Raw genomic sequence first — 57,671 nt, forward strand, 5'->3', positions numbered from 1 at the left:
GGGGGGGGGGGGGTGTTCGGCGGGTCGCGCGGCCGGGGGGTCGGCGGCTGGGCGGCCCCCCGGGCCCCGCCCCCCACGGGTCGGCTCTACCCGGGTTGACGCTACGTTAGAAGGCGGTTTGTACCGCGACCTCGACGCGCGATCCCGCGTTGCCCGGGAACACCTGTTTCGCGGCACCGTCGGTGTCATGCCCGGTCACCCGCAGCTCCCACGGCCCGTGCACCCGCCACACCAGGCTGAGCTGGCCGTGCAGGTAATCCTCGGCCTGCGCGCTGTCCAGCCAGTAATGGCCCACCGCGCCCTCGATGCGCCACTGCCCGCCCAGCGGCAGACGCGCGCCGAGCTGCGCATAGGTGCCGCCGTGGCCACCGGCCAACGCGTTGTCGGAGACGCCGACCTGCAGCCACGCGCGTTGCCGCCAGGTCACCGTGCCGTTGAGCTCGGTCCAGTCCAGATCGACGGTGGTCGAGGGATACAGGTAGCGGGTCAGATTGACGTCCACGCTCCAGTCCGGCGTCACCGCGCCGCTCCAGCCGGCGATGAGATCGAATTCGCTGCGCGCGCCGTTGTCCGGGCGGAACGAGACGCCCGAGCCCCACGCCGAGGCATACCAGCCGGTGGCCGTACCGAGCTTCACGCCGGCCTGCGCGGCCGGATCGCCGTCGCTCTGGGAGCTGCCGCGCCAGACGTAGTCCGAGGTCAGCGTCGCATTGCCCTCCACCGCGGCCGCGGCCGCACCACTCATGACCAGCCCCACCAGCACCGCGCCGCAGCGCAGGCGCTGTTTCAAAGGTTTACCCACCACGTGCCCTGCTCCAGATGACGGCCGCGCCGTCGAGAGCGACAGTGTCGTCAGGCGGGGCGTAACGCCGCCATGGCGTACCCGGGCGATCGGCGCAACGTTTCTGTAAATCCTGCGTCAGGGTGGTGCCCGGTATCATGGCCGCTCTGACCTGTTGCGAGTAATGGCGTGGACGCGATCCTGACCCCGGTATCGATTGGCGAGCTGATCGACAAGATCACCATCCTGGAAATCAAGGCCGAACGCATCGCCGATGCGGGCAAGAACGCCAACGTCCGCAAGGAACTCGAGGGCCTCTGGCCGCTGTGGCAGCAGCAGGTAAGCGCCCAGCCGGGGCTGGAGGCGTTGAAGACGCAGCTCAAGGCAATCAACGAGCGCATGTGGGAGATCCAGGATCAGCTGCGCAACAAGGAAGCAGCGCAGGTGTTCGACGATGCCTTCATCCAGCTGGCGCGCGGTGTCTATGGCACCAATGGCGAGCGGGTCAAAGTCAAGAACGAGATCAACCGCATCGCCGGCTCGCAGCTGGTCGAAGAAAAGCAGTACCAGGGCGAGTAAGCCCGCGGGTACGCCCCGGGCTCAGTGCCCGGTCGCGGCCATGAAGCGTTCGCGGTCCTGCTGGGTACGCCGGCGGATTTCGGCCAGCGCTTCATTCTCGGTGGCTTCCAGCATCGATTCGAACAGCCGCTGGAAGTGGTTGCGCATGGCCGACCGCGCCGCTGCCGGGTCGCGTTGGCGCAGTGCATCCAGAATCCGGGTGTGTTCCTCGTCGCGGGTGTCATCGTCGTTGTGGCAGACGTTGGCGTAGACCTGCTTGACCCGCGGCAGCTCGTTGCGCATCCGCCAGATCAGCTGCACGCAGTGCTCCACCACCGGGTTGCCGGCGATCCGCGCGATCGACAGGTGGAACTGACGATCCGCCTCGCTGGCCGCCGCCTCGCCCGAATTCGGGTCGACCATGGCCGCGATCAGGCCGGCCAGGTCCTCCAGTTCGGCATCGGTGATGCGGCTGGCCGCCATCGCGGCGGCCTCGGCCTCGATCACCGCACGTGCCGCGGTCAGGTCGAACGCCGAGACGTCGGGCAGTGCGCCCGGCGCCTGCGACGGCTTGGCCTTCACGTAAACGCCGGAGCCGGTCTTGATGGTGATCAGGCCCTGCGCTTCCAGCGCGATTTCCGCCTCGCGCACCGTCACCCGGCTCACGCCCAGGCGTTCGGCCAGGTCGCGCTCGCCCGGCAGGCGCGAGCCCGGCGGGAATTCGCCCTTCTCGATCAGCGCGACGATTTCGGCAGCAATGGACTGGTACAGACGGGGTTCGGACATCATCAAAGGCCTGCTGACAGGTGGCTGGGGACCGACACGCGACCGCGCCTTCAGAGAGCGGCGCGGTCGGAAAAACCGCGCCACTGACCTCAGAAGCGGTAGCGCACCCCCAGATAATACCGCCGCCCGTACGTGGTGTACTCGCGGAAGCTGCCGAGGATGGGCATATCCGACACCCGCGGCTCATCGGTGAGGTTGCTGGCCGACAGCGACAACGACAAGTGCTTGTTCACTTTGTAGGTGGCGCGGAAGTCCAGCGAGCCATTGTCCCGCACATAGCGGTTCTGCGACGGGTCGCCGACAAACTGCTGGTAATAGTCGGAGCGGTACTTGTAGATCGCCTGCAGATCGAGCTTGCCCAGGCCCCAGTACACCTGTGCCGACGCCACATGCTTGGACAACCCGAAGATATTGGCCGGCTCGACGATACCCGGGGTCACCACGCCGGTCGAGGGGTCGGTGGACTCGCCCAGGCGCAGGTCTTCGGTCTTGAAGTTGGAATCGGCGTAGTTGTAGCTGGCCTTCACGCCCAGCCCGGAGAAGATCCCCGGCAGGTAGGAGAAACTGTGCGAGGCGGTGAATTCCACGCCGAACAGATCGCTCTTCTGGTCGCTGGTGGCCAACTGCTCCACCGGCACGGTCACGCTTTGGCCGTCGATATCGAACGATTCGTTGACGATCACCGGCATCGAGCCGCCGTTGAACTGCTTGTAGTACAGCGCACCGGACAACATGGTGTCTTCGTTGGCATACCACTCCAGCGAGAGGTCGCCGTTCCACGACATCAACGGCTTGGCGCGCGGGTTGCCGGTGGCGGTGATGCTGCGCAGCGCATCGCCCACGCTGTTGAACTCGGTATCCACCTCGCCCAGGTTGAAGGTGCGGCCAAAGCCTTCAGCGGCCAGGTCCGGACGCGACATCGCCCGATACGCGCCCACGCGCAGCAGCAGGTCCGGGCGCAGTTCGAAGGCCGCGTTGAAGCTGGGCAGCCATTCGGTATTGCTGGACTTGAGCACCTGCGAGGTGTAATCGCCGGTGGGCTCCAGGGTCACGGTGCCGTCGGGATTGTCGATCACATCCAGGCCGCTGCGCAGCCCGACCGAGCGCACCTCGGTGCGCACACCCCGCACGCCGATGTTGCCGGTCACCGGCAGGCCGAACCATTCGGCGCTGTAATCGCCCATCAGGTACAGCGCGCTGGTTTTCTCGGTGACATCGTTGTTGGCCGGGTTGCGCAGGTCCGCGCTCAGCCCGGTGTCGTCCACGCCGGTGAAGGCCTTGAACAGGCAGCGGCTGTCGAAGCTGGCCCACTGGTCGATGGTGTTGCCACTGGCGTTGGCCAGGAAATCGTCCTGCGGGAACGCCTGGCGGCAGGCCAGGTTGGCAGCGCGGATCGCGGCGACATTGGTGGTGGTGACATCCACGGTGTCGGTGTAATCGGTGTAGGTCGCCTCGGAGCGGCGCAGGCCCCCCTTGATCGCGGTGAAGAAGCCGCTTTCCGGGGTGAACGTGGCATCGAAGCGGCCGGCACGGATGGTGTGCTCGCGGTGCTGCTGACGTCGACGCACCAGCGCCGAATCGGTGAAGTTGTCCGGGTTGTTCACATCGAACGCCGGATCCAGGTAAATGCTCGGCACATCACCGCTGTAGTCATAGGTGTAATCGACGTAGCGGGTGTTCTTGATGCCGCCGACCGGCCTGCCGTTGACGTCGGTGCGGCCGGCACGCAGGCGGGTGCTGCGTTCGATCTGATCGCGCTCGGTGTTGGAGTAGGACAGATCGGTGGACAGCGTCCACGCCGGGCTCGGCCGGAAGATCACGTTGAGCCCGCCGCCGGTGTATTCCTCCTGGCGCTCCAGGAAATTGCCGGTGGAATCGACCGTGGTGCTGCCGGTGTGGTGCAGCAGCGCGCCATCGTCGGTGACGACGCGGTTGTTGAGGTTGCGCATCATCGAGGACAGCGACAGATCCGAGCGGTCTTCGGTGTAATCGCGCTTGGAGTGCTGGTAATCCAGGTTCACTTCCACCGTATCGCTGGGCCGCCACTGGAGTGCGGCGAACTGCGAATCGCGCTTGTCGTGCTCGATGAACTGGCGGTAGATGCGGCTGCTGGGCACCAGGTAATACGGCACGCCGTTGGCGACCTGGTTGCCGTTGACCTGGGTGCAGTTGCGCGTTGCGCCAACCACTTCACGGCCATCGCAGGCCACCCAGGTGGAGCTGCTGGAGAACATCTCTTCCGGGTTGCTGCCTTCCAGCGCCTGCACGCCGATGGAGACACCGAGCTTGCCGGCGTTGCCCATGTCGAACTGGTCGATGTAGCTGGCGGTACCGCGCCAGCCGACGCCGTCCTTGTCCTTCAGACGGTCATCGTAGTCCTGCCAGGTGCCCCGGCCATCGAGCTGGAACGTGCGCTTGCCGTACTCCAGTGGTTTGACCGTCTCCATGTTGATCGTGCCCGCCACGCCACCTTCGACGAAGTCGGCGCGCTGGGTCTTGTAGATCGCCACAGAGTTGATCAGCTCGGACGGGAACTGGTTGAAGTTCACCGAGCGGTCGCCACTGCCGTTGGTGGCCTCGCGGCCATTGAAGGTGGACGAACCGAGGAACGGGCCCAGGCCACGGATCGAGATTTCCGACGCACCGCCCTTTTCGCGGTGGGTGGAGGCACCAGTGATCGTTTCGATCGCTTCACCGATCGACAGCGCCGGCAGATCACCGATGTCGTCGGCGGCCAGCACATCGGAGACCACGGTCTCCTCGCGCTTCTTGTCGATCGAGGTCTGGATGGTGCCGCGGATGCCGGTCACCTGGACCTGATCCAGCGTGGTGGCTTGCCCCGGCGGCGAGGCCGGTGCATCGGCGTCCTGTGCGTGGGCCAGCGGCAGGGCCGCGGTGGCACACAGGGCATAGAACAGCGCGCTGTGCAGCGCGGTGCGGCGGAGGCCTCGTGGTGAGGCCGTACGGCGGTCATGCAACATCGTGATCTCCCTCCCAGGATGGATCGTCCGATTACACGGATTCGATCCGGAAGATTCACGACTGATGAACCAATGTCAATGAATTGGTACTAAAGTCTACCCCGCACCACCGTCCAGACCACTTTGCATGGAATTAATGTGCGGACGCAGCAGAAAAATGCGCAAACCACATACCACATGCGCCTAAAGTGGTATGCGATTGTGGTTGACGTTCGCGCACGGCAACCTGTTAGGATCGTGGCTCGCGTCAGTCGCCACGGTTCATCTGGGAGGGTAAGCCCGTGACTTTGCAACACTCGCATGCGCCGTTGGCGCGGCGTCCCATGGCCAAGGCCTTGCTGTTGAGCCTGTCCCTGGCGGCATTCCCTGCCGTGGCGGCCGATCATCTGGTGCGCGACGCTGCTGCCTATGCCACCGCCGTACGCGCCCTCGCCCCCGGCGATATGGTGATCCTGGCGGACGGCGTCTGGCGCGACGTGGACCTGCTTTTCCGGGGATCCGGCAAAATTGGTCAACCAATTAAGTTGACGGCGCAGACCCCCGGCAAGGTGATTCTCAGCGGCCAGTCCCAGCTGCGTCTGGCCGGTGAGCACCTGGAGGTCTCCAACCTCGTCTTCCGCGATGGTTGGGCGCCGGGTGGCGAAGTGGTGTCGTTCCGGCGGTCAGCCAGTGAGTGGGCCAACCACAGCCGGGTGACCGGGATCGTGATCGACCGCTACAACAAGCCGGATCGCCAGCAGTCCGATCACTGGGTGGCGCTGTACGGCCAGCACAACCGCTTCGACCACAACCAGCTGGTCGGCAAGACCAATGCGGGCACCACCCTGGTGGTGGTGCGCAACGCCACCAGCGGCCTGGACAACCAGCACCGCATCGACCACAACTGGTTCGGCCCGCGCCCCAACCTCGGTTCCAACGGCGGCGAGACGATGCGCATCGGCACCAGCCACGATTCGCAGTCCGATTCGCGCACCGTGGTGGAGAACAACTGGTTCGAGCAGTGCGATGGCGAGGTGGAGATCGTCTCCAACAAGTCCGGCGGCAACACTTACCGCGGCAACGTCTTCCAGGACTCGCGCGGCTCACTGGTGCTGCGTCACGGCCATGGCAACCGGGTCGAACGCAATGTGTTCCTCGGCCATGGCAAGGCGCATACCGGCGGCGTGCGCGTGATCAATCGCAACCAGACGGTGCGCGACAACTACTTCGAAGGCATCGCCGGCGACAATTTCGCCGCGGCCTTGAGCGTGATGGCCGGTACCCACAACGCGCCGTTGAACCGCTACGAGCAGATCGATCACGCGGTGATCGAACGCAACAGCTTCATCCAGGTCGGCACGCTGTTGCTGGGCGCGGGGCTGGATGAGGAGCGCAACGCGATGCCAGTGAACAGCCGCATCGCCGGCAACCTGTTCATCGGCGATGGACACCGCGAGCTGCTGCGCACGCAGGGCGATCTCTCCGGCATCAGCTTCGCGGGCAATGTGCAGAGCCCTGCCGCGTCTGCCGGCTTTCCTGGTGGTGTCAGCGGCCAGACCCTGACCCTGCAGCGCGCGGCCAACGGCCTGCTCTACCCCACCGCCGCCATCGATGCCGGTGCCCCGCGCGATCTGACCCCGATTGCCCGCGACCAGGTCGGCGTGGACTGGTACCCCAAGACGCTGCCGACCACCGCCTTGGACAGCGGCGCGGTGCGCAGGGTCGCACCGGGCGAGGACACCCTCACCGCCGCCGTGGCCGCCAGTGCCCCGGGCGACCGGCTGCAGCTGCAGCGCGGCCGCTACACCGTGAGCCAGGTGCTGGCGGTGGACCATCCGCTCAGCGTGGTCGGCCCCGCACGTGGCCAGGCCAGCGTGCAGTTCTCGCGGCCGAGCCTGTTCGAGATCGGCGCGCGCGGTTCGTTGCGCCTGGCGCGGCTGGATATCGACGGCGCGCTCGCCCCGGATGCCGCCGGCAATGCGGTGATCCGCGTGCCGCCGGGCAGCCAGGCCTTCAACTACACGCTGCGCATCGAGGACAGCCGCGTACACGGGCTGACCGCCAACAAGGCCTTCGATGTGATCGCCACCGGCAAGGGCAGCCTGGCCGCGCGGATCGCACTGACCCACGTCACGGTGGAGGACATCACCGGCAGCGTGATCGCCGCGGCCGCCGAGACCGATGACCTGGGCACCTACAACGCCGAGCAGGTGGATCTGCTGGACTCCACGTTCCGCCGCATCGGCGGGCCGGTGGTGAACCTGTATCGCGGCGGCACCGACGAAAGCACCTTCGGTCCGGCGCTGCAGGTGCACGGCAACCAGTTCGAGCAGGCAGGGCTGGCCGATGACACCAGCCTGCGCCTGCATGGCGTGCAGTTCGCCAGCATCCGCGACAACCGCTTCGACCGCAGCGGCCGCATCCGTTTCAGCCATCGCGTCGGGGAACCGACCCTGCGCATGGGCGACAACCCGCTGACGGCCACCGCGCCGTTGCTGTCCGATACCCCTGTTGAGGCCCTGCCATGAATCACGCCCCGCCCCTGATGCTGCTGCTCGCCGCCACGCTTGGCGGGGCCGCGTTGCCCGCTGCGCAGGCCGCACCCGCCGCCCGGCAGGCGCCCGCGGCGTCCGCCACCGCACCGGTGCTGGTCACCGCCGCGCAGTGGACGCAGATGCGTGCCGAGGGTGCGCGCTCGCCACTGTTCGACAAGGAACAGCAGCGTGCCGAACAGCGCGTGCGCGCGATGATGAAGGCCGGCATCGACGTGCCGGTGCCCAAGGACAAGGGCGGCGGTTACACGCACGAACAGCACAAGCGCAATTACCAGGCCATCCAGGCCGCCGGCGCGCTGTATCGGCTGACCGGCGACAAGGCCTATGCCACCTTCGCCCGCGACCTGCTGCTGGGCTACGCCAAGCTCTACCCGGGCCTGGGCGCGCACCCGCAGGGCCGCGGCCAGATTCCCGGCCGGCTGTTCTGGCAGACCCTCAACGATTCGGTGTGGCTGGTCAGCGCGGCGCAGGGCTACGACGCGATCCGCGACACGCTCAGTGACGCCGACCGCAAGACGATCGACGACAACGTGTTCCGCGCGATGGCCGACTTCCTGTCCGGCACGCCGGAGAACTTCGACAAGATCCACAACCACGCCACCTGGGCGGTCGCTGCGGTGGGCATGACCGGCTACGTGCTGCGCGACACCAACTACGTCGACAAGGCGTTGCAGGGCAGCAAGCGCGATGGCAGTGCCGGCTTCCTGAAACAGGTCGATCAGCTGTTCTCGCCGGACGGGTATTACGAAGAAGGCCCGTACTACCAGCGCTATGCACTGGCCCCGTTCATCCTGTTCGCCAACGCCATCGAGCGCAACGAACCGCAACGCGGCATCTTCAAGCGCCGCGACGGCGTGCTGCTCAAGGCGGTCGATGCGCTGGTGCAGAGCAGCTACGGCGGCTACTTCTTCCCGATCAACGACGCCATTCTCGACAAGGGCCTGGACACCGAGGAACTGGTGGCTGGCATCGATATCGCCTACGCGCAGACCGGTGATGCACGCCTGCTGTCGGTCGCCAAAACACAGAAGCGCGTGCTGCTCTCGCCCGAAGGCCTGCAGGTGGCCCAGGCGCTGGCGGAGAACAAGGCCAAGCCGTTTGCCTTCGTACCGACCCTGCTGCGCGATGGCCCGGACGGCACCGAAGGCGCACTGGCGATCCTGCGCATGGGGGGCGAGAACGGCCAGGCGCTGGTGATGAAGAACACCAAGCAGGGCATGGGCCACGGCCACTTCGACAAGCTCAACTGGTTGTTCTACGACAACGGCCAGCGCGTGGTCACCGATTACGGCGCGGCGCGCTTCCTCAACATCGAGGCGAAGGCCGGTGGCATCTACCTGCCGGAGAACAGCAGCTGGGCCCGGCAGACCATCGCGCACAACACGCTGGTGGTGAACGAACAGAGCCACTTCGGCGGCGACTGGAAGAAGGGCCAGCCACTGGCACCGACGCCGCTGCTGTTCGCGGTCAGTGACGATACCCAGATCGCTTCGGCACGGATGGAGGGTGCCTACGACGGGGTCAGCTTCACCCGTACCCAGGCGCTGCTCTCGCACCCCTCGCTGGGCGAGCCGGTGGTACTGGATCTGCTGCGCGTCACCGGCAGCAAGGCCGCGCGCTATGACCTGCCGCTGCACTTCAACGGTCACATCATGGACGTGGGCTTCAAGAGCCAGTCCGCGCTCGCCGCACGTCCGGTGCTGGGCAAGGCCAACGGTTACCAGCACGTCTGGATCGATGCGGCGAGCGAGCCGACCCGCGACGCACGCAGCCTGACCTGGCTGCTGGACGGCCGCTTCTATACCTACCGTTTCGCCAGCACCGCGCCCTCACGCGCGTTGATCGGCGAGAGCGGCGCGAATGATCCCTCGTTCAACCTGCGCCGTGAGCCAATGCTGCTGCAGCGGGTGGATGGCCAGGCCGCCACCACGTTCTACGGCGTGCTCGAACCCCATGGCCAGTACGACGGCACCGCCGAAACCGTGCGGGGCGCCAACAGCCGCATCGACCGCCTCACCCACTACCGCGGCAAGGATGCAGACGTGCTGGTGCTCGACCTGGCCGGCGGCAAGCAGCTCGCCGTGGGCATCGCCGATGACCCGGCCAAGGGCGGATCGCATGAAGTGAGCGGCGGCGGCCACAGCTGGCGCTGGGACGGTGGCTGGAAGCGCTTCGATACCGGCACCCGCACCGGCAAGGACGGCAAATGAAGGTCACCACCCAGGCCCGCACCTATGTCCGTTGGCTGATCGTGGCACTGATCGCCATTGCCACGGTGATCAACTACATCGACCGCAACGCCCTGGCCGTGATGTGGCCGCAGATTTCCAAGGACGTCGGCGCGACCAAGGAAGACTACGCGCTGCTGGTCACGGTCTTCATGCTGTTCTATGCCGCCGGCCAGTTCGTGTTCGGCCGCCTGTTCGACATCATCGGCACGCGGCTGGGCTTTGCGCTGTCGATCGCGGTGTGGTCGATCTCGATCGCGCTGCACTCGGTCACCCACTCCATCCTGTCCTTCAGCATCGTGCGCGCCATGCTCGGCATCAGCGAAGCCGGCGCGTGGCCGGGCGCGGTCAAGGCCAATGCCGAGTGGTTCCCGGCGCGTGAGCGGGCGCTGGCGCAGGGCGTGTTCAATGCGGGCGCGTCGATCGGGGCGATCGTGTCGGCACCGCTGATCGCCGTGCTGTTCCTCTGGCTGGGCTGGCGCGGCACCTTCATCCTGATCGGTGCGATCGGCTTCATCTGGCTGCTGCCGTGGCTGATCATCTACCGCGCCGGCCCGGACAAGCACCCGTGGGTGAGCGCCGCCGAGCGCGCGTTGATCCTGGATGCGCCCACCGAACAACCCGCCGTGCCGGTCCCCGAGTACGTGCCCAGCATGCGCCAGCTGCTGGGCCATCGGCAGACCTGGGGCATCCTGATCTCGCGGTTCTTCCTGGACCCGATCTGGTGGCTGTTCGTGTCCTGGCTGCCGCTCTACCTGGCCGACACCTTCGGCTTCGACATCAAGCAGATCGGCATCTTCGCCTGGGTGCCGTATGTCGGCGCGATGATCGGCAGCCTCGGCGGCGGCTGGTTGTCCGGGCGCCTGATCGGCGCGGGCTGGAGCGTGGACAAGGCCCGCAAGGTGGTGATCACCCTGGGCGGCGCGATCATGGCCCCGGCGCTGCTGGGCGCGGTGCTGGCCACCGATCCGGTCTGGGCCGTGGTGACCATCGCCTTCGTGCTGTTCGGCTTCCAGATCGCCATCGGCAACATCCAGACCCTGCCCGGCGATATCTTCAGTGGCAAATCGGTCGGCTCGGTCGCCGGCCTGGGCGGCATGGCCGCGGTGGCCGGCACGCTGATCACCACGTGGCTGGTGCCGGCGATGACCCACGAATCCTATGCACCCATTTTCATCCTGGTGGCGGCCCTGGTGCCGGCCTCCCTGCTGGCGCTGTGGCTGGTCACCGGTCGCGTGGAAAAAATCCACGGCCCGGTCGAGCGCCGCTGAGCCCTCTTCTTCCCTTTCCCCCCAACGCATCACAGGAGTGTTTCATGACCCAATTCAAGGACAAGGTGGCCATCGTCACCGGTGGCGGCCGTGACATCGGCCGCGAGATCTCGCTCAAGCTTGCCTCGGCCGGTGCCAAGGTCTGCATCAACTACGCCAACGACGAGGCCAGCGCGCAGGAGACCCTCAAACAGGTTGAAGCCGCCGGCGGCACCGCGATCGTGCATCGCGCCGATGTCACCGATGCCAAGGCCGTGGCCGCGATGGTCGCTGCGACCCAGGCTGCGTTCGGCCCGCAGATCGATGTGCTGGTGAACGTCGCCGGTGGCATGGTCCAGCGCCGTCCGCTGGCCGAGATCGACGAGGCGTTCTTCCACAAGGTGATGGACCTCAACATGAGCTCGGTCTACCTGACCACGCATGCGGTGGTGCCGCACATGCCCGAAGGCGGCGCGATCGTGAACTTCGCTTCGCAGGCCGGCCGCGATGGCGGTGGCCCGGGCGCGGCGATCTACGCCACCGCCAAGGCTGCAGTGATGACCTTCACCCGCGCCATGGCCAAGGAGCTGGGCCCGCGCGGCATCCGCGTCAACGCGCTGTGCTGCGGCATGATCGCCACCCGCTTCCATGATGAATTCACCAAGCCGGAAGTGCGCACCGCGGTGGCCGGCAATACGCCGCTGCGCCGCCAGGGCCGACCGCAGGAAGCCGCCGATACCGCGGTGTACCTGGCCTCGGATGCAGCTGGTTTCATCACCGGTGCCAACGTCGACGTCAATGGCGGCACCTACTTCTCCTGATTGACCCGCTGACCGCCTGGGAGGGCCGCCATGCTGCGCTGGATCACTGCATTCTCTCTTGCACTTGCCACCAGCGCCGCGGCGCTGCCCGCCCAGGCCCAGGTCTGGGTGCCGGCCTGGACCGCCTCGCCGGCGCCGGACCGTCTTGATGGCACCCCCGAGGCCCCGGTGCAGTTCGCGAACCAGACCGTGCGCCAGGACATGCGCCTGGGCAGCTCGGCCCGCGCCCTGCGCTTCCGCATCAGCAATGAACTCGGCCAGGCCCCGCTGCATATCGGCGGGGCCTCGGCCCACCTCACCGGCACCGCCACGGCGGCCAGGCCGGTCACCTTCAATGGGCGTGGCGAGATCGTGGTGCCGGTTGGCGCTGCGCTGCTCAGCGACCCGGTCGCGATCACCGCGCCGGCGCTGGCCGACGTCTCGCTCACCCTGTATTTCCCCGTGGCCACCCGCCCGGCCGTGCGCCGCACCGCGCTGCGCATCGCCGAGGGTCGCGCTGCTGCGGTCGGCGACGCGGTCAAACTCGCCTACCGGCAGAACGTGGTCTCCGCCGTGCTCGCCGAACGCGCCAGCAAGCCGGTGGTGGTGGTCGCCCTGGGCGACTCGATCACCGAAGGCGCCACCGCCACCCGCGGCAGCAACGGCGACTGGCCGGCACTGCTGTCGGCCCGTCTGCAGCAGGCGTGCCCTGACCAGGTCGTGGTGGTCAACGCCGGCATCAGCGGCAACAAGGTGATGGATCACGGCCGCAGCCACAGCGCGCTGGCGCGGCTGGATCGCGACGTGATCGCACTGCCGAACGTGGACCGCGTGATCCTGTTCGAAGGCATCAACGACATCCGCCACGACGGCGGCACCCCACCCGTGGCCGGCCGCAACGCCGAGGACATGGTGCTGGGCTACCGGCAGATCGCCGAACGCCTGCACAGCAACGGCATCCGCCCGATTGCCGCCACGATCACGCCGTTCGGTGGCTCCGACCGCTACGAGCCGATCGCGGCCGCCACCCGCACCACGCTCAACGCCTGGATGCGCGGCGGCCGCAGCGGCTTCGATGGCCTGATCGACTTCGACCAGATCCTGCGCGATCCGTCCCACCCGGAAAACCTGCCCGAGGACATCACCCGCGACCACCTGCATCCCAACGACGAGGGCTACCGGCGCATGGCCGAGGGCATCGATCTGGCGCTGCTCGGCTGCCCGGCGCGATGAGTGCCCAGACCTTCCAGGTTGCGGCCGACAACGGCCAGCGCTGGGACGCGCTGGCGCTGGGGGAGGTGATGCTGCGCTTCGATCCCGGCGAAGGCCGGATCCGCAGCGCGCGCCAGTTCACCGTGTGGGAGGGCGGTGGCGAGTACAACGTCGCCCGCGGCCTGTGCAGCACCTTCGCCCATCGCACCGGGGTGCTCACCGCCCTGCCGCGCAACGAGCTCGGCCTGCTCGCCCAGCAGCTGATCCAGGCCGGCGGGGTGGATGCCAGCCAGATCGTGTGGCGCGACTACGATGGCATCGGCCGCAACACCCGGATGGGCCTGAACTTCACCGAGCGCGGCTTCGGGGTGCGTGCGCCGCTGGGTATGTCCGATCGCGCGTACTCGGCGGCCTCGCAGCTGCAGCCGGCGGCGTTCGACTGGGATGCGCTGTTCGGGCAGCACGGCGTGCGCTGGCTGCACACCGGGGGGATCTTCGCCGCGCTGTCCGAGCACAGCGCGCAGACTGCGATCACCGCGGTGCGGGCCGCGCGCCGGCACGGCGTGGCGGTCTCCTACGATCTCAACTACCGCGCCAGCCTCTGGAACAGCCATCCCGACCCGGATGCCGCGCGTCACGCCAACTGCGCCATCGCGGCCGAGTGCGACCTGTTGATCGGCGATGAGTATTCGTTCGCCGCGTGCCTGGGCATGGACCTGAGCGATCTCGGGCGCCGCCACACACCGATGGATGTCGGTCCGGCCGAGGCAGCCGCCGTGCGTGCGATGACGCAGTTCCCGGCGCTGCAGGCGGTGGCGTTCACGCTGCGCGACGCCGCCAACGCCGCCCGCCACGGCTGGGCCGGTGCGCTGCGCACCCGGTCGCAACTGTATGTCTCCGCCGCACGCGAAGTAGACCTGCTCGACCGTGTCGGCGGTGGCGACGCCTTCGTGGCCGGCGTGGTGCATGCCCTGCTCAGCGGCAAGGGCGAGCAGGCAGCGGTGGAGCTGGGCGCCGCGCATGGCGCGCTGGCGATGTCCACGGCGGGCGACTGCGCTGTCACCAGCCTGGCTGAAGTGGAGGCCGTGGCGCGCGGCGATGGGGCGGCGGCGCGGCGCTGAGCGCCCTGCGCGCGAGGACTCAGTGCGCGATCGAGAGGTGTTCCAGGGCCTTGCGCGTAGAGAGCGTCAGCGGCGCGGGCAGTGCATCCGCGGTGAACCACCCCAGCCCGAGCAGTGCCTCGGGCTCCTGCACGGACGCGATCGTGGTGTCCTGCGCCCGCACCAGATACACCGGGGCGACCCAGTGCTGGCCAAGCGCCGGCTCGAAATGATCGACCACGCACAACAGACGCTCCACCGTCACCTGAAGTGCGGTTTCCTCCTCCACCTCACGGATCACCGCGTGTTCGACGGTTTCCATCCAATCGACCTTGCCCCCCGGCAACCCCCAATGCCCCTGCTCAGGCGGACGCCCGCGCTGGACCAGCAGGATCGCGCCGTCGGCGCGCTGGATGACGGCACCACAGCCGAGGCGAGGCTGCTGCAGATCGGTGGATGGGGACATCGGGCATCTCCATGGAAGTGACTCATTATCTCTCGGGCCCCGTGCCTGGATAGCGCCCACGAAAAAGGCCCGGCGATGCCGGGCCTTTCCTGCCACGCCGATCAGGCACGTGGCGATGCGGTCACGCTGGAATTACCAGCTGAAGCGCGGGCCGACCGACCATTCCTTGTCACCGTGGCGATCCATCTTGATGTCGCCGTTGATGCCCCAGTTCTGGTTCAACTTCACCTGGCCACCCAGGCGGCCGTAGAACTGGCCATCCGGATTGACGCCGTGCTTCTTGCTGTAATCCTCGTAGCCGGCCATGGCATAGACTTCGGCGTGCTGGCCGAACGCGGTACGGATACCGGCTTCAGCGCTGTAGCCGTTGAAGTCCAGGCCTTCCTTCGGGTCGAACTTGTTGTAGGCAACGCGGCCCACGAAGTCGGTGCTGTTGCCGATTTCCTGGTTGTAGCCGACGCCGACGCGCCACTGGTCAACCTTGAAGTTTCCGATGTCGGTCTTCTGCTGGTTGTACTCACCGAAGGCGTGGAAGTTCGGCAGGAAGGCATAGGAACCCTTCACGCCCCAACCATCGGCCTTGCCGCCATCTGCGTCGGTCTTGACGTAGTCGGCTTCAGCGTAGTTGTAGGACAGGCCTTCAGCCGCCGAAGCGGTGAACGGGAGGGCGGCGGCCAGGGCCAGAGCAATCAACGAAGTCTTCATGGGGGTACACCTTTATGTCTTGGACTACTTGCACCCGGCATGGAGGCCGGACTGCATCGGGAATGTAAATTCTCCGTTATTCGACACAACCCGCCCTGAAGTTGACCGCGTCCACAAAAGTGAATTTTGGGGCGGCGTTCAGACGCGCTCTGGCATACGCGCGTGGCTTTTTTCAGGCGATGACGGCGTGAGTGCGGCCTGGCGGGATGATCACGCGGAGCCATCAGGCAGGGAGTCGCGGCGGGCAAGCCGGAAAGGATTCTGGTCACGACGGTGCCCTTTCGGGGCGTCACGCGCTGGGGAAGCCGCTCTTGGGGAGTTATCGGCTAACGCGCCCATCCTCCTGGATGCACCGAGGTCCGTGCCGTGGGGCGTTGGACCGCAGGGCGCCGTGGGGCGTCCTGCCCGGCAACCCCATCATGTGCTGAATACGTCAGCGCGCCTATCAGGATGTTCCGCACAATGACTCAGAGTTTTCTGACTTTTGTCCCGAAGGCGGCCGAAAATGTCCGATTGAATGCTGAATCTGTTCACCTCGTGTCCTGTCTGGACACATTCACCGGCCGCAAAGGCCACCGCGCGCAGTGTCGAGGTTCCGTCCCCCGGTTCGTCGTATGTCATGAAGGCGCCCATCCCGGCGCGTCATCTGGAGCACTGCCATGGCCTATATCGATGGTTTTGTACTTGCCGTGCCGAACGCGAACAAAGCGAAATTCCTGGAACACGCCCACATGGGCGATGCGATCTGCATCGAGCATGGCGCGCTGCGCGTGGTGGAGTGCTGGGGCGACGATGTCCCGCATGGCAAGCAGACCGACTTCCATCGTGCGGTGGCGGCCAAGGACGATGAGGCCGTGTTGTTCTCCTGGATCGAATGGCCGGACAAGGCCACGCGCGATGCCGGCATGCAGAAGATGATGGAGGATCCACGGATGAACCCGGAGAACAATCCGATGCCGTTCGACGGCAAGCGGATGATCTACGGCGGCTTCGTGCCGGTGGTGGAACTGAAGCAGTGAGCGGGGGCCAGGAGGGGCACGGCCGTTGCGGCAGCGCCGCTTGAGTGCGCGCTGGGGCACCGGCATGCTCGGTGCTCCAGGCTGACAGGGAGCACGCGCCATGATGACGATGCTGCCTGCCAGGCGACCGTCATCAGGGAGCGAGACGCATGGCCGCAGCACGTTCGGGAATGTTTCACTGCCTGCTCTTCCTGGGGCTGGCGGTCACCGCGACCGCCAGCCCGTCGGCCCACGCCGAGGCGCCGGGCCTGATGCAGTACCAGCGCGCCGAACGTGTGCTCGACCAGCGGCTGCGCGGCAAGGTCCGCAATGCCACCGTCGCGCCGCGCTGGCTGGAGGACGGCCGCTTCTGGTATGCGCGCCAGGAGCACGATGGCCGCACCCGCTACCTGCTGGTCGATCCGGCGGCCTCCACGCGCACGGCGCTGTTTGACCAGGACGTCATGCAGGCGGCACTGCAGGTTGCCGGGGTCGCCGATCCAGGCGCGGTGATGCAGCAGGTGGACCGCGTCGCCCTTAGCGGCGATGGAGTGCGGATCACGCTGCGCGTGGACCCACAGCGGGTGGTGATGTGCACGCTGCCGATGCCGTGCGAGATGCACGCGTTACCGGTCGCCGACCTGCGCGACCTGCCTGCGCCGGACGGTCGGCACAGCGTGCGGGTCGAGCAGGACAACCTCTGGCTGCGGCGTGGTACCGACGGTGAACGACGGGCGCTCACCGTGGATGGCGAGCCCTCGTACGGCTATGGGGTACTGCCCGATTTTGCATTGCGCGGTATTCCGCGGCGGGAAGGCCGGATGCAGATGCCGCCGTTCGCGGTCACCTGGTCGCCGGACAGCCAGCGCCTGTTCGGCGTGCGCTACGACGAACGTCAGGTCCTGCCCTATTCCTACCTGGCGACCGCGCCGACCACCGGGTTCCGCCCGGTCGTGCATGAAGTGCGCCTGGGCCTGCTGGGCGACGCCGAGCAGGTCCGCGATACCTGGTTCGTCACCGAGGTGGAGGGCGGCACCCGCAGCATCGCCGTTCCCGAGGGCTGGCACACGTTGACCGAAGCCGGCGTGCTGGGCTGGTCGGCCGATGCCGGCAAGGTCTATACGGCGATCGTGCGCTATGACCCCCCCGCACGGCTGCGCCTGGTCGAGGTGGATGTCCGCACCGGCAGCGTGCGTACCGTGCGGGAAGAGCGCAGCGATACCCGCGTGCAGCTCAACAGCTATCCCTACAACCGGCCGGCGGTGCACGTCCTGCAGCACGACGATGGCATCGTCTGGTTCTCGCAGCGCGATGGCTGGGGCCATCTGTACCTGGTCGATCGCCGCGATGGACGTGTCGTGCGTCAGCTGACGAAGGGCGCATGGCTGGTGCGCGATGTGGTCGGCGTCGATGAGGTGCGTCGCCAGGTGCTGTTCACCGCCGGCGGGCGCGAACCGGGCGATCCCTATCAGCGGCGCCTGTACCGCGTGTCGCTGGACGGTGGCGCCCCGGTCCTGCTCACACCGGAGGCAGCCGATCATGCGATCGATGGCGGAACCGGCGTGCTCATGGGCGGGCGGTCCTCCCACCTGCTGTCGCCTTCCGCGGCTTACGTGGTCGACAGTTACTCGCGGGTGGACCAGGTGCCAGTCAGCGTGCTGCGCGCCACCAGCGATGGCCGTGCCGTACTGGAACTGGAACGCGCCGACGCCCACGCGGTGCAGGCCGCCGGCTGGACGCCCCCGCAACGGGTGAGCGTCCTCGCCGCCGATGGCCACACCGAACTGCAGGCCACGGTCTATCTGCCGCCCGGCTACCGCGAGGACGGACGTCATCCGGTCATCGATGCGATGTACGGCGGACCGCACATCACCAATGCGCCGGTCGGTTTCGTCGAGGCCACCGCGACGATGAATCCGGTCGCGCGCGCCAGCCTGGCCCAGCTCGGCTTCGTGGTGGTGAGCATCGATGCGCGCGGCACGCCCGGACGCTCCAAGGCCTTCCACGATGCCAGCTTCCTGACCGCAGCCGATCTGCAGCTGGATGATCACGTCGCAGCGATCGGGGACCTGGCCAAACGCTATCGGGGCATGGACCTGACACGGGTCGGCATCTACGGGCATTCCTTCGGCGGCTACAGCGCGGCGCGTGCCCTGCTGCGCCATCCGGCGTTCTACAAGGTCGGGGTGGCTTCGGCCGGCAGCCACAGCTTCCAGGGCATGTACGGTGGCGCGATCCACGGCATGGACCGCCTGGTCGTCGGCCAGCCGGTCTATGCCGACGGTACCGCGGTGCGCCCACAACCGGATGCGGTGCCCGCGCTGTTCCAGCCGCTGGCCAACGATGCCCTGGTCGACCGCCTGCAGGGCCGGCTGATGCTGGTCTACGGCGACCTGGACGAGAACGCGATGCCGGCCCTGACCCTGCAGCTGGCGCGCGCCCTCACGCTGGCCAACAAGGACTACGATCTGCTGTACCTGCCCAACCAGGATCACGAACTGTTCCGCAACGATGATTACTACATGCGCCGGATGTGGGATTACTTCGTCACCCATCTGATGGGTGCGACGCCGCCACCGTACCGGATCGGGGCGGCGGCTTTGCCATGAGGTGATGCGGGCCGCTCAGCGGTGGGTATCGGTATCGTCCGGCCCGCCCCCCATGGCACCACCGCCCATTCCTCCCATTCCTCCCATACCACCGCCACCGCCGCCTTTACCGCCACCCTTGTCACCCGCATCGCCCTTGCCCTTCGCACCGGCCGAAGGTCGTGCCGGACCCTGGCGCGGGATGGCAACCGTGGTTGGAATCGGATCCAGGTCCAGTGCCTGACGGATGAAGTCGCGCAGCGACACCACCAGGTCGGCCGTAGGAACGACGCGGCCCTGGGCCATCTCGTTGGCGGCGTGCGCAGCCAGGCGCACCTGCTCATCCGTGCCCAGCAGCACGATGTCCGACAGGGCCGCTTCCACTGCATCACGGATACGACGCGCACGCTCGCCACCGCTCTCGGCCTCCGCCGGCAGATGCAGCGCATCGCCTTCTTCGCTCCCCTCGGGCAGCGCGCGGAAATCGCGGCGATGGCGTGGATCGACATCGAGCGTGCCGGTGAACGATCCGCCGAGGACTTTGTAAGCCGCGATCAGCGTGCGCAGACGCTCGTTGATCTGGCGATTCTCACGCTCGCGGCGCTGCTGCATGGTCTGCATGACCAGCAGCCGGATGCCGACACCGATCAGGGTGATGACCGCCAGGCCGACCAGGGTCGAGAGCATGGCCTGCCAGGAGCTGAAATCGAGTCCGCGCATTGGAATGCTTCCAGAAGCCAACGGCCAGATTAGCAAGAGCGTGTGCGCAGCATCGTCAAGGCGGCGCCATGCTCAACCTGTGCAGTACTGCTCCAGCTGTACGATCCGGGCCTGATAGGCGTCTTCCAGGCAGGCCGCATCGCTGCACTGGTTGCGTCGATGCTGCAGCCACTGCCGCTGATCGGTGCGCAATGCGACCCGGTCACCCCCACATGCAGGTGCATCGGCATAGGCGCGCGCCATGCGAACGTCCAGCGCTGCCAGGATGGGGTGCGTGCATAGCAGGTGTTCGGCAGGATGGCTCGCCCGCGCGCAGTCGAAGCTGGGCCGCGCCGCGGCTTCGTCAGCCTCCCGGGCCATGCGTGCCATCATGCCGGCGTAGCCGCCTTCATCTGCAGGCTCGGCCTGTACTGCGATCCGCTCGACGGCAGCGGGCCCACGCTGCGGATCACTGGACACTGTGGATCCCGAGCCCAGGTCGAAGCCATCGATCGTCGCCGCCATCGGAGTCGCTTCGGAGTCGGGATCGACGTCGCTCAGCTCTGGCACGCTGACCTCCCTGGGGAGGCCAGCGGCCGCAGCCACGTTACGTCGCCGCTTCTCGTTTTCGGCAGCCACAGCAGAAAGTTCCGAAAGTTCGTTGGGCGTCACCAGGAACTGGCCCGCCGCCAGGCCGTAGGTGACTTCGATATTGTTCATCACAATACGCCGCCACCACCCGGGGCGATCCTGTTCATTGCGGTCTTTCACACGCTGCAGTGCCTGCCGGGCAGCCGCATAGGCCTGCGGATCCTGCTCGGGAATCTGTGCGTAGGCATCTTCCAGGCGATCAAGCATCAACTGCGTGGCAGCGACGTTGTACTTGACGCGCATGGCAACGCACTTTGTCGTCGCCCCCGCACCGAAACACTCGGATCGGAACTCCATCGCCAGCATGTCCAGGCGAATCGCCCGACCCTGCTGGCAACCAGCAAGCACGACTACCAGCACAACCAACAGAATTTTCTTCAATGCGTTTCCCCTGATGCGTCCAATGCTTGATGACCTGCGACAGCCGCCATTCCGCAGACATACTCCTCCATGCGCGGGCGATAATGCGAGATCAGGCCGAATACGTCACGTCAGGAGTTTCCCTACAAACTCCATGCGCAGGCGTTTGTTCCCTGCCGTTGACTTTAGGATATCCTTGCCCGCGAAAGGATACAGGGGGACGGCGTGGCCGCCGGAGCAGAACGAGGTGCCCATTGGCACCTGGATAATGAGTCGTGGGTGCAGGATGGAACCGGATTTTCTCTGGTCGCCATCGGCACTGCCGTGCCTCCACCTACACTGAGCGATCTGGACTATCTGTCTGGCGCGTATCGCATGCCCGATGGTGGTTATCTGCCGGGCAGCTTCCGGTTTTCTCCCTTTACCGGCCAACGGCTTGCGCGGCGCCCGGTGCAGCAGTGGCGGACCCCGTTTGGCGGGGATGACGGCGGACGCAGTTGCACCGCCGCCGTGACGGCCCCGCTACCCTCAACGCTTCAAGCGTTGTTCGATCAGCTGCAGCGAAGCGGCCAGTCAATGCAGGACGCCGCCGAGGTGATCAAGTCACCGCAGCCGAGTGGTCTGTTCTTCTTCACCAGCCGCGCTGGTGGGCATCGCGATGGGTTGTTCGCGGCGAGCCGTTCCGGCCAGCTTTCGCTGTGGCAGAACGGTCACCGCCATTGGGTGACGCTGGCACCCCGCGGTGTCTCACTCGGCCGCAGCCATCTTGAAACATGGGCGAATGCGACATTGACGCTGCCGCGCGACGATGGCCATCAGATGATCCTTGCGACCGACGCAGGTGCCGATTGCGTCAGCGTCGATGCGATGACGTTGAGCTACCAGATCGATCGCGCTGTCGGCCGCACCTTGGGTGCCCCCGGCCTGCTGGACGATATCGCCCTCGTGCCACAGGAACATGAGGGCCGATGGGGCCTTGCGATCCGTCGGCCCGGTGAAGCGTGGCAGCAGCAGCTGCTGATGCTGGACGCGCCCCTGCAGGTGCTTTCGGCGCCGATCAGCGATCCGGCGCACCGGAGCTTGTTCTGGATCGGCCCGCAGGGAGTGCTGAGCGTGCGTCTGGACGGCCAGGGCGACGCTTCCGCCCGCTGGCAGAGCTGGCCCGAGGGCTACCAGGCCAACCCGGTTCTGGGGCCTCCGTATCGCGATGGCGAAGGCTTCTGGCAGCTGCTGTACGACACCCGGGACAAAAAATGGATCGTCATCCGGCTGGACGCCGCCCTGCCCGAGCAGCGCGCCGCGCCGCGCGGATCCACCAGCACCGGCCGTACCAGTTTTCAGTTCAACGTGCGCCTGGAGCGCCCGTGGGACGAGTTCGATCATGACCTGTATACGGTGAGCCATGTGGTCTATCCGTTTCTGGACGTCGTCGAACCGCAGCTGATGCTGTCGCTCCACGCCCCGCTTCCGCAGCAGCGCAGCCTGCTGTCATTCTTCGAGAGCCAGGCCACCGTGCATGCGACATTCTGCCTGGAGCAGATTGGTGGTCGCGCACACACCTATGCCATGGACACGCCCTCACCCTGGAACGCGCAGTGGTTCGTTCACGATGACGCGCTGTGGCTGTGGGTGGACGCGCGCGGCACCCTGCTGCGTTGGAGCCTGCCGCAATGACCGGGTCCGTGTTGAAGCATCTGCTGGGCGTCGCGGTGGTGCTGGTCAGTAGCGTCGTTACGACTGTCGGGGCGGCCGAGCTGCGGCAGGCGGTCCTGGTGCAGAACTCCGGCTGGATGGAGCCGTTCTACGTCGATGCCGACTCCCCTTTCAAGCCGCTTGTTGCGCAGCTGGCCCAGGCGGCGGCTGGGCAGGGTGAGGTCGTGGTGGGCGCGTTCAACCAGTCCGACGCCACCCATCCCTCGCCGGAGTGGGTGTATCGCGGACCGGGAAACCACCCGGGGCTTGCCCAGGCGATGACGCGCCTGCAGATGGCGCGCAAAGGCAGCGGCGCGCTCGCCGATACCGACTTCAAGGAAGCGCTGCTCGGTGCGATCGAGGTGGGCCTGGAGGGCCGCCCAGGCATCATCTGGATCGTCACCAACAACAAAAACAGTCCCAACAACAGTACCGAGGTCGTGGCCCGCAATCGCGAGTTCTACGAGTTGCTGCACGGTGAGGACGTCATCAGCCGGATCGTTGCGTTCCCGCTGAAGATGCCGGTACAGGGGCAGCACTACCGCGCCAACGGCTTGATGCTGTACGCCCTGGCTTACGGCGAGCCGGCGTCGGCCGCGCTGGATGCAGTACTCGCGCAACCGGCTCTGACCACACTGCTTCCCGAGGGACATGTGCGCCTCAAGCCGCTGACCGAAGCGGCCGTGCGCTTCAGCCCGACCGGCGTGACGGATTCGCCTGGCATCGCTGCTGGCCTCGCCGCCGACGGCCACACCCTCGTGCTGTCGTTCGACGCCAGCACGCAGGTGCGAACCGCACAGGTGCAGGGCCGGTTCGAGAATCTGTTCAATCCCTACCGCATCGTCAGTGCTGACACGTCGTTGGTGACGCCGCCGGCGATCGGCCTGCAGGGCGAGATGTCCACGCATTCGCTGCAGGCGCTGGATCCCGGCAAACAGAGCGACCCGTTGACCCTGCGTCTGTCGTTGCCCCCGCTGCCGTCGCAGTGGTCGCGTGAGGTGCTGCTGCGCAGCGGCTATGAACGGCGCGGGGCGATCGATATCCACCTGGACAACCAGCAGCTGGAAGTGTCGCCGCAGTTCCGCGCGCACATGGCCGACCTGTTCCCCGGTGATGCACTGCCCGAGGTCTTCCTTCCTCCCGTCACGGCCAATGCCTCGGTCACCCGGGTTCCGCTGCTGCTTCGGGTGCAGTACCCGGTGTGGCCGGCCGTGGTGGTGTATGGCGGCGGCCTGCTCGCGCTGATCGGTGCGCTGCTGTTTCTCGTGCTGGTGACCGGCGCGCGCAAAGCAACGGTGTGGATCGATGATCAGCCCCAGCACCTCCGGCTCAAACCGTTCACCACTACCGAAGTGCGCGACGCCAACGGCACGCACGTTGCCACGGTCCGACGCGGCGCGTTCAAGCCTCGTGTGAGCTGGGCCCAACCCGATACATCCATCCGCATCAACTAAGCGTTCCACCGCCAAGGACAGAGCATGAGCCAGAAGAGTTCCCTCCCCGCGCCAGTGACCGACCAGCCGGCCACCGCCACGCCGTCCGAACAAACCGCACTGGCGACAACAGCGGGAACACAGCAGCCAACCGCTACCTTCACCGGTGACTGGGACATCCAGGTCGGCGAGCAGACCAGCAGTCGCGATGCACTGATTGGTGGGGTAGTGCTGCTGGTGCTGGCCGTGCTGTTCTTCGTGGTGAAGAACACGTATGCCAACTGGCGGGTCAAGGAGCGCGTCGCGCCGAGTCGCGCCAATGCGTCGGGCTGGTTTCTGTTCATCGGTCTGATGGCCGTCGCCACCGTGACCGTGCTGGCCTTCGTCAACGCCGGGCGGTTCCTGGCGCCGTTGTATCTGGTGCCGATGAGCGCCCTGGCCGGCGTGTCGTTGATCGCCTGGCTCGCCACCTTCTCCGCCAAGCGTTGATCCAGAGGTCCGCCGCATGAACGATGCCACCGAAAGCACCTCCCTGCCCGGCCAGCCGCCGCAGGTAACCGAGAAGATCCGTCCGACGCTGTTCATCGCACTCGGCGGCACCGGCATGAAGGTCAACATCCGTCTGCGCCGCCGCATTCTCAATGCGATCTGGGGCGGCAACGCGAAGGTCGAGAACGTCGCTGACTTCCCGGTGGCACAGTTCATCAACTTCGATCTGGATGCCGGAGAGGTCACCCAGGACGGCAAGTCGGTCAAGACCGATGTACTGGCGGAGCAGGTGGCCTTCACGCCCGAAGAGAAGATCATCGAGCGGCTGGATCTCAACAAGTACACACAATCCGACGACGAACTGCGGCGTCACCGGGAGGTAGCCGAGTGGTTCCCGCTCACGCCCGAGCGCATCCGCCTGCTGGGCGTGGACCCAAGCAAGGGCGCAGGCCAGATCCGTGCGCTGTCGCGTCTGTACTTCTTCGACAAGTATCCGGTCATCCGGGACAAGCTGCGTGACAAGATCGAAACGCTGCTGAGCAACATCGGCGCACGCGCGGACAAGCTCAAGAAGCTGGGGCTGGAAGTGGAGCCGGGCAAGGTGCGGGTGGTCATCACCGGTTCGGCGGCCGGCGGCACGGGCTCCGGGTCGTTCCTGGACATGGGCTATCTGGCCAAGGCGATCCTCAAGGAGAAGAATGTAGAGGGCAAGGTCGACCTGTACATGGTCCTTCCCGGCGGCTTCATCACCACCACCAACCCCGATCGCATCCAGGCCAACGGCTACGCCGCCTTGATGGAGCTTGAGACTGCACTGCGCGGCAATGTGCTTGTCAAGCATTGGGATGCCTCGGACAACCTGCATATCGACAGCCGTCCGTACGATGATGTGTACATCGTCGACAACACCAACGTGGCGATGGCCAAGACGAGTGAACAGGAGGACATCTACGAGATGCTCTCGGATGTGTTCTTTACCGATTTCACCTCGCAGGACTTCGCCAACCGCAAGCGTTCTGTGGCCGTCAACCAGAACCAGCACAAGATCCGCGCCTATTCGGTCCCGCTGCCGCAGGATTATGGTGACGATACGGAACTGCGCTTCACCGCCAGCTACTCCGGCGTCGGCCAGGCCGTACTTGATACCCAGGTGGAGGCGCGCCAGAACGTGCGCATGAACCGCCAGGTGCAGGCAATGCTCAAGGCGTTCTTCGGCATCGCCAATATCCAGGCCCCGGGCAACCGCCCCACCGATAAAGAGCGCGATGATTTCCTGCGCGAGCAGCTGGCGATCGTACCGCGTACCTTCACGGACATTCCGCAATTCCTCTCCCGCGGCGATCTGGCCACGCTCAACGGAGAGTTCACGCACTACCAGGTGGCTGATGATCTGTTGAAGGTGACCGGCGACGCCAGCATCGGCGCGCAGATCGAACAGAAGGTCGAGAATGCGTTCCAGCACCTGATGCACGGCAGCGCTGACCGTGACCAATGGCCGCTGCACGTCCAGGATGTGATCAAGCAGCTTGAGCGCGACACCAAGGGCAACCGGGTAGACAGCGCCGACCGCAACCATGAAGTCCGCATCAAGGAAAACCGCCAGCGGGTGCTGCTCTCGATCACCGATGAGGCTGAACTGCCCGCGCAGATCTTCCGCCGGCTTGACGATGATGAGCGCGGTGGTCTGGACTACACACTGGCCTTGGTGGAGATGATCAAGGACCGGCTGGAGAACGAAGGCACCGGTATCGTTCCTGCGCTGGAACGCAATGCACAGCGCTTTGCCGAGATCTCCGAGAGGCTGCAGAACGCCGAGCTTGCGCGCGAGTTCGAACGCCTCAAGGAGACCACCGGCAAAGGCCTGCTCGCGCGGATCAGCGGCAAGGACAAGCAGGCCGAAACCGTGCTGGCGCAGATCAAGGAGACGATCCGGGACAGCCTGCTGTTCTACGTGCGCTCGGTCGCTTCGCGCGAGGCAGCCAACCTGCTGCGCGATGTCTCGGCCTGGCTGGGTGTCAAGGAAGCGGTCGATGCCCATGGTCGCCCGCTGTGGAGTGGCTTTGTGGGGCGCCTGCAGGACGGCCGCCAGTCGGTCGAGTCCCTGCTGCAGCACGTCGAACGTGATATCGGCAAGATCGAAGCGGCCATCGCCGAGAAGCATGCGACCCTGATCGCACTCAAGGCGCCGCAGGATGAAGAGCAGCCGGCCATCGATCCGGCCGAATTCCGTCAGTGGGCCAAGGAGGCGTTCAAGGACTTCGGTGGCTCGCAGACGCTGTTCCAGAAGCTGCTCAGCGACGAAGGCGCCCAGGAAGTGCTGGGCAAGCTGCGCAACAAGGCCGTGGCACAGTTGCCCCAGGCCGATACTCGTACCCAGACCGATCCGCTGATGCAGGCGCTGGCCGCGCTTACTCCCGAGCAGTTGCGCGAGACCTTCCGCCTGCTGCTGCAGCGCGCGATGCCATGGGTGCCGTTGAACCTCAATGGTGGCTTCGACATTTCCAAGGACCGCTATACCTGCCTGGTCGGGGTAAAGGATGCACGCCTGTTCCGCCGCCAGTACGGCGCGCTGCTGGAGCAGGCCGTGCCCCAGGGTACCGGCATGACCGCCAGCCAGATCGACTTCGTCGAGTCCGGCATTCCCGGCAAGCTGATCTGCTTCACCGAGCTGTCCGGCTTCCCGGTACCGGCACTGACGCCACTGCCGACTTACCAGGCCGCGTACCGCAAAGAGGCGGCGCGTATTCCGCTGCACATCCACAAGCGGGTCAGCCAGTTCGTGCAGCCCATCCAGTTCACCCAGGGCCAGTACCGGCAGTTTGCTGAGGATTTCAAGGTATACCTGCATGCCCTCGGCCTGGGAGTGCTCAAGCGCCGTGCCGATGGCAAGTACGAAATCACGCTGGAAGGCGACGGCTTCAGCATCGGCGATGAATTCTCCGTGCGGCAAAGTGGTCTGGACGGCAATGACAAGCGCAACATTGAAGAGCAGCTTCGTCACCGCTCGGCCAATGTGCGCGACCCGCTGCAGCTCGCACTGCTGGCGCAGCTTTTCCGGCATTACGCCACCGTGGCCTACAAGCCGATCAAGCAGGAAGATCAGCAGGGTCGCGAAAGCTTGAAGAAGCGCTTCCCCTACAAGCTGAGCGAAATGCTGGCCACCGACTATCGACAGAAGCTGGTGCAGGCCGCCGGCGACGACGCCGACCGGATCGAAGAACGCGCCCGTGCCTTGTTTGACGCCTGGACGCAGCCGGTTACTGGCTCGTCGGCGGATGTCTACGCTGACGAGGTCGCCGCCGACCGGGGCGATAAGCGGCAGGTGAATGATGCCTTCGCCCAGATGCTCGGCGCTACGTCCCTTGCCGGCGCGGGCATGGCGGGGCAGGCCCCGGGTGCGGTACCGCCCCCTCCCCCGCAGGGCAGCCTGCCTGGCGCCCCTCCGCCCCCGCCACCGATGGTCGATTACAGCTACTACGTCGGCTACAACAACCAGTCGCTGGGACCGTACACGGTTCAGCAGCTGCAGCAGTTCGTGGGCACCGGCAACATCAACCGCAACAGCCTGCTCTGGCGCGAAGGCATCGAGTGGAGCGCAGCCGGTGCACTGCCGGAGCTGGGCCATCTGTTCGCCCTTCCATCGGCCCCGCAACCGCCGGCTCCCCCGCCGCCACCCTCCGGGTACTGAGGGCGCATCACCGCAATGACTGACGCCACCGCCGCCTCCCCGATCTGCTGTGTCAACGACCAGTGCATGAAGCCTCTGCCGGGGGAGGTGCGCTTCTGCCCGTTCTGTGGCGTGTCCGCGCCTGAGGTGGTGACGCCGCCTGTGGTGACGCCGCCGGTCGCGGGCCCCGTCGCGGCCCCGGCCGCGGCCGTACCGCCGCCCCCGATTCCTGCGGCACCCTCGCCAGCGGCGCCGGCAGGGGTGGAATCAGCGCCTCCACCCGCCCCTGCGGCACCGCCCTCACCTCCGCAAGCGCCACCTGCACCGGGATCGAAGCGCTCGGCCAAGCCCCCTACGCCTGCTGCGCCGATCTCACCTGCGCCCGTTCATCGACCGCGCTCACGCGTGCCGCTGGTGCTGGTCTGCCTGGTACTGGGCGGGGTGTTCTGGACGATCTTCCTGCGCGATCGAGGCGCGCCGCCAACCGTTCCGGCCGGCCGCATCGAGCAGCATCGTACGGCTGTGGAATCATGCCTCGCGCGCGCAGACCTGGCCTGTGCGCGCATCGCCTTGCTGGACATGCAACGCGAGCTGCCGGGTGACGAAAACTGGCGCGACCTGCAGGTGCGGGTGACCGCATTGGAAACCAACCTTGCCAAGCAGGCCGAACCAGCGCTTCCCACCCGCGCCGCTGCACCGGCACCGGCACCGTCGCCGACCGACGTACCCGAACCGGTAAACACCCAGATTGCGCCGACGCCACCGGCACCTGCGTCGGTCCCGGACCGGGCCGCCCAGGTAGATGCGGCGTCGCGCGAGCGTGCTCCCGTACGCTATCCGCCGGAGGCAGTGCGTGCGGGTGCACGCGGCAACGTTCTGCTTACCATCGAGGTTGCCGAAGACGGCACTGCAACGGCCATCTCGGTGACTCGCACCAGTCGGGAGCGGTCACTGGACCGTGCCGCGCTGGACGCCGCGCGGCGCTGGCGTTATCTACCAGCGATCCGGGATGGCCGCGCGTATGCCAGCGCGATACAGCTGGAGGTGAACTTCAGCCCGGACGCGGGTAACCCATCAGACATGGCCGACCTGCGCCAACCTGATAACAGCTACCCACCGAAAGCGCCGACGATCGCGCCGCCGGCAGCAGCGCCTGAGGCCGGCTTGCTGAGCAAGGCCCGGGCTGAATTGCAGCAAGGCCGTTACGACGTCGCGGTGGCCTTGGGCGAATCGGCACTGCAGGTCAATCCCGATTCAGCAGCTGCCCGCTCGCTCATCCGCCAGGCAAAGGCAGAGCGTGACCGTGTCATGCGCGAAACCACCATTGAATGATGCCCGCCCCACTTCCCACCAGGTGTTGACCATGAAAAAGGAATATTTCGCCCCCGCCTCGCTCGGCAAGGTGCTGTTGATCGGCCTCGCTACCGCCGGCACGCTTACCGGTTGCACCACGGGCAATCAGATGACCCGGTCGGACTGGGGCAAGTGTCTGGGCGCGATCGCGCTGGGCACCGGTGCTGGCGCGCTGGTCAACGGAGAGAAGGGTGCCTATGTCGGCGCCGCGGCGGGCATCGCCGCCTGCTTCGTGATCAACGCACAAAGCCGCCGCACCCGCAGCGCGGCCCAGGTGGAGTCGGACTATCGGTCGCGTTACTCGCAGCTGCCGGAGTCTGCCGAGGTCGTGCATTACCAGACCAGCCTTCCCGGCAACAGCGTACGGCGTGGTGAACCGCTGAAGATCGTATCCAACATCGAAGCGGTCAGTGGTCGCCAGCAGCCGATCCGCGAGGTCAAGGAACAGATCCGGATTTACGAACCCGGCCAGTCCGAGCCGTTCAAGACCGGTGAAAAGATCGCCAGCGAGAGTGCAGGCAGCGGTGCATACGAGAACACCTTCACGGTGACCTTCCCGTCCAACATGCCCCAGGGTCGCTACAGCATCCAGACCGACGTGTTCGTCAATGGCGAACGGCTGGACAAGGGCAGCAACCAGATCCAGGTGGTCTATGACGGCGAGCGCCTGATGCGCGAGTTCGCCACGATCGCGGCGCGCTGATGATGCCGGGGTGCCCCTCCGGGCGCCCTGTTTCCTTCTGAGGGACGACCACCCGGCCACGTGCCGGGTTCGGCGATGAACGCATCGCATGGCACCCCACCATGCCGCTCCCGCCCTCAGGCAGGAGCAGCACGTTGCAACGCCTTACTTGCGGGCGCGCTTGGCCGGTGCCTTGCGGGCAACCGGCTTGGCGGCGGCACGCTTGGCGGGCGCAGCCTTGCGGGCCGGGGCCTTCTTGGCCACAGCCTTCTTGGCGGTAGCGACCTTCTTGCCGACGGTCTTCTTGGCGGCCGCGGTCTTCTTGGTCACGGCCTTCTTGGCGGTGGCGACCTTCTTGCCAACCGACTTGCGGGCGACGGCGGTCTTCTTGCCGGCCACCTTCTTGGCGGTCGCGGTCTTCCTGGTCACGGTCTTCTTGGCGGTCGCCGCCTTCTTGGCAACGGCCTTCTTGGCCGTGGCGACCTTCTTGCCGACGGTCTTCTTGGCGACGGCGGTCTTCTTGCCAGCCACCTTCTTGACCGCTGCGGTCTTCTTGGTCACGGCCTTCTTGGCGGTCGCCGACTTCCTGGCAACAGCGGTCTTGGCAGCGGCGACCTTCTTGCCGACGGTCTTCTTGGCGGCAGCGGTCTTCTTGGTCACGGCCTTCTTGGCAGTCGCGGTCTTCTTGGCGACAGCCTTCTTGGCGGTGGCGACCTTCTTGGTCACGGTCTTCTTGGCAGCGGCGGCCTTCTTGGTCACGGCCTTCTTGGCGGTCGTGGCCTTCTTGCCGGCAGCCTTGGTGGTCTTGGTCACGGCCTTTTCAGCGGCGGCCTTCTTCTTGGCGACCTGCTTCTTGATGGCGGTGGCTTCAGCCTTGGCGTTCTTCTTGGCCGCTTCCAGCTTCTGCTTGGCGGTGGCCAGGGTCTTGCCGACCGACTTGGCCGCCTTGTCAGCCTTCTTGGCGACGGTCTTCTCGACCTTGGTCACGGCCTTCTTGACCTTGGCGACCTGGGTGGTGGCAGCCTTGCGTGCGCGCTTGGCGGTCTTCTTCACCGAAGCCACTGCATCCTCCGCAACGTGTGCGATGGTCTCGCCGACGTTGGTGGCGGTTTCTTTTGCATCTTCGACGGTCTGCGAGAGAACCGTGGTCACACCATTACCGTTGCTCATTGAGTGCCTCCTGAGGGGCCTGGTTAGTCAAATCGCTGGCGATGCTATACCGGCGCGGTCCATCGTGGAACGGTCTTGATGCGATGCTCGTGCCAAGCCGACAGTAGCACCCCCATCGTCGGCAGCAAGCAACGCACCAACCTCTTGCACGAAACCCCTTGAAAACAGCATCGGCGCTCCAGCGCGTGGCGCACGCGATGTGTCTCGATGCGCATGTCGGCTGCATTCAATGCGCCCATGATTGATCGTCGCACTTGATCCATTCCCTGCCCTCGTACCCGGCATTTGCGCTGGTTTCGATGACGCGGATGCGCCCTGCAGGCGCACGACCAGCGTTGCTTTGGACGTCGCCGAGCGCACTGCACCGCCCTGCTTGGCACCTCGCCACCGGCCGATTTCGGCACCGCCATCCGTGCCCAGGCTGCGTCACCGGATGGCCGACGACGCGGCGAATTTCATCCCGGGTTTAGCCGATTGCGGACACACTCATTCAGGTTGAATTACCGTATACGTGTTTTCCCTGCCCCGTCCCCTCCGACACGGAACCGCCGGACCATGCGACCGCTCCCGACCCTGCTCACGCTCGCCCTCGCCGCTGCCTTCGGCGGGTTCACCGCCACGGCCATCAACGCGCACCTGGACAACCGTGCCGAGGCGGCGCCGGCCGCATACACCATCCCGACCACAGCGGCGCTGCCCGCAGCGGTTGCCGGCCAGGCGGTGCCGTCGCTGGCACCGATGCTGGAACGGGTGATGCCGGCCGTGGTCAGCGTCAACACCAAGCAGGTGGTGCGCGTGCGCAACCCCTACTTCAACGACCCGTTCTTCCGCCGCCTGTTCCCCGAAGTGCCGCAGGAACGCATCAACGAATCGCTGGGCTCTGGCGTCATCATCGATGCCGCCGAAGGGCTGGTGTTGACCAACCACCATGTGATCGACAACGCCGACGACGTGCAGGTGACCCTGGCCGACGGGCGGACGGTGAAGGCTGAATTCATCGGCTCCGATGCCGATACCGATGTCGCGTTGATCCGCATTCCGACCGGCAACCTGACCGAGATCAAGCTCGGCGACAGCGCCCAGCTGCGCGTGGGCGACTTCGTGGTGGCGATCGGCAATCCGTTCGGTTTCAGCCAGACGGTCACCTCCGGCATCGTCTCGGCGGTGGGCCGCAGCGGCATCCGCGGGCTGGGCTACCAGAACTTCATCCAGACCGATGCCTCGATCAACCCGGGCAATTCCGGCGGTGCGCTGGTCAATCTGCAGGGTCAGCTGGTCGGCATCAATACCGCCAGCTTCAATCCGCAGGGCAGCATGGCCGGCAACATCGGCCTGGGCCTGGCGATCCCTTCCAACCTGGCGCGCGATGTGGTCGACCAGCTGGTCAGACACGGCGTGGTGGTGCGTGGCACGCTCGGCATCGAGGCGCAGAACCTGACCCAGCAGATCGCGCAGGGCCTGGGCCTGACCGAGACGCGGGGCGCGCTGGTGACCCGCGTGCTGGCCGGGTCCAGTGCCGCGGCCGCCGGGCTCAAGCCGGGCGACGTGGTGGTGTCGGCCAACGGCCAGCGCGTGGACAGCGCGCAGGCGCTGCACAACGTGGAAGGCCTGCAGCCGGTCGGCAGTACGCTGACCCTGGACGTGCGCCGCGAGGGCAAGCCGCTGCAGATCAAGGCCACGCTGAAGGAACAGGCACGCGCGGTCACCGGCGAGTCGCTCGATCCGCGTCTGGGCGGGGCCACCTTCGTCGACCTGCCCGAATCGCTGCGCCAGGCCGGTGTCAGCGGGGTATTGGTCAGTGACGTCAAACGCGGCAGCCGCGCGGCAGCCTCCGGGCTGGCGCAGGGTGATGTGATCACCGCGGCAACGGCAGGTGAGTTTGCCGATCTCGCCAGCTGGCGCGCCAACTTCCAGCAGCGCCCGGCACAGCTGGTCCTCAGGATCATCCGTGGCAATGGCGGCGGCCAGCTGGTGATGCGCTGAACGCGGCGTCAGCCGTAACGTCGCTTACACCCGGCCGATGCTATTACCTTGTGTTCGTTGCCGTCGGATCGTCCGCGGTCACCTTCCCCATCGCATAGCAGGAGATACACGATGAGCCCCACCAATACCGAGAATCTGAAGGAACACCTGGGCGAAGCCGGCTCGCACCTGAAGTCGGCGGCCACCGCTGCCGGCGGTGCGATCAAGGGCGCCACCGGCGCTGCCGGTGATGAGCTGCGCATCGGCAAGGCCAACGTCAAGGCCGAACTGTCCGATACCGCGCTCTCCGGCCTGGCCGCGGCCGAGTTCGGCGGTGCCGCCGCCAAGGAACAGGTTGATGCACTGATGGACAAGGGCAAGGACCTTGTCGACAGCGCCGCTGAACTGATCCGTGAGCGTCCGCTGGCGTCGTTCGGCGTGGCCTTCGCAGCCGGCTGGATCATCGCCAAGCTGGCCCGCAGCGGCGGCGACAAGTAAGCAGCGGCGTGAGCGATCAAGCCCAGTCGAGCGCTGCCGGTGGCGCGGATATCCCGCCACCGGACAGCGGTGAAAAAGCACCGCGCCTGGACGAGAGCATCCGCCAGGTCGGTGAGGCCGGCCGTGAGACCGTCGATTCGGCCAAGCACACCCTGCGCTCCCTGCGACGGTTGGCTTCGGCCGACTTCGCACTGGCGCGCAGCGCATTTGGCCGGGCATTGGCCTGGGCGGGCGTGGCGATCGTGTTCGGCGCGTCGGCCTGGTTGTTGCTGGCCGGCACGCTGATCGCCCTGATGCAGCGCTGGGGCCTGTCCTGGTTCCATTCGCTGTTGATCACCTCGATCGTCAGCCTGCTGGTGACCGGCTACGCGATGTGGCGGGTGTCGTTCTTCTTCCGCCATACCGGCATGCATGCCACCCGCCGCCAGCTGTCGCGGTTGGGGCTGTATGACGAGCCCAGCGAGGAAGATCCCGATGCCGACGTCGATACCACGGGGGTGAAGCGATGAACTTCGAAGCCTTGCGGCAACGCGTCCAGCGCGCCGAGCTGGTGGTGGCGGTGCGGGTCGAGAAGACCCGCAGCAGCTGGTCCACCCTCAGCACCGTCTGGCGGACCGGATGGACGCCGCTGCGCATCATCACCGTGGGTCTGGCCGGCGGTTTCCTGGCCGGCAAGCTGGAGCCCACCGGCCTGGGCGCGAAGGTGCAGGGCGCGCGGTGGCTGCAGATGATCGGCTCGGTCTCCAATCTGGTGGCCAGTACCCAGGCCGCGTTCGCCTCGATGCAGGCCAGCGAAGCGGCCGATACCGCCGAGCAGGCTGCTGACAAGGTGGATGAGGCCACCGATGAGGCGCCGCGTCAGGCGGCTCCGGCTCCGAGGCCTGCGGCCCCGGCAACGCCACGGCTCAACCCGGAACGGCGTGCCGAACCGGCCTCGCCGCATCAGCCGCAACCGGCCGAAGCGGCCACGGACCTGTCCGAACGCTGATCGCAGTGCGGTCGGCAGCAACATCCGAAGGCCCTGCGGCACCCGCCGCGGGGCCTTTCTTCGTCTGCACGTACCCCACACGCCATGCGCACCCGGCTTGCCCAATAATGGCGCTCCTTTCCCGTGTGCGATCCGAATGAGCGTCCCGGTTCCCCCTTCTGCCGAAGCCGTCGTCGCACCGCCTGCGCCGCGCCCGCGCGCGCCGATGTCGCTGGTGATCCTGGCCACCCTGGCGGTGGCCTTTACCCTGTGGGCGGCACAGGACGTGGTGCTGCCGATCCTGCTGGCCATGTTCTTCGCACTGGTCGGCAACCCGATCCTGCGGATGCTGCAGAAGATCTGGATTCCCCGGTTTCTCGGCGCGGTGCTGGTGCTCGGCGTCGGCCTGAGTGGTGCCGCCGCGCTCGGCGTGCAGCTGGTCGGCCCGGCGATGGAATGGGCCCAGGAAGCACCGCAGCAGCTGCGCAAGGTCGCCCGCCAGGTGCAGAACCTGACCAAGCCGGTGCAGCAGGCCAACCAGGCCGCCGAGAACTTCGCGCGCGTCGCCGGTGGCGAAGGCAGCCGCCGCGTGCAGATCGTGCGCACCCAGCTCGATGATCCCTACAAGGTGCTGACCCGCGCGCCACGCCTGGCCGCCTCGGTGCTGGCGGTGGTGCTGTTGACCCTGTTCTTCATGATCTACGGGCAGAACCTGCAGAAGCATGCCATCGCGCTGTTCCCCAGCCGCCAGCAGCAACGTTTCACCACGGACATCCTGCGCTCGATCGAGCGCGAGGTTTCCCGATACGTCCTCACCATCACCGTGATCAACACGCTGGTAGGCCTGGTGTTCTCCGGCATCCTGCTGCTGCTCGGCATTTCGCTGCAGGAGGCGCTGCTATGGGGCACCGTGGCGGCCCTGCTGAACTTCGCGCCCTACGTCGGCCCGCTGATCGGCGTGGCCCTGATGCTGCTGATGGGGTTCGTGGAGTTCAGCGATCCCTTCAAAGCACTACTGCCCGCGGCCTGCTACCTCGCGCTGCACACCATCGAAGGCCAGGTGGTGACCCCGATCGTACTGGGCCGGCAGATGGCGATCTCGCCGCTGATCCTGATCCTGGCGCTGATGGTGTTCGGCTGGCTGTGGGGCATGGTCGGCCTGCTGCTGGCGGTGCCGTTGCTGGTCTGCATCAAGCTGGTGCTGGCGCGGCTGGATGGCACCCAGGGCTGGGCCAAGCTGCTGGAATAAGCCGTCAAGGCCAAGGGTACGGCTGGCTGCGCGATCCCCGGTGGTGCCAGAATACCGGCACCTTTTCGGATGGATCCCGGCCCTGATGTCTTCCCTCGCTACCCGTTGCCTGGCCCTCGCCGGCCTTGTCACCCTCGCTGCCCCGACGTTGGCCGCTCCCCCACCCAGCCCCGAGGTGGCCAGCCGCCAGCTGGTCGAGGCGGTCACCTGCAAGCGCCACCTGACGCCTGCGCAGTTCGCCGCGGTGGCGAAGGTGCTCAAGCCGACCGAGCTGCAGGCGTACGGCGAACTGTCCGATGGCGAGTATGCGCTGACCACGCCGCTGCTCGTGCTGGGCCAGCCAGTGAACCGCCTGCACCTGTACGACGGTGCCAACGGCGAGGACAGCATCGACAGCTATACCGCCTACTTCAGCACAGCCGGTATCGAACAGATCGCAGCGCTGGCGAAGATTCCGCGCAACGAAGCCGGCGACTACACCCTGGAGGTGGGCCGCCACGACCTGAGCGTGCGGCAGGACGAGGGCCAGGCCTCCATCGCCTGCTCCTACGACCTGCGCTGAAGCACCTCACCTCGGCGCCTGCGCGCGCCATGAAAGCCCGCGCGCGCAGGCGTAGAATGGCGGGGTGAATTTCCCCGTCCAAGCCATCACCCTCGACCTCGACGACACCTTGTGGCCGTTCGCCCCCATCGGCGCCCGCATCGACCAGGTGTTGTACGAGTGGATGCTCCAGCACAGCCCCGCCACCGCCGCGATGTACCCGGTGGCGGCGATGCGCGAACTGCGCGAGCGCTCCTTCCATGACAACCCGCACCTGCACTACGACCTGAGCGCGCTGCGCCGGTTGACGCTGAGCGAGGCGCTGGAGAAAAGCGGCGCCGATCCGGCCCTGCTGGAACCTGCCTACGAGGCGTTCTACGCCGCGCGCAACCAGGTCGAGTTCTATCCGGATGCGATGGACGCGCTGGCCCGGATCGCCGCACGCGTGCCGGTCGCCGCCCTCAGCAACGGCAATGCCGACCTGCAGCGCATCGGCGTGTCCCACCATTTCACCTTCCAGCTCGGCTCGCGCGAGCACGGCGCGGCCAAGCCCGCAGCGAGCATCTTCCATGCGGCCTGCGAGCGCCTCGCGGTGGCCCCTGCCCACGTGCTGCACGTCGGCGACCACGCCGAGATGGACGTGGTCGGTGCGATGCAGGCCGGCCTGCGCGGCTGCTGGATCAACCGCGAAGAACACCCCTGGACCCACCCTTCACTGCAGCCCGATCTGCAGTTCGACACCCTGACCGGGCTGGCCGACTGGCTGGATGCGAACGCATCCGCCCAGCACGCGTAAGCCGCCGCCCAAGGAGCACTCGAGTCCCATGTCCCAGATCAACGGTTTCACGTCCGACACCTCGCATGCGCTGCCGCTGCATGTGATGACCCGCGAGCAGTACGCCGGCTGGCGTGCGCAGCAATCCGACGCGCTCGGCGCGTGGCTGGACGCGCAGCGCTTCAACGGCAGCGGTGGCAGCGTGGTGCTGCTGCCGGGCGAGCACGGCCTGGCCGGCGCGATCGTCGGTGTTGGCGACCCGGGGGATGTCTACAGCTACGCGCACGCGCCGTTCGCGCTGCCGGAAGGCACTGTCTGGACACTGGCGGATGCACTGGCGCCGGAGATCGAGACCCTGCTGCAGATCGGCTGGGGCCTGGGCAGCTACCGCTTCGCGCGCTACCGAACGCCCAACCGCGCGCCGGCCCAGCTGGCTGCCACGCCTTCGGCCGAAGTGCGCGATGTGATCATCGCCAGCCTGCGCGTGCGCGACTGGGTCAACACCCCGACCGAGGACATGGGTCCGCAGCAGCTGGAAGATGCCGCGCGCGAACTGGCCACCGCGCATGGTGCGCAGATCGACGTGATCACCGGCGATGCGCTGCTGGAGCAGAACTTCCCGTCCATCCACGCCGTGGGCCGCGCCTCGCATCGCGCGCCCCGCCTGATCGTGCTGCGCTGGGGCAACGCAGGCCAGCCGCACGTGGCGCTGGTCGGCAAGGGCGTGTGCTTTGACACCGGCGGGCTGGACATCAAGCCGGGTGACGGCATGCGCAACATGAAAAAGGACATGGGCGGCGCCGCGCACGCACTGGGCCTGGCCGGCCTGATCATGGCCCAGCAGTTGCCGGTGCAGCTGACCCTGCTGATCCCGGCGGTGGAAAACGCGATCGGTCCGGATGCGTTCCGCCCGGGCGAAGTGATCGCCAGCCGCAAGGGCCTGAGCATCGAGATCGACAACACCGATGCAGAAGGGCGCGTGATCCTCGCCGATGCGCTGACCTACGCCAGCGAGCAGCAGCCGGAGATCGTGCTCGATTTCGCCACCCTGACCGGCGCGGCCCGCATCGCGCTGGGCCCGGACCTGCCGGCACTGTTCAGCAACGACGACACCCTGGCCCAGCAGTGGCTGCAGGCCGGTGAATCGGTGCGCGATCCGGTCTGGCGCATGCCGCTGTGGCGCCCGTACCTGCGCTACCTGCACAGCAACATCGCGGATCTGGCCAACGCCGGTTCGCGCATGGCCGGCTCGGTCACCGCCGCGCTGTACCTGGAGCGGTTCATCGCCGAAGGCCAGACCTGGGCGCATCTGGATGTCTACGCCTGGAACGACGGCGAACGCCCGGGCCGTCCGGCCGGTGGCGAAGCGCTGGCGCTGCGTTCGGCGTGGGCGATGCTGAAGACGCGGTACGCCTGAGGCTGCACCGGCTAGTACCCGGTACGCGCTGTTCCCACGATCCCCGCTCCGGCGGGGATCGTCGTTTCTGCAGAGTTGGCGAAAATGTGAATATCGGCCTGCGCCGGGTTCTGACACCATGCTCCTGTCGCCCACCCACACACATCGTGAAGGCAGGAATCCGGACATGTCGCTCTTCGGCTATACCCGCGCTGGTCGCGAACCGGGCGCTCCACGCCCTCAATCACCGCTGCTGTGGATCGCGCTGATCGCCCTGATCTCGGGTGGCCTGGTGCTGGCCTTCGCCTGGCTGGCCGGCTGGATCGGCCGCGACCGCGTCACCGCGCAGACCTTCACCGATGCCATCGAGGCGACCGGCCCCCCGCAGCCCGGCTTCCGCCGCGCGCATACCAAGGGGGTCTGCGTCAGCGGTGTGTTCCAGGGCACGCCGGAAGGCGCGGCGCTGAGTTCGGCCCGCGTGTTCCGGCAGCGCCAGGTACCGGTGTTGGGCCGCCTGTCGATCGGCGGCGGCGACCCGCATGGCGCCGACAACAAGGCCCGCGTGCGCAGCATGGCGCTGCAGCTGGTCAGCGACGATGGGCAGGAATGGCGCATGGCGATGAACAGCTTCCCGTTCTTCGCGGTGCCCACCGCCGAGGCCTTCCTGGAACAGACCCGCGCCGGCACGCCGGACCCGGCCACCGGTAAACCGGACCCGGCAAAGATGGCCGCCGTGCTGGAGAAGTACCCCTCCGCGCGTGCCTTCCAGCAGTGGGCCAAGACCGCCCCGTGGTCGAACAGCTGGGCCAACACCCCCTACAACGGCGTCAACAGTTTTCGTTTCACCGCCGCCGATGGCAGCCACCACTTCGTGCGCTGGAGCATGCGCCCACAGGCGCCCTTCGAGGACATGACGCCGGAACAGCGCGCGCAGTCCGACGATGATTTCCTCAGTGAGGAGTTCGCGCAGCGGCTGGCACAGGGCCCGGTGCGCTGGGACATGTGGGTGACGATCGCCAACGACGGCGACCCGATCAATGACCCCTCGCAGGTGTGGCCGGAAGACCGCCGCCAGGTGAAGGCCGGCACGCTGACCCTGAGCAGCATGCAGCCGCAGGCCACCGGTGCCTGCCGCGACCTCAACTACGATCCGCTGATCCTGCCCAGCGGCGTGGCCGGCACGGATGATCCGATCCTGGCCGCACGCTCGGCGGTGTATTCGCAATCGTTCAATCGCCGCGAGCGCGAAATCGCCAGCGGCAAAGCGCCCGCCGCCACGGGCAAGGAAGGTGCGCGATGAACCGTGATGCCGGCCATTTCAATCTCCTCGCGCGCATCCTGCACTGGCTGATGGCGGCGATGATCCTGACCATGCTGTTCGTCGGCGTGACCATGGTCGCGTCACTGCACTGGCGGCCGATGCTGATCGACCTGCATCGGCCACTCGGCATCGCCATCCTGCTGCTGGTGCTGGTGCGCCTGTACAACCGCCTGCGGCATCGCCCGCCGCCGCTGCCGGCCGACCTGCCCGCCTGGCAGGCCGCGGCGGCGCATGCTTCGCACTGGGTGCTCTACGGGCTGATGCTGGCCATGCCGCTGGTCGGCTGGGGCATGCTCTCTGCCGGCGGCTACCCGATCGTGATGGGCGGCGGCGTGCACCTGCCCGCGATCCTGCCGCACAACCCGGCGCTGTACGCGGCGCTGCGCAATGCGCACAGCCTGCTCGCCTATGTGCTGTTCGCCACGGTGGTGATGCATCTGTCAGCCGCGCTGTTCCACCTGTGGGTGCGCCGCGATGGCGTGTTCCAGGCGATGGCGAAGGGGCCGGGCCGCACCTCCCCCACCGACACCGATCCCCGGTAGCCACCGACCGTTGGTCGGTGGTATCGGATCGCATGCATCGCTGGCACCCCGGTAGTGCCGGCCGCTGGCCGGCTCCCGTTATTCTCGACAGAGAGGGTGCAGAGCCGGCCAGCGGCCGGCACTACAGCCAGCCTTTCTGCCGCGCCAGCCGATACGCCTCGATGCGGTTGGCCACACCCAGTTTGCCGATGCATTCGGACAGGTAGTTGCGCACCGTGCCGTGCGAGAGCCCGAGCTGGGTGGCGATCTCGCTGGCCGAGCGTCCGTCGCCGGAAAGCCGCAGCACCTGGCGCTCGCGGTCGTTGAGCGGATCGGCCTGCGACCAGGCATCCAGCGCCAGCTGCGGATCGATCGCGCGGCCGCCGTGCTGCACCTGGCGCAGTGCATCGGCCAGGCGTTCGGCCGGGGCATCCTTGAGCAGATAGCCGCAGACGCCGGCATCCAGCGCGCGGCGCAGGAAGCCGGAGCGCGCGAAGGTGGTGACGATCACGACCTTGATCGGCAGGCCCTGGCGGGCGATCCGCTGCGCCAGTTCCAGCCCGGACAGACCGGGCATTTCGATATCGGTGACCAGGATGTCCGGCTGCAGCTGCTGCAGCATCCGCCACGCGGCTTCGCCATCGGCGGCGCTGCCCAGCACCTCGATGTCCGGCTCCAGCCCGAGCAGCGCTGACAATGCGCCGCGCACCATCGCCTGGTCTTCGGCGAGCACGATGCGGATCATGATGCACCCCCGGCAGGCAGCGACGGCGCTGTCGGCACCTCCACCGGCGCCACCACGGCGGTGGTCGCGGCCGGCAAGGTGACCCGCACCGTCACGCAGGTGCCCTCCCCTTTTGCGGACTGCACCGCCAGGGTGCCACGCAGTGCAGCGACGCGTTCGCGCATCCCGGTCAGGCCGTTGCCATCGACGTGGGCGCCGCCGCGCCCGTCATCACGGATCTGCATCAACAGACTGCGCCCGTCCTGCTCGAAGGTGATCCACGCCTGCCGCGCCTGTGCATGACGGGCGACATTGGTCACCGCCTCGCGCAGCACCAGCGACAGCGCCCGCTCCGTATCGACCGGCATCGGCGGCGGTGGCGCGTAGTGCAGATGCACATGCTGGTACTCCAGCAGCAACCGCGCCGAGGCGAGTTCGGCCGCCAGATCGCTGGCGCGGATACCGGTGACTGCACTGCGCACTTCGGCCAGCGCCTGCCGCGCGATCGTTTCAGCCTCGTCCACTTCGCGGCGCGAGCCGGCTGGATCGCGGTCGGCCAGCTTGCGCGAGAGCTCAAGCTTCAAGGTGATCAAGGACAGCGTATGCCCCAGCAGATCGTGCAGATCGCGGCCAATGCGCTCACGTTCGGCCGTTGCCGCCAGCCGACGCACTTCGTCCTGGGACAGCTGCAGCGCTGCATCCTGTTCATGGCTCGCGGTTTCGAAATTGACCACCAGGCTGATGATCATCGCCATGCTCGGGATCCAGATCAGCGCCTGCCACGGATAGTGGGCCAACAAACCCACCACCACGAACAACGCGTTCAAGCCCACCAGCTGCAGCAGATAGCACCCATAGCCACTGCGGCGCGAGACGCGCAGGGTGACACAGCCGAAAATGAAGTAGCTCACCGCCGAGGGGTACCACGCCAGCGGCACCAGCCCCAGCACCACCATCGACAGCGCATAGCGCGGCGCGTGGCAACGCGGTGCGAGCAGCACACCGGCGTACAGGACCAGGAACACCGGGTAGGTCAGCAGGGTCAGCGCCGCCCATCGCCACGTGTAGCCACCGCCGAACAGCGGCGTCAGGAACACCCACAGCGTCCACAGCAGGTGGATCGCATCGACCCACGGCGATCTGCCGCGCCGCAGGTTCTCGGCCACGGCCGAATCCGGCGCGGGGCGCAGCAGGGAGGCGAGCCGACTGAAGGACACGGACGATTCCAAGGCAGAACGAGCAGGCGCGATCATGCCACTTCAGCCGATCCGCCGCAGGCGGCGCCGTGCCAGCCCAAGCGCCACGACGGTAATGCAAAGCAGTACGGCCACGTGGACCCAGGCACTGCCCTGCGCCGGCTGACCGACCGCCGGCAATGCCAGCTGGGCCAGATGCCAGGTCGGCCACAGCGGCGCCATGGCGCTGAACAGCGGTGGCAGCATCGACAGCGGCAGCCACAGCCCGGACAACAACGCCAGCGGCAGATAGACCAGGTTGACCACCGCCGGCGCCGCGTTGGCGCTGACATGGCTGCCGATCAACAGGCCGATCGCGCCCAGCGGCAGCGCCGCGAACGCCGCCACCGCCAGCAGATGAAGCGCGGCCCAAGGGGTGACAGACACGCCGGCGCCCATCGCCACCGCCATGAGCAGCACCGCCACCAGCACCGCGAACAGGACGGCCATCAGCAGGCGTGCGAGCAGGGGTGCCATCGGTGGCATCGGCAGTGCACGCTTGAGTGTGAGCAGGCCGCCCTCGCGGTCCAGCGCCAACTGCACGCCGAAGCCGAACAGCGCCGGCGCCATTGCACCGAACACGCAGTAGGTGGCCAGCAGATAGATCGAGGCCTGCCCGCGACCGAGCAGCACACCGAACAAAGAATAGAACAACACCGGGAACAGCAGCGACGGCAGCACGAAGCCCGGGTAGCGCCAGGCACGCCGCAGTTCGCACACGATCTCGGCGCGGTAGATCGGCCACGCGGGCACGCGGGCGGACGTGGCGGATACGGTTTCAGTCACGGTGTTCATGCGGCCTCCCGGGTCAGTTCAACGAAGGCGTCGGCCAGCCCGCCGCCATGCACGTCCAGTTCCTGCAGTTGCGGATCTTCGGCGAGCAGCCGCGCGACCACCGGCTCGGCCGGTTCGGCCAGCAGCTGCAGGTGCAGGCCATCGCGGACCGCCTCGCGCACGCCCGGCCAGGTCTTCAGCGTCTCCACGTCCAGTGCGCTGCGGCAGCGGATGCGACGCGGCGCGAGCTGCTGGCGGAACTGCGCCAGCGGACCATCGGCCAGCACCCGGCCCTGTTCGATCACCACCACGCGCTGGGCCAGCGCCTCGGCTTCTTCCAGATAATGCGTGGTCAGCAGCACACCGCAGCCCTCGGCCGCCAGCTGCCGGATCGCCTGCCAGAGCTGCTGCCGCGCCTGGATGTCCAGGCCGGTGGTCGGCTCATCGAGGAACAGCAACTGCGGCCGCCCGCAGACCGCGATGGCGAACTGCACCCGGCGCTGCTGGCCGCCGGACAGCGTTCCGTAGCGACGCCGGGCAAGATCGGTCAGCCCGGCCAGTGCAAGGCAGTCCGCCAGTGAGCGCGGATCGACGTAACAGGTGCGCGCCAGATCAATCAGCTCCCGGACCTGCAGCACCGGTGGCAACGCGGTGGCCTGCAGCATCACCCCGATGCCGCCGCGACGGTCCCGATCCTGCGGGTCGCCGCCGAGCAGCTCCACCCGACCCGCATCCGCGCGGCGCAGGCCCAGCAGCAGCGAAATGGCCGTGCTCTTGCCGGCGCCGTTGCGGCCGAGCAGGGCCAGCACTTCACCGCGGTGCAGCGAGAAACTCACGCCCTGCAGGGCGGCGACGTCACCGTAGTGGACCTGGACGTCGTGCAGACAGGCCAGTGGCGAGGCAGTGGATTCAGTCATGGCGGACTCCCGGAGAGGACACCCACAGCTTCTGCTGCCGGCCGCGGCCACCCCAGTGGCCGTCGTCAGCCCATGCAGGTGACAGCTGTCACTGCCGCAGCGCCATGCTGCCGGGCATGCTGTGGACCACCCCGGCCACCGTGCCGGTTTGCCCCCCGGCCGCCGATGCGGTCACACTCGGCCCGATTCCCCGTCCAGACTCACGATGAACGCATCCGCTGAACTGCTCAAGGAACTCCGCATCGACCGCAAGGCCGGTTCCCCGCCCCCGTCGCCCTCGCGACGCGGCCGCTGGATCGTGCTGGCGATCGTCCTTCTCATTGTGTTGGCCGGCCTGGCCTGGTTCGTGCTCGGTCGCGAGCGCCCGATCGCCGTGACCACCGCGCCCGTGGTGGCGATCCAGCAGGGCGGTGCCAGCAGCTCGGTGCTCGACGCCAGCGGCTATGTGGTCGCCCGGCGCATGGCCACGGTCTCGGCCAAGATCACCGGCAAGGTGCGTGAGGTGATGATCGAAGAAGGCATGCGCGTGGAAGAGGGCCAGGTGATGGCCACGCTCGACCCGATCGATGCCAACGCCCAGCGCAGCCTCTCGGCCTCGCAGCTGGAGGCGGCGCGCAGCCAGCTCGCCGGTCTCCAGGCCCAGGTGGCCCAGGCCGATGCCGAAGCCGGCCGCCTGCAGGCACTGGTCGGCCAGCAGCTGGTCTCGCGCTCGCAGTACGACCTGGCCATCGCCCAGCGCGACAACCTGCGCGCGCAACTGCGTACTGCCCAGCGCAACACCACCGTGGCCAGTGATTCGCTGGCGATCGCCGACCTCGGCGTGGACAACAACATCGTGCGCGCGCCGTTCTCTGGCGTGGTCACCGCCAAGGCCGCGCAGCCTGGCGAAATCGTCTCGCCGCTGTCGGCGGGCGGCGGGTTCACCCGGACCGGCATCGGCACCATCGTGGACATGGAGTCGCTGGAGATCGAAGTCGAGGTCGGCGAATCCTTCATCGGCCGCGTGCAGCCGAAGATGCCGGTCGAAGCCACCCTCAATGCCTACCCGGACTGGAAGATTCCGGCCGAAGTGATCGCGATCATCCCCACCGCCGACCGCGGCAAGGCCACCGTGAAAGTGCGCGTGGCGCTGAAGACAAAGGACCCGCGCATCGTTCCCGAGATGGGCGTGCGGGTCAGCTTCCTGGAAAGCGCCCAGCCCGCCGAAGCCGCCAAACCGCAGGGTGTGCGCGTGCCGGCTTCGGCGATCGTGGAGCGCGAGCAGAAGACCGTCGCCTTCGTGGTCAAGGACGATGCGCGGGTGGAACAGCGCGCGATCACCGTGGGCACCACGCTCAACAACGACCGCCAGGTCACCCGGGGCCTGAGCGCCGGCGAGGTCGTGGTAACCACCCCACCGGCCGAGCTGCACGACGGCAGCAAGGTCACCGAAACCCCCTGACCGGCTGACAGCTGCGTCACGCGAGCCGCTCTCACGCTCGCGGCAAGTGCGATTCCCTCGTGCCGTCACGGCGCGCACGGTGGCGGCTGTCCGTCACCGCGGAACCCGGCGGCCCTCGCCCGGGCGCGCCGTACGCTCTTTCTTCCCGATCCATGGAGAACCACCCATGTCCACCCTGGTTTCGCTCCGCAACATCACCAAGACCTACCAGCGCGGCCCCGAGAAAGTGCAGGTGCTGCACGGCATCGATCTGGACATCCAGGCGGGCGATTTCGTCGCGTTGATGGGCCCCTCCGGCTCGGGCAAGACGACCCTGCTGAATCTGATCGGTGGGTTGGATACGCCCACCGCCGGCGAGATCGAGATCGAAGGCGAGCGCATCGACCGCATGAGCGGCGGCCAGCTCTCGACCTGGCGCAGCCACCACGTCGGCTTCGTGTTCCAGTTCTACAACCTGATGCCGATGCTGACCGCCCAGAAGAATGTGGAGCTGCCGCTGCTGCTCACGCACCTGGGCCCAGCGCAGCGCAAGCGCAATGCCGAAATCGCGCTGACCCTGGTCGGCCTGGCCGACCGCCGCAGCCACCGCCCCAACGAACTGTCCGGTGGCCAGCAGCAGCGCGTGGCGATCGCCCGCGCGATCGTTTCCGACCCGACCTTCCTGATCTGCGATGAGCCCACCGGTGACCTGGACCGCCAGTCCGCCGAGGAGATCCTGGGGCTGCTGCAGCAGCTCAACCGCGAGCACGGCAAGACCATCATCATGGTCACCCATGATCCCAAGGCCGCCGAGTACGCCACGCACACGGTGCACCTGGACAAGGGCGAACTGGCCGACGCGCCAGCGGCCCACTGACGGAGGAGGCGGCGATGAAATACTTTTCGCTGGTCTGGGCACAGCTGTTCCGCAGCAAGACCCGCACCCTGCTGACGTTGTTGTCGGTGGTGGCGGCCTTCCTGCTGTTCGGCATGCTCGATTCGGTCCGGGTGGCGTTCAACTCCGGCGGTGACACCATCGAAGGCGCCAAGCGGCTGGTGGTCTCCTCCAAGCTCTCGATCACCCAGAGCCTGCCCCTGCGGCTGCTGCGCGATATCGAAGCCACCCCGGGCGTGCGCAAGGTCAACTACGCCATGTGGTTCGGCGGCATCTACCAGGACCAGAAGAACTTCTTCCCGAGTTTCTCGGTCTCGGACAACTACATGGACCTGTACCCGGAGTTCGAGCTGCCGCCCGAGCAGGCCGAGGCATTCAAGAACACCCGGACCGGTGCACTGGTCGGTGAAGCCCTGGCCAAGCGCTTCGGCTGGAAGCTGGGCGACACCATTCCGATGCAGGCCACGATCTTCCCGCGCAAGGGCAGCAACGACTGGCCGCTGGAATTGACCGGCATCTTCCGGGCCAGGGACCGCAACAACGCCGGTGCGGAGAACCAGATGATGCTGCACTGGAGCTACTTCGATGAATCCAACGACTACATCAAGAACCAGGTCAGTTTCTATACCGTGCAACTGGAGAACCCTGCCCATGCCTCACGCGTGGCGCAGGCGATCGATGCGCTGTCGCTGAACTCCGATCATGAGACCAAGTCGCAGACCGAGGCCTCGTTCTCGCAGGCCTTCGCGAAACAGTTCGCCGATATCGGCCTGATCGTCACCGGCATCATGGCCGCGGTGTTCTTCACCCTGGTGCTGCTGACCGGCAACACCATGGCCCAGGCCGTGCGCGAGCGCATCCCGGAGCTGGCGATCCTCAAGACGCTGGGCTTCAAGGATGGCACCGTGCTGGTCCTGGTGATGGTCGAGTCGGTGCTGCTGATCGTGCTCGGCGGGCTGATCGGCATGGGCCTGGCCTCGATCGTGATGCCGGTGATCAGCGCCAGCAGCCAGGGCATGATCAGCCTGCCCGGCGTGCCAGCGCAGACGTGGGGGGTGGCGCTGTGCCTGATGGCGGTGATCGGAATCGTGGTGGGCCTGCTGCCGGCATTGCGGGCGCAGCGGTTGAAGATCGTCGATGCATTGGCCGGGCGCTGAGGAGACCACCATGAAAACGCACTGGATGTGGAACGTAGTGACCGTGGTAGCGCTGCTGGTCGCCCTGGTGGTGTGGATCGTGCTGCCGTGGTGGATGGTGCTGGCGATCGCCGTGCTGCTGGCCGCGTGGCTGGTGCTTACCCGCAGTGGCCGCTTGTCGCTGGCAGCCGCACGGATCGGCATCGCCAGCCTGCCGCAGCGCTGGGGTGCCTCCTCGGTGATCGTGGTCGGCATCGCCGGCGTGGTCGGTGTGCTGGTGGCGATGCTGGCCATGGGCGATGGCTTCAAGGCCACCCTGGAGCGCAGCGGCAGCGATGACGTGGCGATCGTGCTGCGCGGCGGCTCGCAGGCGGAAACCAACTCGGTGATCATGCGCGACCAGGTCCCGTTGATCGAGAACCTGCCCGGCGTGGCCCGTGGCAGCGACGGCAAGCCGCTGATCTCCGCCGAGCTGTCGCAGGTGATCAGCCTGCTCTCGCGCAGCGACCACAGCGATACCAACGTGCAGTTCCGTGGCGTCGGCGAGCAGGCGTGGGCGGTACGCGACAACGTGCGCATCATCGCGGGCCGCAGGTTCAAGCCCGGCCTGCGCGAAATCGTGGTCGGCAAGGGCGCGCAGGCACAGTTCGAGGGCCTGGAGATCGGCAAGACCCTGCAGCTGGGCAAGCAGGAATGGACCGTGGTGGGCGTGTTCGCCTCCAACGATGTGCACGAGTCGGAGCTGTGGTCGGACACGCAGACGCTGTCCACCACCTACAACCGCAGTGCGTATCAGTCGGTCAACGTGCGCACCGAGGGGGCGGCGGGCTTCAAGCAGTTCAAGGACGCCATGGAGGCGGACCCGCGCCTGAAGCTGGATGTGGAGACTACCCGTGACTACTACCGCAAGCAGTCCGGCGGCCTGAGCAAGCTTATCAGCATTCTGGGCACGGTGATCGGCGCGATCATGGCGATCGGCGCGGTGTTCGGTGCGCTCAACACAATGTACGCGGCCGTGGCCACGCGCGCGCGCGAGATCGCCACCATGCGCGCGATTGGATTCCGCGGCGTGCCGGTGGTGACCGCGGTGATGCTGGAGACGATGCTGCTGGCCCTGCTCGGCGGCCTGCTCGGTGGGCTGGTGGCGTGGCTGGTGTTCAACAACTACACCGTCTCCACGCTGGGCAACAACTTCAGCCAGGTGGTGTTCCAGTTCCAGGTTTCCCCGCAGCTGCTGTGGACGGGCCTGAAGTGGGCACTCGGCATCGGCCTGGTCGGCGGCCTGTTCCCGGCACTGCGCGCGGCGCGGCTGCCGATCACCACGGCATTGCGCGAGACCTGAGCGATACGTTTGAACAACGCGCGTGCGCGTGATCGCGCACGCGAAATACCAAGTCTGGAACCGCACTTGCAAGAGTGCGGTTCTTTTTTTGTGCGTGCGTGTTCACTGCACGTTTAGCTGTCGATCGCGCAGCTGTACGCGCGCTGCGACGACACGCCGCACGCACTCAAGTTGCCTCGCACGTCGCCGCTATTGCTGCCTCGGCCCACTGCGAGGGTGCTGTTGTCTTCGCGCTGCACGACGATGTGAAAAAGGTTTCGTCTGAATGCGTGGTTTTGTCAGCCATCGTTCATTTAAAGCGGTTTTTACGCTTTCAAATGAAAGTAAAAAATTTGAAAAGTCATTAGACTCCCGCCCCCCACGTCGTGGTGTGTTGTTCCCCACGCCGCCCCAACGGGCGAATGTTTTTACAGAGAAAGAGAAACGCACGGATGTATTTGAAGACCAATCCGCTGCGCAACGCGATCGCCATCGCGCTTGTCGCCAGCTGCAGTGCCCCCGCCTTCGCACAGAGTGCCGATGACGGCACCACCAACCTGGATCGCATCGAGATCACCGGCTCGCGCATCCGCCAGGCCAGTGTCGAATCGGCCCAGCCGGTCGTCGCGCTGAATCGCGCCGAGATCGAGAAGAAGGGCTACGTCAACGTCGCCGACATCCTGCAGGACGTCACCGCCGCCGGTTCGCCGAGCATGAGCCGTGCCTCCTCGCTGGAATCGGGTCGCGACTTCGGCGGCATGTACGTGAGCCTGCGCAACCTGGGCCCGGAACGCAGCCTGGTGCTGATCGACGGCCGCCGCATGGGCGTCAGCGCCGGCGGTTACTCCGATCTGGCCTCGATCCCGTCCTCGATCGTGGAGCGCGTGGAAGTGCTGACCGACGGTGCCTCGGCCCTGTACGGCTCGGACGCCATTGCCGGCGTGGTCAACATCATCACCCGCAAGAACTTCGACGGTGCCGAAGTCAGCGCCTACGTCGGCCAGTACAGCGAAGGCGACGGCCAGAAGACCGCCTACAGCGCGACCTTCGGCAAGACCTTCGACCGTGGCTGGGTCACCGTGGGTGGCGAGTACACCGACGAAGATCCGGTCCTGGGCGGCGCGCGTGCGTTCACCGCATACCCGAACGGCCCGCGCCACACCGGCGACGGCCTGAGCGGCGTCACCCCGTGGGGCTACGCGACCGTGGATGGCAGGAACCTCAGCGTGGGCCCGGGCGGCGATCCGACCCAGCTGGGCAATTTCAAGCCGGCGGACAAGGCCAACGACGCCAACACCAAGACCAACATGAGCCTGGTCACCGGGCTGCAGCGCAAGTCGGTGTTCGCCAACGGTGGCTTCTCGATCACCGATGACCTGCGCCTGGTCGCCGATGCACTGTACAGCGAGCGCGAGTCCAGCAAGCAGCTGGCCGGCTACCCGTACCAGAGCACCGGTTCGCGTGCGCTGCTGTCCAAGGACAGCGCGTTCAACCCGTTCGGTCGTGACGTTGCCTTCGCGCATCGCACCGAAGAGCTGCCGCGCGGCACCGAAAACAACCTGACCACCAAGCGCGCCAGCCTGGGCCTGGAAGGCAGCTTCGAGACCGGTTCGCGGTACTGGGACTGGAACGTCAGCTACATGTACAACCGCAATGAAGGCGAGCGCATCGGCACGGGCAGCATGTACCAGCCGAACGTGAACCAGTCGGTCGGCCCGTCGTTCCTGGATGCCAACAACGTCGCCCATTGCGGCAGCGTCGGCAACGTGATTGCCGGCTGCACCCCGTGGAACCCGCTGGCCCCGATGGGCTATACCGGCCCGGGCTCGCTGAGCAACCAGGACGTGCAGGACTTCCTGTTCACCCGCTTCACCGACAAGATGCAGAGCACCACCAAGGTGGCCAGCGCCAACATCTCCGGCTCGCTGTTCAGCCTGCCGGCCGGTGACATCCTGGGTGCACTGGGCGTGGAGCACCGCAGTGAAGAAGCCAGCTACTCGCCGGACCTGATGGTCCAGAAGGGCCAGATCGCCGGCACCACCGGCCAGCCGACCCAGGGCGATTACTCGCTCAACGAGGTCTACCTGGAACTGCAGGTCCCGCTGCTGGCCGACATGGCCTTCGCGCGTGAACTGTCGCTGGACATGGCCGGTCGCTATTCGGACTACAACAACTTCGGCTCGACCACGAACACCAAGTTCGGCCTGAAGTGGAAGCCGATCGACAGCCTGCTGGTGCGCGCCACCTACGGCACCGGCTTCCGTGCACCGACCGTGGAAGATCTGTACGGCGGCACCACCAGCACGCGCGATTCGTACACCGATCCGTGCGACACCAGCTTCGGCGCGGCTGCCAACAACCCGCAGGTCCTGGCGCGCTGCCTGGCCAACGGTGTCCCGGCCAACTTCCGCCAGCTCGCCGCTGACGGCACCGCCGCGACGGTACCGGGCCAGCAGGGTGGCACGGACTTCAGCTCGGGCTCCAACGCCGCACTGAAGCCGGAAACCGCCAAGACCTGGACCGTGGGCGTGGTCTACAGCCCGGAGTTCGTCTCGGGCCTGGACCTCAGCCTGGACTGGTGGAAGATCCGCATCAACGACGTGATCGTCGGTGAGTCGGCCACGGACATGCTCAACCAGTGCTACGTGCTGGGTGTGGATGCCGCATGCGACCGCTTCACCCGTGCCAAGTCGGGCCGCACCATCGGTCAGGTCAACGGTCTGGACCGCACGCTGTTGAACGCGGGCTACCAGGAAACGGCCGGCTATGACCTGTCGGTCCGTTACCGTCTGCCGGAGCTGGCGATCGGCAAGTTCGCGGTCTCCTGGAACACCACGTACGTGGACTACCTGGAGCGCAAGAACGACAACGTCGACACCACCCCGGTGCGTCAGTACACGGGCTGGGAAGGCAACTTCCGCGTGCGTTCGAACCTCAATCTGGACTATCAGTACGGCAACTTCGGCCTCGGCTGGACGGCGCGTTACTACTCCAGCATGAAGGAGAACTGTGCGTACACGACCGAGTGCAGCAATCCGGGCTTCAGTTCGGCGTACACGGGCCGCCAGGGCATCAACAAGGTGGGCTCGAACACGTTCCACGATATCCAGGTGCGTTATGTGCTGCCGTGGAATGGCACGGTCTCGATGGGCCTGAACAATGTGTTCGACCATCAGGGTCCGATCATGTACAGCCAGCCGAACAGCAGCTTCACGTACTACGGTGGGTTCGATATCGGCCGCTATATGTACATGAAGTATCAGCAGCGTTTCTGATCGGGTTCGCCTGATCCACCTTTTCTGATCTGCGGCTTACTCTCTCCAAGCCGCTGAGTGGAAGTAAGACGGCGCCTTCGGGCGCCGTCTTTTTTTTGATCTCCGTTATTCGAGCAATGGCTCTTGGAGCAACTGCTTTTGGAGCAACGGCGCTTAGAGCAACGGCCTTTAGAGCTGGACTCGCCCTGGCTTGGGCGGGCGCGGGTGGGTTGTCGGGACCCGCTGCAAGTCCCGCTCCGCGGCCCGGCCCAGCCGCTGGCGGCTGTGCGTTCAGTCGCATGCGAGGCAGTGCCTCGCAAGCAATGCGCCTTCACCCATGTAAGCTCATATGCCGCCATCCATGGCGGCATATGAGCCCCCATGGATGGGTTCACGGCGGGTCCCGCGCACCCACCCACACCCCGCCTAGCCACGCAGTCCAGCAACCCAGGGCTCAAGCTTTCAGGCTTTCAGGCTTCTTGGCCTTCAGCGCTTCAACGCACCACCCACCCGCGACCGCCACACTCCGTCGCCGATGAACAGCAGCAGCCCGGTCCAGATCGCCGCGAAGCCCACCGCCTTGGCCGTATCGAACGGCTCGCGGAAAAAGAACACGCCCAACAACAACCCGATACTGGGCGCGATGTACTGCAGAATCCCGACCAGCGACAACGGAATCCGCTTCACCCCGTACGCGAAGCCGATCAACGGCAACGCCGTCACCGCACCGCCGAAGATCAACAGCGCATCATTGCGCCAGCCCCAGCCGCTGAAGAAACCGCCCCCGTGCCCGTTCTCGCTCCACAGCGCGAACCCGATCGCCGGCAGGAACAGATACAGACTCTCCACGCCGAGGCCGGCCACCGGGTCCACCGAGATCATCTTGCGCAGCAGTCCGTACAGGCCGAACGAACAGGCCAGCCCCAGCGCGATCCAGGGCGGCGTTCCCGCATCGAGGGTCAGCCATGCCACACCGAGGGCCGCGCAGCCCACCGCGAGCCACTGCAGGCGGCGCAGGCGCTCTTTGAGCACCACCACGCCGAGCACCACGCTGACCAGCGGGTTGATGAAGTACCCCAGGCTGGTCTCGATCACGTGCCCGGCGTTGATCGCCCAGATGTACAGGCCCCAGTTGAACGCGATCGCCACGCTGCTCAGTGCCAGCGTCGGCAGCGCGCGCGGCTGCGCGGCGATGGCCTTCCACCAGCCCACTCCGTTGCTCAGCAGCAGCCAGGCCACCACCAGCACCGTGCTCCAGATGATGCGGTGCGCGATGATCTGCTGCGACGGGACCGCTTTGAGCAGGTGCCAGTAGACCGGCACCAGGCCCCACAGGGTGAAGGTGAAGGCAGTGATCGCGAACCCGCGGCGTTGTTCCTGCAGGCTGTGTTGGGCGGGCAGGCTCACTTCGCGCGCGTCCGGGCCAGGGTCAGCACCACCACGCCGGCCAGGATCACCGCCATCGCGAGGAAGTCACGGCCGCCGAAATGCTCGTTGCCGATGATCACGCCCAGGATCACCGCGATCACCGGATTGACGTAGGCGTAGCTGGCCACCAGCGCCGGGCGCACGTTGTGCAGCAGCCACACGTAGGCGGTGAAGGCGACGATCGAACCGAACATGCACAGGTAGGCCACCGCCAGCAACCCATTCATGCTGGGCCAGGTGGTCGGGCGTTCGCCACTGAGCAGGCCGAGCACGATCAGCATCGCGCCACCGCAGAGCATCTGCCCGGCGGCGGTCATGAACGGGCTGGGCAGATCCAGGCCGCGCGCCCAAATCGAGCCGAAGGCCCAGCCGATCGGGGCGATCAGCAGCAGGATCAACCCCTGCGGCGTAGCGGTCAGGCTGCTGCCGGCGTTGAGCCAGACCACGCCGAGGAAGCCGATCGCGATGCCCAGCCACTCGCCACGGCTGGCGTTCTGCCCGCGCATCGCGCCGAACAGGGCCATCCACAGCGGCACCGAGGCCACGGCGGTCGCGGCCAGGCCCGAGGACACCGTGCGCTCGGCCAGCACCACCATGCCGTTGCCCAGCACCAGCATGGTCAGGCCCATGATCGCCAGGTTGCGCCACTGGCGCCGGGTCGGGGCAGGCGAGCCACGCCAGCGCAGCACGGCGTACATCAGCGAGCCGGCGATGATGAACCGGCCGCCGGAAACCATCGTCAGCGGCAGCGCGCCGCCCTCCAGCGCCAGCCGGATCCCGAGATAGGTGGACCCCCAGACCACGTACACCAGCAGCAGCGCCAGGACGACCAGGCCGCTGCGGGGAGCGGCCGACGGGGATTCGGGTAGGACGGCCATGGGCCACCACAGTGCGGGGGAACACGAATTCTAGGCCGTTGCCGATGGCGCGGCACCCCTTGTGCTGGCACGCTGATTTCACCGGGCCGCCTCGTGCTGCCTGACACGCACCCGTTTTTGACGTGCGGTAAGGTAACAAGAGCAATCCACGCTTCCCCGCCAGGACCCCCTACCCTGTATGAGTACATCCGTCCCCGCCACCGCGGCACCTTCCGACCGGGCCGCCCTGCGGCGTTCCATCTCCAATACCCTCAAAGGCTCGGCCGGCAATCTGGTCGAGTGGTATGACGTCTACGTCTACTCGGTCTTCGCGGTCTACTTCGAATCCCAGTTCTTCTCGGCCGCCGACAAGAACTCCACGATGTACGTGTGGGCGATCTTCGCCGCCACCTTCCTGATGCGCCCGATCGGCGCGTGGTACTTCGGCCGCTTCGCCGACCGCTACGGCCGCCGGCTGGCGCTGACGGTGTCGGTCACGGTGATGGCCGCCTGTTCGTTCCTGATCGCGATCACCCCGACCGCCTCGCAGATCGGCATCTGGGCGGCGGTGATCCTGCTGTTCGCGCGCCTGCTGCAGGGCTTCGCCACCGGCGGCGAGTACGGCACCAGCGCGACGTACATGTCCGAGGCCGCCATCCCCGGCCGGCGCGGCTTCCTGTCCTCGTTCCACTACGTCACGCTGGTCGGTGGCCACGTGCTGGCGCAGCTGACCCTGCTGGGCATGCTGACCTTCTGGGACAAGCCGGAGATCTCCGCCTGGGGCTGGCGCGTGGCGTTCGGCATCGGCGGCATCGCGGCGATCGTGGTGTTCTGGCTGCGCCGGAGCATGGACGAATCGCTGCAGACCGATTCCATCGAAGCCGCACGCGATGGCCGCGCCAAGGCCTCCGGCTCGATGCGTGAGCTGTTCGTCAACCAGTGGCGTCCGCTGCTGCTGTGCTTCCTGATCACCGCCGGCGGCACCGTCGCGTTCTATACCTATTCGGTCAACGGGCCGAAGATGATCCAGAGCGCATTCGCGGGCGATGACGTCATGACCGGCACGATGATCAACCTCGGCGTGCTGACCTTCCTGATGGTGCTGCAGCCGATCGGCGGCTGGCTGTCGGACATGGTCGGGCGCAAGAGCCTGCTGGTGTTCTTCGGCATCGGCGGCGTGCTGTACAGCTGGTACCTGATCACCGAACTGCCCAACCAGCACGATCCGTTCATGGCCTTCCTGGTGCTGGGCATCGGCTTCGTGATCCTGACCGGCTACACCTCGATCAACGCCGTAGTCAAAGCCGAACTGTTCCCCACCCATGTGCGCGCACTGGGCGTGGGCTTTGGGTATGCGATGGCCAACTCGCTGTTCGGTGGTACCGCGCCGCTGCTGTACCAGGGCGCGCTGAAGACCGGCCAGGTCGGCATGTTCGCGGTGTACGTCACGGCGATCATCGCCGTCTCGCTGGTGGTCTATATGTTCTTCCTGACCAACAAGGGCCCGAACTGGCTTGATGGCACGCGCAAGTAACCGCGGCACGGCCCACCCCGCGATCGCGCGGGGTGGGGGGATGCTCGCGATGCTGGTCGCGGGGTTCGCCCAGGCCGGCACCGCTGCTCATGCAATCAGCGCCCCTGCGGGCGCTGCATTGTTATGGGGGGCTGCCCTGCTCGCCACCGGCACGACCGTGGCGTGGGTGCTGGGTCGGCCATCGGCACAGGCCCGCTGGCCGCGTATCGGTTTCGGCCTGGCGCTGCTGGCAGTGATGGTCGCCCTGGCACTGCAACTGGCGGCCGACCTCGGCAGCGGGCACAGCGCGCTGCAGCTGCGTTTCGGCCGGCATGCCGCCAGTGCCGACACCCAGCCGGCGCGGTTCGGCTGGATGATCGCCTGTTACCTGGCCGCGCTCGCGGCCAGCGGCTGGGGCGCCTGGCGTCTGTTGCGGCGGCGCTGAGCGCCGCCGACGGTACGCCTCAACGGCGCGCCGATTCGCTCTTCTCGCGCTCGGCGCGGAACTCGGAGCCTTCTTCCCACTGCGGCCAGCGACGGCTGTTGGCCAGCTCTGCGCCCAGGTCGTAGACCAGCAGGGTATCGGCGGCGTGGCCGCTCGGATCCCAGCTCGGGGTCCACGCATCGCAGGCCTGGTGATAGCAGGCAGCGAAGTAGGCATCGCGCAGCTCTCGGCCCTTCTCGACCCCACCCTCACGCATGTCCAGCCCCGGCCCGATGGTGATCGCCGGCACGCCGAGGCGGGCGAAGGCGAAGTGGTCGGCGCGGTAGAAGAAGCCCGCTTCCAGGTTCGGATCCGGCGAATAGGTGCGGCCACGGGCCTTGGCCACGCGCTCCAGGTCGCCTTCCAGCGACACCCGGCCCTTGCCCCACGACGCGATATCGCGGGTCGGGCCATCCGGGCTGAACATCTCGATGTTCAACACCGCGGCGGTCTTGTCCAGCGGGGCCAGCGGGTGCGCGGCGTAGTAGCTGGCACCGAGCAGGCCCTTCTCTTCGGCGGTCAGCGCCACGAAGTACAGCGTGCGCTGCGGCTGCGGGCCGGCAGCGAAGACGCGGCCCAGCTCGAGCACGGTGGCCACGCCGGTGGCGTTGTCGATCGCGCCGCGACGGATACGGTCGCCCTTGGCATCAGGCTGGCCGATACCGAAGGCATCCCAATGCGCGGAGAAGATCACCGCTTCATCGGCATGCGCGCCGCCCGGCAGCTTGGCCACCACGTTGCGGGTGATCACCTGCTCGCGCTTGAGCTTGAAGTCCACCGAGAGCTGCGCATCGCCCAGCGCGACCGGCTTGAAGGCCGGGGTCATCGCACGGCGCTTCTCGGCCTCGAAATCCAGGCCCGCATCGCGGAACAGCTGCTCGGCCAGGCTGCGCTGCATCCAGCCGCGCACCGGCACGTGCTGGGCCAGGGCCTGCTCGCGGGTGCGTTCGATATCGAACAGCGGCGAGGTGCCCGAACTCTTCACCGTGGCCCAGCCATACGCGGCCGGCGCGGTCTCGTGCACGATCAGCACGCCCTGCGCACCGCGGCGCGCGGCCTCTTCGAATTTGTAGGTCCAGCGGCCGTAATAGGTCACCGCCTTGCCATCGAACGCGCCCGGCTGGTCGGCCTCGAAATCGGCGTCGTTGATCAGCACCACCGCGATCTTGCCGTGCAGATCGACGTCCTTGTAATCGTTCCAGTGGCGCTCGGGCGCATCGATGCCGTAGCCCACGAACACCAGCGGGGCGTTCTTGATCGCCACCGCATCCTGCGGACGCAGGCTCTGCAGGGTCACGTC

At 66.8% G+C, this 57,671-nt stretch carries 48 protein-coding genes (1 of these 48 running past the window's edge); 33 read left to right on the forward strand and 15 right to left on the reverse strand.

All coding sequences use genetic code 11. The features are described from left to right. Positions 1-106 precede the first annotated feature (106 nt). Complete coding sequence (locus ABE546_RS14180) at positions 107-745, reverse strand: TorF family putative porin (RefSeq protein ID WP_346464248.1); 639 nt, start codon at positions 743-745, stop codon at positions 107-109. Between the two features lie 225 nt (positions 746-970). On the opposite strand from ABE546_RS14180, the gene ABE546_RS14185 reads away from it, so the two are divergent. Further along, a complete protein-coding gene (locus ABE546_RS14185) occupies positions 971-1,360 on the forward strand; it encodes a DUF6165 family protein (RefSeq protein ID WP_346464166.1) in 390 nt (129 codons plus the stop codon). 21 nt (positions 1,361-1,381) lie between these two features. Here the strand turns inward: ABE546_RS14185 and ABE546_RS14190 are convergent, their stop codons facing one another. After that, positions 1,382-2,125 carry a FadR/GntR family transcriptional regulator gene (locus ABE546_RS14190; protein WP_088432357.1) on the reverse strand — a complete coding sequence of 248 codons (744 nt, stop codon included), beginning with the start codon at positions 2,123-2,125 and terminating at the stop codon, positions 1,382-1,384. Between the two features lie 89 nt (positions 2,126-2,214). Next, entirely contained in the window at positions 2,215-5,106 is a 2,892-nt protein-coding gene (locus ABE546_RS14195) for a TonB-dependent receptor (protein ID WP_346464168.1), read from the reverse strand. A gap of 281 nt (positions 5,107-5,387) precedes the next feature. Here ABE546_RS14195 and ABE546_RS14200 point away from each other — a divergent pair, with 281 nt between their 5' ends. The 6 genes from ABE546_RS14200 to ABE546_RS14225 are packed head-to-tail and all read left to right on the forward strand — an operon-like array spanning position 5,388 to position 14,251. After that, positions 5,388-7,613, forward strand: coding sequence for a polysaccharide lyase 6 family protein (locus tag ABE546_RS14200; RefSeq protein ID WP_346464170.1), 2,226 nt, complete (start codon positions 5,388-5,390; stop codon positions 7,611-7,613). After that, a complete protein-coding gene (locus ABE546_RS14205) occupies positions 7,610-9,850 on the forward strand; it encodes an oligoalginate lyase (RefSeq protein WP_346464172.1) in 2,241 nt (746 codons plus the stop codon). The genes ABE546_RS14200 and ABE546_RS14205 overlap by 4 nt, the downstream gene beginning before the upstream one ends. Next, complete coding sequence (locus ABE546_RS14210) at positions 9,847-11,139, forward strand: MFS transporter (RefSeq protein WP_313208819.1); 1,293 nt, start codon at positions 9,847-9,849, stop codon at positions 11,137-11,139. The genes ABE546_RS14205 and ABE546_RS14210 overlap by 4 nt, the downstream gene beginning before the upstream one ends. Before the next feature lie 44 nt (positions 11,140-11,183). Continuing rightward, positions 11,184-11,939 (forward strand): glucose 1-dehydrogenase, encoded by a 756-nt coding sequence (locus tag ABE546_RS14215; RefSeq protein WP_346464174.1) that lies wholly within the window; start codon positions 11,184-11,186, stop codon positions 11,937-11,939. 30 nt (positions 11,940-11,969) lie between these two features. Next, on the forward strand, positions 11,970-13,151 hold the full coding sequence (locus tag ABE546_RS14220; RefSeq protein WP_346464176.1) for a GDSL-type esterase/lipase family protein: 1,182 nt from the start codon (positions 11,970-11,972) through the stop codon (positions 13,149-13,151). Next, on the forward strand, positions 13,148-14,251 hold the full coding sequence (locus ABE546_RS14225) for a sugar kinase (protein ID WP_313208821.1): 1,104 nt from the start codon (positions 13,148-13,150) through the stop codon (positions 14,249-14,251). The genes ABE546_RS14220 and ABE546_RS14225 overlap by 4 nt, the downstream gene beginning before the upstream one ends. A 19-nt stretch (positions 14,252-14,270) precedes the next feature. Here the strand turns inward: ABE546_RS14225 and ABE546_RS14230 are convergent, their stop codons facing one another. Together ABE546_RS14230 and ABE546_RS14235 are read right to left on the reverse strand one after the other, a co-directional pair. After that, positions 14,271-14,696: an NUDIX domain-containing protein gene (locus ABE546_RS14230; protein WP_313208822.1), complete on the reverse strand. Its 426-nt coding sequence runs from the start codon at positions 14,694-14,696 to the stop codon at positions 14,271-14,273. A 132-nt stretch (positions 14,697-14,828) separates the two neighbouring features. Further along, positions 14,829-15,401: an Ax21 family protein gene (locus tag ABE546_RS14235; protein ID WP_121044142.1), complete on the reverse strand. Its 573-nt coding sequence runs from the start codon at positions 15,399-15,401 to the stop codon at positions 14,829-14,831. A 659-nt stretch (positions 15,402-16,060) separates the two neighbouring features. Here ABE546_RS14235 and ABE546_RS14240 point away from each other — a divergent pair. Both ABE546_RS14240 and ABE546_RS14245 read left to right on the forward strand, forming a co-directional pair. Next, positions 16,061-16,420 carry a DUF1428 domain-containing protein gene (locus tag ABE546_RS14240; protein ID WP_313208823.1) on the forward strand — a complete coding sequence of 120 codons (360 nt, stop codon included), beginning with the start codon at positions 16,061-16,063 and terminating at the stop codon, positions 16,418-16,420. A gap of 149 nt (positions 16,421-16,569) precedes the next feature. Further along, positions 16,570-19,008 carry a DPP IV N-terminal domain-containing protein gene (locus ABE546_RS14245; RefSeq protein ID WP_346464177.1) on the forward strand — a complete coding sequence of 813 codons (2,439 nt, stop codon included), beginning with the start codon at positions 16,570-16,572 and terminating at the stop codon, positions 19,006-19,008. A gap of 15 nt (positions 19,009-19,023) precedes the next feature. On the opposite strand, the gene ABE546_RS14250 is transcribed toward ABE546_RS14245, so the two are convergent. Both ABE546_RS14250 and ABE546_RS14255 read right to left on the reverse strand, forming a co-directional pair. Continuing rightward, entirely contained in the window at positions 19,024-19,707 is a 684-nt protein-coding gene (locus ABE546_RS14250) for a hypothetical protein (RefSeq protein WP_313219924.1), read from the reverse strand. Between the two features lie 72 nt (positions 19,708-19,779). After that, positions 19,780-20,718 carry a lysozyme inhibitor LprI family protein gene (locus ABE546_RS14255; RefSeq protein ID WP_346464179.1) on the reverse strand — a complete coding sequence of 313 codons (939 nt, stop codon included), beginning with the start codon at positions 20,716-20,718 and terminating at the stop codon, positions 19,780-19,782. A gap of 204 nt (positions 20,719-20,922) precedes the next feature. Here ABE546_RS14255 and ABE546_RS14260 point away from each other — a divergent pair, with 204 nt between their 5' ends. From ABE546_RS14260 to ABE546_RS14285, 6 genes are all read left to right on the forward strand, one after another. Beyond that, the gene (locus ABE546_RS14260) at positions 20,923-22,371 is read left to right on the forward strand and encodes a hypothetical protein (protein ID WP_346464181.1); all 1,449 of its coding nucleotides are present in this window, start codon (positions 20,923-20,925) and stop codon (positions 22,369-22,371) included. Continuing rightward, positions 22,368-23,843 (forward strand): hypothetical protein, encoded by a 1,476-nt coding sequence (locus ABE546_RS14265; protein WP_313219921.1) that lies wholly within the window; start codon positions 22,368-22,370, stop codon positions 23,841-23,843. Before ABE546_RS14260 ends, ABE546_RS14265 begins: the two co-directional genes overlap by 4 nt. Positions 23,844-23,867: 24 nt before the next feature. After that, positions 23,868-24,311, forward strand: a complete 444-nt coding sequence (locus ABE546_RS14270) for a hypothetical protein (protein WP_346464182.1) — start codon at positions 23,868-23,870, stop codon at positions 24,309-24,311. A 16-nt stretch (positions 24,312-24,327) separates the two neighbouring features. After that, complete coding sequence (locus tag ABE546_RS14275; protein ID WP_346464184.1) at positions 24,328-27,999, forward strand: tubulin-like doman-containing protein; 3,672 nt, start codon at positions 24,328-24,330, stop codon at positions 27,997-27,999. A gap of 384 nt (positions 28,000-28,383) precedes the next feature. Continuing rightward, the gene (locus ABE546_RS14280) at positions 28,384-29,310 is read left to right on the forward strand and encodes an energy transducer TonB (RefSeq protein ID WP_313208830.1); all 927 of its coding nucleotides are present in this window, start codon (positions 28,384-28,386) and stop codon (positions 29,308-29,310) included. Positions 29,311-29,341: 31 nt separating this feature from the next. After that, on the forward strand, positions 29,342-30,034 hold the full coding sequence (locus tag ABE546_RS14285; RefSeq protein ID WP_313208831.1) for a hypothetical protein: 693 nt from the start codon (positions 29,342-29,344) through the stop codon (positions 30,032-30,034). Positions 30,035-30,178: 144 nt separating this feature from the next. On the opposite strand, the gene ABE546_RS14290 is transcribed toward ABE546_RS14285, so the two are convergent. Then, positions 30,179-31,183, reverse strand: coding sequence for a histone (locus ABE546_RS14290; RefSeq protein WP_346464186.1), 1,005 nt, complete (start codon positions 31,181-31,183; stop codon positions 30,179-30,181). Between the two features lie 555 nt (positions 31,184-31,738). Between ABE546_RS14290 and ABE546_RS14295 the strand changes: the two genes are divergently transcribed. From ABE546_RS14295 to ABE546_RS14340, 10 genes are all read left to right on the forward strand, one after another. Beyond that, positions 31,739-33,166 carry a Do family serine endopeptidase gene (locus tag ABE546_RS14295; protein WP_346464188.1) on the forward strand — a complete coding sequence of 476 codons (1,428 nt, stop codon included), beginning with the start codon at positions 31,739-31,741 and terminating at the stop codon, positions 33,164-33,166. A 111-nt stretch (positions 33,167-33,277) separates the two neighbouring features. Continuing rightward, positions 33,278-33,643 carry a hypothetical protein gene (locus ABE546_RS14300; RefSeq protein ID WP_019185548.1) on the forward strand — a complete coding sequence of 122 codons (366 nt, stop codon included), beginning with the start codon at positions 33,278-33,280 and terminating at the stop codon, positions 33,641-33,643. An 8-nt stretch (positions 33,644-33,651) separates the two neighbouring features. Beyond that, positions 33,652-34,152, forward strand: coding sequence for a phage holin family protein (locus tag ABE546_RS14305; RefSeq protein WP_313208834.1), 501 nt, complete (start codon positions 33,652-33,654; stop codon positions 34,150-34,152). Continuing rightward, the gene (locus ABE546_RS14310) at positions 34,149-34,631 is read left to right on the forward strand and encodes a protein sip-5 (RefSeq protein ID WP_313208835.1); all 483 of its coding nucleotides are present in this window, start codon (positions 34,149-34,151) and stop codon (positions 34,629-34,631) included. The genes ABE546_RS14305 and ABE546_RS14310 overlap by 4 nt, the downstream gene beginning before the upstream one ends. Positions 34,632-34,767: 136 nt before the next feature. After that, positions 34,768-35,859, forward strand: a complete 1,092-nt coding sequence (locus tag ABE546_RS14315; RefSeq protein WP_313208836.1) for an AI-2E family transporter — start codon at positions 34,768-34,770, stop codon at positions 35,857-35,859. An 85-nt stretch (positions 35,860-35,944) separates the two neighbouring features. Further along, complete coding sequence (locus ABE546_RS14320; protein WP_346464190.1) at positions 35,945-36,421, forward strand: hypothetical protein; 477 nt, start codon at positions 35,945-35,947, stop codon at positions 36,419-36,421. Positions 36,422-36,485: 64 nt separating this feature from the next. Next, positions 36,486-37,196 carry an HAD family hydrolase gene (locus ABE546_RS14325; RefSeq protein ID WP_102788871.1) on the forward strand — a complete coding sequence of 237 codons (711 nt, stop codon included), beginning with the start codon at positions 36,486-36,488 and terminating at the stop codon, positions 37,194-37,196. A 28-nt stretch (positions 37,197-37,224) separates the two neighbouring features. Continuing rightward, positions 37,225-38,592 (forward strand): leucyl aminopeptidase family protein, encoded by a 1,368-nt coding sequence (locus ABE546_RS14330; protein ID WP_346464192.1) that lies wholly within the window; start codon positions 37,225-37,227, stop codon positions 38,590-38,592. Between the two features lie 166 nt (positions 38,593-38,758). Continuing rightward, positions 38,759-39,871: a catalase family peroxidase gene (locus tag ABE546_RS14335; protein WP_346464193.1), complete on the forward strand. Its 1,113-nt coding sequence runs from the start codon at positions 38,759-38,761 to the stop codon at positions 39,869-39,871. Next, positions 39,868-40,434, forward strand: coding sequence for a cytochrome b/b6 domain-containing protein (locus ABE546_RS14340; RefSeq protein ID WP_313208840.1), 567 nt, complete (start codon positions 39,868-39,870; stop codon positions 40,432-40,434). Before ABE546_RS14335 ends, ABE546_RS14340 begins: the two co-directional genes overlap by 4 nt. A 121-nt stretch (positions 40,435-40,555) precedes the next feature. Here ABE546_RS14340 and ABE546_RS14345 read toward each other — a convergent pair whose 3' ends face one another. The 4 genes from ABE546_RS14345 to ABE546_RS14360 are packed head-to-tail and all read right to left on the reverse strand — an operon-like array spanning position 40,556 to position 44,063. Then, positions 40,556-41,158, reverse strand: coding sequence for a response regulator transcription factor (locus tag ABE546_RS14345; protein ID WP_123731154.1), 603 nt, complete (start codon positions 41,156-41,158; stop codon positions 40,556-40,558). Beyond that, positions 41,155-42,390: a sensor histidine kinase gene (locus ABE546_RS14350; protein ID WP_346464195.1), complete on the reverse strand. Its 1,236-nt coding sequence runs from the start codon at positions 42,388-42,390 to the stop codon at positions 41,155-41,157. Before ABE546_RS14350 ends, ABE546_RS14345 begins: the two co-directional genes overlap by 4 nt. A 6-nt stretch (positions 42,391-42,396) precedes the next feature. Beyond that, positions 42,397-43,167, reverse strand: coding sequence for an ABC transporter permease (locus ABE546_RS14355; protein WP_313208843.1), 771 nt, complete (start codon positions 43,165-43,167; stop codon positions 42,397-42,399). Next, on the reverse strand, positions 43,164-44,063 hold the full coding sequence (locus tag ABE546_RS14360; protein WP_313208844.1) for an ABC transporter ATP-binding protein: 900 nt from the start codon (positions 44,061-44,063) through the stop codon (positions 43,164-43,166). Before ABE546_RS14360 ends, ABE546_RS14355 begins: the two co-directional genes overlap by 4 nt. A gap of 205 nt (positions 44,064-44,268) precedes the next feature. Here ABE546_RS14360 and ABE546_RS14365 point away from each other — a divergent pair, with 205 nt between their 5' ends. From ABE546_RS14365 to ABE546_RS14390, 6 genes are all read left to right on the forward strand, one after another. Beyond that, on the forward strand, positions 44,269-45,504 hold the full coding sequence (locus ABE546_RS14365) for an efflux RND transporter periplasmic adaptor subunit (RefSeq protein WP_313219916.1): 1,236 nt from the start codon (positions 44,269-44,271) through the stop codon (positions 45,502-45,504). A 166-nt stretch (positions 45,505-45,670) separates the two neighbouring features. Beyond that, a complete protein-coding gene (locus ABE546_RS14370) occupies positions 45,671-46,360 on the forward strand; it encodes an ABC transporter ATP-binding protein (protein ID WP_313208846.1) in 690 nt (229 codons plus the stop codon). A gap of 14 nt (positions 46,361-46,374) precedes the next feature. After that, the gene (locus ABE546_RS14375; RefSeq protein WP_313208847.1) at positions 46,375-47,535 is read left to right on the forward strand and encodes an FtsX-like permease family protein; all 1,161 of its coding nucleotides are present in this window, start codon (positions 46,375-46,377) and stop codon (positions 47,533-47,535) included. Between the two features lie 10 nt (positions 47,536-47,545). Further along, the gene (locus ABE546_RS14380) at positions 47,546-48,856 is read left to right on the forward strand and encodes an ABC transporter permease (RefSeq protein WP_313208848.1); all 1,311 of its coding nucleotides are present in this window, start codon (positions 47,546-47,548) and stop codon (positions 48,854-48,856) included. Between the two features lie 98 nt (positions 48,857-48,954). After that, on the forward strand, positions 48,955-49,203 hold the full coding sequence (locus ABE546_RS14385) for a hypothetical protein (protein WP_346464197.1): 249 nt from the start codon (positions 48,955-48,957) through the stop codon (positions 49,201-49,203). 84 nt (positions 49,204-49,287) lie between these two features. After that, positions 49,288-52,110: a TonB-dependent receptor gene (locus ABE546_RS14390; RefSeq protein WP_346464198.1), complete on the forward strand. Its 2,823-nt coding sequence runs from the start codon at positions 49,288-49,290 to the stop codon at positions 52,108-52,110. A 465-nt stretch (positions 52,111-52,575) separates the two neighbouring features. On the opposite strand, the gene rarD is transcribed toward ABE546_RS14390, so the two are convergent. After that, positions 52,576-53,496: an EamA family transporter RarD gene (gene rarD / locus ABE546_RS14395; RefSeq protein WP_313219913.1), complete on the reverse strand. Its 921-nt coding sequence runs from the start codon at positions 53,494-53,496 to the stop codon at positions 52,576-52,578. Then, positions 53,493-54,395, reverse strand: a complete 903-nt coding sequence (gene yedA, locus ABE546_RS14400) for a drug/metabolite exporter YedA (RefSeq protein WP_313219912.1) — start codon at positions 54,393-54,395, stop codon at positions 53,493-53,495. Before yedA ends, rarD begins: the two co-directional genes overlap by 4 nt. A 178-nt stretch (positions 54,396-54,573) precedes the next feature. Here yedA and ABE546_RS14405 point away from each other — a divergent pair, with 178 nt between their 5' ends. Together ABE546_RS14405 and ABE546_RS14410 are read left to right on the forward strand one after the other, a co-directional pair. Further along, positions 54,574-55,908 (forward strand): MFS transporter, encoded by a 1,335-nt coding sequence (locus tag ABE546_RS14405; RefSeq protein ID WP_313208852.1) that lies wholly within the window; start codon positions 54,574-54,576, stop codon positions 55,906-55,908. Further along, a complete protein-coding gene (locus tag ABE546_RS14410; protein ID WP_346464200.1) occupies positions 55,892-56,332 on the forward strand; it encodes a hypothetical protein in 441 nt (146 codons plus the stop codon). Before ABE546_RS14405 ends, ABE546_RS14410 begins: the two co-directional genes overlap by 17 nt. Positions 56,333-56,351: 19 nt before the next feature. On the opposite strand, the gene ABE546_RS14415 is transcribed toward ABE546_RS14410, so the two are convergent. After that, on the reverse strand, positions 56,352-57,671 hold the 3' portion of the coding sequence (locus tag ABE546_RS14415) for a M28 family metallopeptidase (protein WP_346464250.1). It continues 333 nt past the right edge of the window; the window shows 1,320 of its 1,653 coding nt (coding positions 334-1,653); its start codon lies off the right edge, out of view; it ends in the stop codon at positions 56,352-56,354.

Origin of the sequence: Stenotrophomonas sp. TWI377 (genome assembly GCF_039674525.1) — a bacterium.
Lineage (GTDB): Bacteria > Pseudomonadota > Gammaproteobacteria > Xanthomonadales > Xanthomonadaceae > Stenotrophomonas.

What these genes read in the sequence shown, in the direction of transcription:
- ABE546_RS14390 (WP_346464198.1), top strand. Translation starts at nt 49,288, where the DNA reads ATGTATTTGAAGACCAATCCGCTGCGCAACGCGATCGCCATCGCGCTT.
- ABE546_RS14355 (WP_313208843.1), bottom strand. Translation starts at nt 43,167, where the DNA reads ATGAACACCGTGACTGAAACCGTATCCGCCACGTCCGCCCGCGTGCCC.
- ABE546_RS14360 (WP_313208844.1), bottom strand. Translation starts at nt 44,063, where the DNA reads ATGACTGAATCCACTGCCTCGCCACTGGCCTGTCTGCACGACGTCCAG.
- ABE546_RS14320 (WP_346464190.1), top strand. Translation starts at nt 35,945, where the DNA reads ATGTCTTCCCTCGCTACCCGTTGCCTGGCCCTCGCCGGCCTTGTCACC.
- ABE546_RS14295 (WP_346464188.1), top strand. Translation starts at nt 31,739, where the DNA reads ATGCGACCGCTCCCGACCCTGCTCACGCTCGCCCTCGCCGCTGCCTTC.
- ABE546_RS14375 (WP_313208847.1), top strand. Translation starts at nt 46,375, where the DNA reads ATGAAATACTTTTCGCTGGTCTGGGCACAGCTGTTCCGCAGCAAGACC.
- ABE546_RS14350 (WP_346464195.1), bottom strand. Translation starts at nt 42,390, where the DNA reads ATGATCGCGCCTGCTCGTTCTGCCTTGGAATCGTCCGTGTCCTTCAGT.
- ABE546_RS14265 (WP_313219921.1), top strand. Translation starts at nt 22,368, where the DNA reads ATGACCGGGTCCGTGTTGAAGCATCTGCTGGGCGTCGCGGTGGTGCTG.
- ABE546_RS14290 (WP_346464186.1), bottom strand. Translation starts at nt 31,183, where the DNA reads ATGAGCAACGGTAATGGTGTGACCACGGTTCTCTCGCAGACCGTCGAA.
- ABE546_RS14275 (WP_346464184.1), top strand. Translation starts at nt 24,328, where the DNA reads ATGAACGATGCCACCGAAAGCACCTCCCTGCCCGGCCAGCCGCCGCAG.
- ABE546_RS14345 (WP_123731154.1), bottom strand. Translation starts at nt 41,158, where the DNA reads ATGATCCGCATCGTGCTCGCCGAAGACCAGGCGATGGTGCGCGGCGCA.
- yedA (WP_313219912.1), bottom strand. Translation starts at nt 54,395, where the DNA reads ATGGCCGTCCTACCCGAATCCCCGTCGGCCGCTCCCCGCAGCGGCCTG.
- ABE546_RS14285 (WP_313208831.1), top strand. Translation starts at nt 29,342, where the DNA reads ATGAAAAAGGAATATTTCGCCCCCGCCTCGCTCGGCAAGGTGCTGTTG.
- ABE546_RS14195 (WP_346464168.1), bottom strand. Translation starts at nt 5,106, where the DNA reads ATGTTGCATGACCGCCGTACGGCCTCACCACGAGGCCTCCGCCGCACC.
- ABE546_RS14335 (WP_346464193.1), top strand. Translation starts at nt 38,759, where the DNA reads ATGTCGCTCTTCGGCTATACCCGCGCTGGTCGCGAACCGGGCGCTCCA.
- ABE546_RS14220 (WP_346464176.1), top strand. Translation starts at nt 11,970, where the DNA reads ATGCTGCGCTGGATCACTGCATTCTCTCTTGCACTTGCCACCAGCGCC.
- ABE546_RS14210 (WP_313208819.1), top strand. Translation starts at nt 9,847, where the DNA reads ATGAAGGTCACCACCCAGGCCCGCACCTATGTCCGTTGGCTGATCGTG.
- ABE546_RS14270 (WP_346464182.1), top strand. Translation starts at nt 23,868, where the DNA reads ATGAGCCAGAAGAGTTCCCTCCCCGCGCCAGTGACCGACCAGCCGGCC.
- ABE546_RS14245 (WP_346464177.1), top strand. Translation starts at nt 16,570, where the DNA reads ATGGCCGCAGCACGTTCGGGAATGTTTCACTGCCTGCTCTTCCTGGGG.
- ABE546_RS14250 (WP_313219924.1), bottom strand. Translation starts at nt 19,707, where the DNA reads ATGCGCGGACTCGATTTCAGCTCCTGGCAGGCCATGCTCTCGACCCTG.
- ABE546_RS14180 (WP_346464248.1), bottom strand. Translation starts at nt 745, where the DNA reads ATGAGTGGTGCGGCCGCGGCCGCGGTGGAGGGCAATGCGACGCTGACC.
- ABE546_RS14330 (WP_346464192.1), top strand. Translation starts at nt 37,225, where the DNA reads ATGTCCCAGATCAACGGTTTCACGTCCGACACCTCGCATGCGCTGCCG.
- ABE546_RS14235 (WP_121044142.1), bottom strand. Translation starts at nt 15,401, where the DNA reads ATGAAGACTTCGTTGATTGCTCTGGCCCTGGCCGCCGCCCTCCCGTTC.
- ABE546_RS14205 (WP_346464172.1), top strand. Translation starts at nt 7,610, where the DNA reads ATGAATCACGCCCCGCCCCTGATGCTGCTGCTCGCCGCCACGCTTGGC.
- ABE546_RS14365 (WP_313219916.1), top strand. Translation starts at nt 44,269, where the DNA reads ATGAACGCATCCGCTGAACTGCTCAAGGAACTCCGCATCGACCGCAAG.
- ABE546_RS14315 (WP_313208836.1), top strand. Translation starts at nt 34,768, where the DNA reads ATGAGCGTCCCGGTTCCCCCTTCTGCCGAAGCCGTCGTCGCACCGCCT.
- ABE546_RS14370 (WP_313208846.1), top strand. Translation starts at nt 45,671, where the DNA reads ATGTCCACCCTGGTTTCGCTCCGCAACATCACCAAGACCTACCAGCGC.
- ABE546_RS14190 (WP_088432357.1), bottom strand. Translation starts at nt 2,125, where the DNA reads ATGTCCGAACCCCGTCTGTACCAGTCCATTGCTGCCGAAATCGTCGCG.
- ABE546_RS14405 (WP_313208852.1), top strand. Translation starts at nt 54,574, where the DNA reads ATGAGTACATCCGTCCCCGCCACCGCGGCACCTTCCGACCGGGCCGCC.
- ABE546_RS14340 (WP_313208840.1), top strand. Translation starts at nt 39,868, where the DNA reads ATGAACCGTGATGCCGGCCATTTCAATCTCCTCGCGCGCATCCTGCAC.
- ABE546_RS14300 (WP_019185548.1), top strand. Translation starts at nt 33,278, where the DNA reads ATGAGCCCCACCAATACCGAGAATCTGAAGGAACACCTGGGCGAAGCC.
- ABE546_RS14380 (WP_313208848.1), top strand. Translation starts at nt 47,546, where the DNA reads ATGAAAACGCACTGGATGTGGAACGTAGTGACCGTGGTAGCGCTGCTG.
- ABE546_RS14230 (WP_313208822.1), bottom strand. Translation starts at nt 14,696, where the DNA reads ATGTCCCCATCCACCGATCTGCAGCAGCCTCGCCTCGGCTGTGGTGCC.
- ABE546_RS14215 (WP_346464174.1), top strand. Translation starts at nt 11,184, where the DNA reads ATGACCCAATTCAAGGACAAGGTGGCCATCGTCACCGGTGGCGGCCGT.
- ABE546_RS14410 (WP_346464200.1), top strand. Translation starts at nt 55,892, where the DNA reads ATGGCACGCGCAAGTAACCGCGGCACGGCCCACCCCGCGATCGCGCGG.
- ABE546_RS14240 (WP_313208823.1), top strand. Translation starts at nt 16,061, where the DNA reads ATGGCCTATATCGATGGTTTTGTACTTGCCGTGCCGAACGCGAACAAA.
- ABE546_RS14225 (WP_313208821.1), top strand. Translation starts at nt 13,148, where the DNA reads ATGAGTGCCCAGACCTTCCAGGTTGCGGCCGACAACGGCCAGCGCTGG.
- ABE546_RS14310 (WP_313208835.1), top strand. Translation starts at nt 34,149, where the DNA reads ATGAACTTCGAAGCCTTGCGGCAACGCGTCCAGCGCGCCGAGCTGGTG.